General features: G+C 48.3%; 50 protein-coding genes and 2 riboswitches (1 of these 52 running past the window's edge). Of the genes, 14 read left to right on the top strand and 36 right to left on the bottom strand.

Annotated features, from left to right (window positions below):
- Positions 1-587: 587 nt before the first annotated feature.
- The 9 genes from AC58UW_RS23790 to AC58UW_RS23830 form a co-directional block, all read right to left on the bottom strand.
- Positions 588-4,160: an OmpL47-type beta-barrel domain-containing protein gene (locus tag AC58UW_RS23790; protein ID WP_497423073.1), complete on the bottom strand. Its 3,573-nt coding sequence runs from the start codon at positions 4,158-4,160 to the stop codon at positions 588-590.
- Positions 4,161-4,409: 249 nt separating this feature from the next.
- Positions 4,410-6,044, bottom strand: a complete 1,635-nt coding sequence (locus tag AC58UW_RS23795; RefSeq protein ID WP_497423074.1) for a response regulator transcription factor — start codon at positions 6,042-6,044, stop codon at positions 4,410-4,412.
- Between the two features lie 2 nt (positions 6,045-6,046).
- Positions 6,047-7,834 carry a cache domain-containing sensor histidine kinase gene (locus tag AC58UW_RS23800; RefSeq protein ID WP_497423075.1) on the bottom strand — a complete coding sequence of 596 codons (1,788 nt, stop codon included), beginning with the start codon at positions 7,832-7,834 and terminating at the stop codon, positions 6,047-6,049.
- A 103-nt stretch (positions 7,835-7,937) separates the two neighbouring features.
- The gene (locus AC58UW_RS23805; protein ID WP_497423076.1) at positions 7,938-9,278 is read right to left on the bottom strand and encodes an ABC transporter substrate-binding protein; all 1,341 of its coding nucleotides are present in this window, start codon (positions 9,276-9,278) and stop codon (positions 7,938-7,940) included.
- A gap of 123 nt (positions 9,279-9,401) precedes the next feature.
- Positions 9,402-10,229, bottom strand: coding sequence for a carbohydrate ABC transporter permease (locus AC58UW_RS23810; protein ID WP_497423077.1), 828 nt, complete (start codon positions 10,227-10,229; stop codon positions 9,402-9,404).
- Positions 10,230-10,248: 19 nt separating this feature from the next.
- Complete coding sequence (locus AC58UW_RS23815) at positions 10,249-11,199, bottom strand: carbohydrate ABC transporter permease (RefSeq protein WP_497423078.1); 951 nt, start codon at positions 11,197-11,199, stop codon at positions 10,249-10,251.
- Between the two features lie 174 nt (positions 11,200-11,373).
- Complete coding sequence (locus AC58UW_RS23820) at positions 11,374-12,819, bottom strand: DEAD/DEAH box helicase (protein WP_497423079.1); 1,446 nt, start codon at positions 12,817-12,819, stop codon at positions 11,374-11,376.
- Between the two features lie 37 nt (positions 12,820-12,856).
- Positions 12,857-13,186 (bottom strand): DUF3024 domain-containing protein, encoded by a 330-nt coding sequence (locus AC58UW_RS23825; RefSeq protein ID WP_497423080.1) that lies wholly within the window; start codon positions 13,184-13,186, stop codon positions 12,857-12,859.
- Between the two features lie 318 nt (positions 13,187-13,504).
- Positions 13,505-14,656, bottom strand: coding sequence for a serine hydrolase domain-containing protein (locus AC58UW_RS23830; RefSeq protein ID WP_497423081.1), 1,152 nt, complete (start codon positions 14,654-14,656; stop codon positions 13,505-13,507).
- Between the two features lie 199 nt (positions 14,657-14,855).
- Between AC58UW_RS23830 and AC58UW_RS23835 the strand changes: the two genes are divergently transcribed.
- The 3 genes from AC58UW_RS23835 to AC58UW_RS23845 all read left to right on the top strand — a co-directional run bounded on the left by AC58UW_RS23835 (position 14,856) and on the right by AC58UW_RS23845 (position 17,448).
- The gene (locus AC58UW_RS23835) at positions 14,856-15,446 is read left to right on the top strand and encodes a P-loop nucleotide/nucleoside kinase family protein (RefSeq protein ID WP_497423082.1); all 591 of its coding nucleotides are present in this window, start codon (positions 14,856-14,858) and stop codon (positions 15,444-15,446) included.
- A gap of 112 nt (positions 15,447-15,558) precedes the next feature.
- Positions 15,559-16,566: a LacI family DNA-binding transcriptional regulator gene (locus AC58UW_RS23840; RefSeq protein WP_497423083.1), complete on the top strand. Its 1,008-nt coding sequence runs from the start codon at positions 15,559-15,561 to the stop codon at positions 16,564-16,566.
- Between the two features lie 210 nt (positions 16,567-16,776).
- Positions 16,777-17,448, top strand: coding sequence for a putative endonuclease domain-containing protein (locus tag AC58UW_RS23845; protein WP_497423084.1), 672 nt, complete (start codon positions 16,777-16,779; stop codon positions 17,446-17,448).
- Here the strand turns inward: AC58UW_RS23845 and AC58UW_RS23850 are convergent.
- Positions 17,445-17,966, bottom strand: a complete 522-nt coding sequence (locus tag AC58UW_RS23850; RefSeq protein ID WP_497423085.1) for a hypothetical protein — start codon at positions 17,964-17,966, stop codon at positions 17,445-17,447. The genes AC58UW_RS23845 and AC58UW_RS23850 overlap by 4 nt on opposite strands.
- A 1,779-nt stretch (positions 17,967-19,745) precedes the next feature.
- Between AC58UW_RS23850 and AC58UW_RS23855 the strand changes: the two genes are divergently transcribed.
- The gene (locus AC58UW_RS23855; RefSeq protein ID WP_497423086.1) at positions 19,746-20,654 is read left to right on the top strand and encodes an ArsR/SmtB family transcription factor; all 909 of its coding nucleotides are present in this window, start codon (positions 19,746-19,748) and stop codon (positions 20,652-20,654) included.
- Between the two features lie 194 nt (positions 20,655-20,848).
- Here AC58UW_RS23855 and AC58UW_RS23860 read toward each other — a convergent pair whose 3' ends face one another.
- The 3 genes from AC58UW_RS23860 to AC58UW_RS23870 form a co-directional block, all read right to left on the bottom strand.
- Positions 20,849-22,030, bottom strand: coding sequence for an MGDG synthase family glycosyltransferase (locus tag AC58UW_RS23860; RefSeq protein ID WP_497423087.1), 1,182 nt, complete (start codon positions 22,028-22,030; stop codon positions 20,849-20,851).
- Entirely contained in the window at positions 22,027-22,704 is a 678-nt protein-coding gene (locus AC58UW_RS23865; RefSeq protein WP_497423088.1) for a phosphatase PAP2 family protein, read from the bottom strand. Before AC58UW_RS23865 ends, AC58UW_RS23860 begins: the two co-directional genes overlap by 4 nt.
- 287 nt (positions 22,705-22,991) lie before the next feature.
- Entirely contained in the window at positions 22,992-25,667 is a 2,676-nt protein-coding gene (locus tag AC58UW_RS23870; RefSeq protein WP_497423089.1) for a YhgE/Pip family protein, read from the bottom strand.
- Between the two features lie 311 nt (positions 25,668-25,978).
- Between AC58UW_RS23870 and AC58UW_RS23875 the strand changes: the two genes are divergently transcribed.
- A complete protein-coding gene (locus AC58UW_RS23875; RefSeq protein WP_497423090.1) occupies positions 25,979-26,125 on the top strand; it encodes a hypothetical protein in 147 nt (48 codons plus the stop codon).
- Between the two features lie 91 nt (positions 26,126-26,216).
- Here AC58UW_RS23875 and AC58UW_RS23880 read toward each other — a convergent pair whose 3' ends face one another.
- The 7 genes from AC58UW_RS23880 to AC58UW_RS23910 form a co-directional block, all read right to left on the bottom strand.
- A complete protein-coding gene (locus AC58UW_RS23880) occupies positions 26,217-26,669 on the bottom strand; it encodes an SRPBCC family protein (RefSeq protein ID WP_497423091.1) in 453 nt (150 codons plus the stop codon).
- Positions 26,647-26,976, bottom strand: coding sequence for an ArsR/SmtB family transcription factor (locus tag AC58UW_RS23885; protein ID WP_497423092.1), 330 nt, complete (start codon positions 26,974-26,976; stop codon positions 26,647-26,649). Before AC58UW_RS23885 ends, AC58UW_RS23880 begins: the two co-directional genes overlap by 23 nt.
- 179 nt (positions 26,977-27,155) lie before the next feature.
- Entirely contained in the window at positions 27,156-27,605 is a 450-nt protein-coding gene (locus AC58UW_RS23890; RefSeq protein WP_497423093.1) for a YdeI/OmpD-associated family protein, read from the bottom strand.
- A 183-nt stretch (positions 27,606-27,788) separates the two neighbouring features.
- On the bottom strand, positions 27,789-29,627 hold the full coding sequence (atzF, locus tag AC58UW_RS23895) for an allophanate hydrolase (RefSeq protein WP_497423094.1): 1,839 nt from the start codon (positions 29,625-29,627) through the stop codon (positions 27,789-27,791).
- Positions 29,628-29,643: 16 nt separating this feature from the next.
- Positions 29,644-33,264: an urea carboxylase gene (gene uca, locus AC58UW_RS23900; RefSeq protein ID WP_497423095.1), complete on the bottom strand. Its 3,621-nt coding sequence runs from the start codon at positions 33,262-33,264 to the stop codon at positions 29,644-29,646.
- A gap of 23 nt (positions 33,265-33,287) precedes the next feature.
- The gene (locus tag AC58UW_RS23905; protein WP_497423096.1) at positions 33,288-33,938 is read right to left on the bottom strand and encodes an urea amidolyase associated protein UAAP2; all 651 of its coding nucleotides are present in this window, start codon (positions 33,936-33,938) and stop codon (positions 33,288-33,290) included.
- A 24-nt stretch (positions 33,939-33,962) separates the two neighbouring features.
- Complete coding sequence (locus tag AC58UW_RS23910) at positions 33,963-34,679, bottom strand: urea amidolyase associated protein UAAP1 (RefSeq protein ID WP_497423097.1); 717 nt, start codon at positions 34,677-34,679, stop codon at positions 33,963-33,965.
- A gap of 72 nt (positions 34,680-34,751) precedes the next feature.
- Positions 34,752-34,853, bottom strand: a riboswitch (guanidine-I (ykkC/yxkD leader).
- 191 nt (positions 34,854-35,044) lie between these two features.
- Positions 35,045-35,147, top strand: a riboswitch (guanidine-I (ykkC/yxkD leader).
- 88 nt (positions 35,148-35,235) lie between these two features.
- On the opposite strand from AC58UW_RS23910, the gene AC58UW_RS23915 reads away from it, so the two are divergent.
- Entirely contained in the window at positions 35,236-36,594 is a 1,359-nt protein-coding gene (locus AC58UW_RS23915) for an APC family permease (protein ID WP_497423098.1), read from the top strand.
- Between the two features lie 483 nt (positions 36,595-37,077).
- Complete coding sequence (locus tag AC58UW_RS23920; RefSeq protein ID WP_497423099.1) at positions 37,078-37,758, top strand: hypothetical protein; 681 nt, start codon at positions 37,078-37,080, stop codon at positions 37,756-37,758.
- Positions 37,759-37,892: 134 nt separating this feature from the next.
- On the opposite strand, the gene AC58UW_RS23925 is transcribed toward AC58UW_RS23920, so the two are convergent.
- From AC58UW_RS23925 to nadX, 3 genes are all read right to left on the bottom strand, one after another.
- On the bottom strand, positions 37,893-38,879 hold the full coding sequence (locus AC58UW_RS23925; protein WP_497423100.1) for a Gfo/Idh/MocA family protein: 987 nt from the start codon (positions 38,877-38,879) through the stop codon (positions 37,893-37,895).
- Between the two features lie 380 nt (positions 38,880-39,259).
- A complete protein-coding gene (locus tag AC58UW_RS23930; protein ID WP_497423101.1) occupies positions 39,260-40,666 on the bottom strand; it encodes an NAD-dependent malic enzyme in 1,407 nt (468 codons plus the stop codon).
- Between the two features lie 25 nt (positions 40,667-40,691).
- Positions 40,692-41,498, bottom strand: a complete 807-nt coding sequence (gene nadX / locus AC58UW_RS23935) for an aspartate dehydrogenase (RefSeq protein WP_497423102.1) — start codon at positions 41,496-41,498, stop codon at positions 40,692-40,694.
- Between the two features lie 135 nt (positions 41,499-41,633).
- Between nadX and AC58UW_RS23940 the strand changes: the two genes are divergently transcribed.
- A complete protein-coding gene (locus AC58UW_RS23940) occupies positions 41,634-41,969 on the top strand; it encodes a 2Fe-2S iron-sulfur cluster-binding protein (protein WP_127456892.1) in 336 nt (111 codons plus the stop codon).
- Between the two features lie 221 nt (positions 41,970-42,190).
- Here AC58UW_RS23940 and AC58UW_RS23945 read toward each other — a convergent pair whose 3' ends face one another.
- The 11 genes from AC58UW_RS23945 to AC58UW_RS23995 form a co-directional block, all read right to left on the bottom strand.
- A complete protein-coding gene (locus AC58UW_RS23945) occupies positions 42,191-42,490 on the bottom strand; it encodes a hypothetical protein (protein ID WP_127456893.1) in 300 nt (99 codons plus the stop codon).
- Positions 42,491-42,511: 21 nt separating this feature from the next.
- A complete protein-coding gene (locus tag AC58UW_RS23950; RefSeq protein ID WP_497423103.1) occupies positions 42,512-42,982 on the bottom strand; it encodes a RidA family protein in 471 nt (156 codons plus the stop codon).
- A 38-nt stretch (positions 42,983-43,020) separates the two neighbouring features.
- Positions 43,021-43,329: a 2Fe-2S iron-sulfur cluster-binding protein gene (locus tag AC58UW_RS23955; RefSeq protein ID WP_497423104.1), complete on the bottom strand. Its 309-nt coding sequence runs from the start codon at positions 43,327-43,329 to the stop codon at positions 43,021-43,023.
- Positions 43,330-43,350: 21 nt separating this feature from the next.
- Positions 43,351-44,028, bottom strand: a complete 678-nt coding sequence (locus AC58UW_RS23960) for a GntR family transcriptional regulator (RefSeq protein WP_497423105.1) — start codon at positions 44,026-44,028, stop codon at positions 43,351-43,353.
- 89 nt (positions 44,029-44,117) lie between these two features.
- The gene (locus AC58UW_RS23965; RefSeq protein ID WP_497423106.1) at positions 44,118-44,648 is read right to left on the bottom strand and encodes a chromate transporter; all 531 of its coding nucleotides are present in this window, start codon (positions 44,646-44,648) and stop codon (positions 44,118-44,120) included.
- The gene (locus AC58UW_RS23970) at positions 44,645-45,265 is read right to left on the bottom strand and encodes a chromate transporter (protein ID WP_497423107.1); all 621 of its coding nucleotides are present in this window, start codon (positions 45,263-45,265) and stop codon (positions 44,645-44,647) included. The genes AC58UW_RS23965 and AC58UW_RS23970 overlap by 4 nt, the downstream gene beginning before the upstream one ends.
- Positions 45,266-45,281: 16 nt before the next feature.
- A complete protein-coding gene (locus tag AC58UW_RS23975) occupies positions 45,282-45,755 on the bottom strand; it encodes a GlcG/HbpS family heme-binding protein (protein ID WP_497423108.1) in 474 nt (157 codons plus the stop codon).
- A gap of 28 nt (positions 45,756-45,783) precedes the next feature.
- Complete coding sequence (locus tag AC58UW_RS23980) at positions 45,784-47,253, bottom strand: aldehyde dehydrogenase family protein (protein WP_497423109.1); 1,470 nt, start codon at positions 47,251-47,253, stop codon at positions 45,784-45,786.
- 139 nt (positions 47,254-47,392) lie between these two features.
- Complete coding sequence (locus AC58UW_RS23985; protein ID WP_497423110.1) at positions 47,393-48,103, bottom strand: iron-containing redox enzyme family protein; 711 nt, start codon at positions 48,101-48,103, stop codon at positions 47,393-47,395.
- Positions 48,104-48,228: 125 nt separating this feature from the next.
- Entirely contained in the window at positions 48,229-49,632 is a 1,404-nt protein-coding gene (locus AC58UW_RS23990) for a hypothetical protein (protein ID WP_497423111.1), read from the bottom strand.
- Positions 49,633-49,636: 4 nt separating this feature from the next.
- A complete protein-coding gene (locus AC58UW_RS23995) occupies positions 49,637-50,383 on the bottom strand; it encodes a creatininase family protein (protein WP_497423112.1) in 747 nt (248 codons plus the stop codon).
- Positions 50,384-50,538: 155 nt separating this feature from the next.
- Here AC58UW_RS23995 and yyaC point away from each other — a divergent pair, with 155 nt between their 5' ends.
- Complete coding sequence (gene yyaC / locus AC58UW_RS24000) at positions 50,539-51,144, top strand: spore protease YyaC (protein WP_497423113.1); 606 nt, start codon at positions 50,539-50,541, stop codon at positions 51,142-51,144.
- 24 nt (positions 51,145-51,168) lie between these two features.
- Here yyaC and AC58UW_RS24005 read toward each other — a convergent pair whose 3' ends face one another.
- A complete protein-coding gene (locus AC58UW_RS24005) occupies positions 51,169-52,632 on the bottom strand; it encodes a hypothetical protein (protein ID WP_497423114.1) in 1,464 nt (487 codons plus the stop codon).
- Between the two features lie 557 nt (positions 52,633-53,189).
- On the opposite strand from AC58UW_RS24005, the gene AC58UW_RS24010 reads away from it, so the two are divergent.
- The 5 genes from AC58UW_RS24010 (at position 53,190) to AC58UW_RS24030 (ending at position 57,487) form a co-directional block, all read left to right on the top strand.
- Positions 53,190-54,167, top strand: a complete 978-nt coding sequence (locus AC58UW_RS24010) for an aldo/keto reductase (protein WP_497423115.1) — start codon at positions 53,190-53,192, stop codon at positions 54,165-54,167.
- Positions 54,168-54,282: 115 nt separating this feature from the next.
- Positions 54,283-54,726 (top strand): hypothetical protein, encoded by a 444-nt coding sequence (locus AC58UW_RS24015; RefSeq protein ID WP_497423116.1) that lies wholly within the window; start codon positions 54,283-54,285, stop codon positions 54,724-54,726.
- A 189-nt stretch (positions 54,727-54,915) separates the two neighbouring features.
- On the top strand, positions 54,916-55,338 hold the full coding sequence (locus AC58UW_RS24020; protein WP_497423117.1) for an SRPBCC family protein: 423 nt from the start codon (positions 54,916-54,918) through the stop codon (positions 55,336-55,338).
- Between the two features lies 1 nt (position 55,339).
- Complete coding sequence (locus tag AC58UW_RS24025) at positions 55,340-55,720, top strand: ArsR/SmtB family transcription factor (protein ID WP_497423118.1); 381 nt, start codon at positions 55,340-55,342, stop codon at positions 55,718-55,720.
- 999 nt (positions 55,721-56,719) lie between these two features.
- Positions 56,720-57,487: a DODA-type extradiol aromatic ring-opening family dioxygenase gene (locus AC58UW_RS24030; protein WP_497423119.1), complete on the top strand. Its 768-nt coding sequence runs from the start codon at positions 56,720-56,722 to the stop codon at positions 57,485-57,487.
- 160 nt (positions 57,488-57,647) lie between these two features.
- On the opposite strand, the gene AC58UW_RS24035 is transcribed toward AC58UW_RS24030, so the two are convergent.
- On the bottom strand, positions 57,648-57,671 hold the 3' end of the coding sequence (locus AC58UW_RS24035) for a GyrI-like domain-containing protein (RefSeq protein ID WP_497423183.1). 888 nt of this gene lie beyond the right edge of the window; only the last 24 of its 912 coding nucleotides appear in the window; its start codon lies beyond the right edge, outside the window; it ends in the stop codon at positions 57,648-57,650.

Below are 57,671 nucleotides of genomic sequence, written 5' to 3' on the forward strand. Positions count from 1 at the left end.
CGCGTGGGCTTCGCCCACACGAAGGTAAAAGACTGAAAATTCAATTAATATAATTTTGATTATGTCTTGATGGATACTTCTACAAGCTTACACAAACTTCTTGACGCTACCCCTCTCTTGATCTAAAACGCGCAAATTTGATGTACATAATACATGATTTCCTCTCAAAATCAGAAAATACCACTATTTTGCTGCACTTTCTGCAGGAAAATGTCCAGCAGGCAGGAGCAAGAGAACAGTAGAGCAGCAGAGCAATAAAGAGTCCCCAACACCCTCGGGGCTTTAGAGGCTCTATCAAGCTGATGATGCTAAAATCATGCAAAAAGTACATGTAATTCGGCGGTTATTTGCGTTTCTGCGAGACAACATGTACAAAGTACAGTAAATTTCGCAGTTCTAGCCACTTTATACCTAAAACGCTCAAATTTGATGTACTTTTTACATGATTACTCTTCACAAACCTGCAAATCCAATAATTTGCTGCACTTTCTGCAGGTAAATGTCCAGCAGGCGGGAGTAGTACAGCAAGAGAACAAAACAGCCCCCAACACCCTTGGGGGTGTTAGAGGCTCGATCCTGCTTACTCCTTACTTCGTCACTTTCACAGTCAGCTTATCACTGGAAGTAACGCCACCCGCGTTGAGCAACTCACAGCGATATTCGTACACGCCGACAACGCGACCAGCGATCGTGCTCACCGCGCTTTGAGCGCTTGGAGAAGCTGCGTTTAACGCCTTCGTTTCGATCAATATGCCATTCTCGTACAAACGGTATTCCGTCGCATTCGTGCCCCACCACATGTTCATCGATACCTTGTAGTTGCCGTCTCCATCCCAATTGTCTTGGGAAAGCACCGGCTTGCCAGGCGCCGCATCCGTAATTTTCACGACCAACGGAGCACTTGTTGTTGTTCCAAAAGAATTAATAAGTTCACTTGTATACGTATAAGTGCCATTGGCTTTGCCTCTCACTTCCACTTTGGCCGTTTGAGCGGCCGGCGATGCATCAGTCAGCGATTGCGTCTGAATGAGCACACCATTTTCGTACAACTTGAACACGGAGCCGTTATTGCCCCACCACATGTTCATTGTCACCGTGTAGTTACCGTCCTTCAAGCCAGTCGCATGACCGCTATTGTCCGACAACACAGGTTTGCCTGGCGCCCCTAAGGACAAAGGCTTCACAACAGTGATCGTTACAGCGCCTGTATGCACTGTTGTTCCATTTAATGTAACAGCTGCTGTTAACTGTGCAGTACCTTCTGCCAACGCATTGACTTTTCCTTGTGCATCAATGGTCGCCACAGCTCCATTACTTGTGCTATAAGCAATGTCAGCACCGCTAAGATCAGCAGCTGCCCCGTTACTTAAAACACCCGCTACATGAGTCGTTGTTGTTTCACCCGGCTTGAGCGATGTCGCATTCGCCGAAAGCGTCGCTTGGCTGAGAACTACGTTTGCGCTCACAGTAAACGGTACAGTTGCTTGCGCAGCATTACCCGCAGCATCGACAACACGATAGCCTACTGTGTGTGCACCTAGCGTTAGACTGCCTGCTGCAATGGATTGGCCGCTATTGATTACGACATCATCCAGTGTCAACGTCTGCTCAGCTACACCCGAAAGTGCATCTGTACTAGCCAATACAAATGTTAATGTATCTCCATACGTAACATCCCCAACCGCGTGACCGGATTGCGTTAACACGGCCGTCGGAGCGGTTTTATCCAGCTTCACTTGCAAATATTTCACAGCTTCGGCATTCCCTGCTGCATCTGTGGAGGAATACGCAACCGTATTCGTGCCCTCCGTTTGAACCACAACTGGCCCCTCATAAGAAACCGCATTACCGCTGTTCAAGCTAATCATCGTTGTTACTGCGCCAGCACGATCATCCGCTGCCGTCAAAGATACCGTCACATCTTCCTTATACCAGCCCTCACCATTCGCTGAGCCAGACAAGCTCGCTGTCGTAACAGGCGCTGCTGTATCGGCTGCAACTGTGAAGTCGCTTAAGCCTCTTGGCTTCAATTGGAATACGCCTTTAAAAATAGCAGCGACACCCTTGATGTTCACCGTTTCTCCCGCTTGGTAAGGGAATGAACTCAGTGTCAAACCCGTTCTTACATCAACACGGATGTGATTGCTCACTGAACCTTTGACTGCATCAAACTCAAAAGAACCTGCAGGCACAGCGCTGATAATATTGCTCACGGTAACATCGCTAAGCTCAATCAATTGTCCTTGATTGTCATTCGTCACTGCTGTCGCAGCTATTGGCGCCCAAAGTGCTGCAACGCCTGTTTTTTCGATGGCAACTGGATCTGCTAACTCCAGCTCTGTATTGAATACAGCCGTAGATGCTGTAACTTTCACTTTATCTCCTTGATGAAAACCGCTCAGACTTTGGAACACGTAGATTCCGCCTGTTTCATCCTGCAGGTAGAAGGCCTGGCCGCCAAAAGCACCCGGTTCTGTCGTCACGACCCCTTCCACAGTCACCAACGTGCCTGCTGCTTTACTCCTAGCATCGGAGATATCGATCTTCGCTGGAATTGGGTTTTGCTCTTCTGGTAAAGACTCAGCAGGTACGTTGCCTAGGGTAACGCCCTCAGTTTTCAGGTTCGTAGAAACTTGACGCAGGCGCAAATTCGCCGCAGCCGTTGTTCCAGGCTTAACGCGAACCAACAGATCCTTCGTTGCATGACCATTGATATCTGAGGTCACGCTGAACTGTGTACTGTATCCGTATGCTGTAGGCCATGTGCCGTCAGCATTCTGAACCATCGCAATTTGCGTGCCGCCGCTAACCAAATAAATACCTACGTTGAAGCCCGTAACCGTCGTGGACGGAGGCAGGTTATCCACTACAACCCGCACTGGGAAATCCACCGCATTCGGCAGCGTTGCTTGATGCACGAAGCTGTAAGCTGCGCTCGCTGTTGCTGCAGGTCCGCCATAGGAGCCCGCTTTGAAAGTGCTGCGGTCATACCATTTGTAGCCGGCATTTGGTGCCGCCCAAGGCTCTGGTTGCGGCTCTGTAGAATTAGCCGGCGTCTCGAACGGCAGCAGCGCCGTAGGCTGATCCAATTGCAAGCCGCTTACTTGTGACAAGCTTGTGTAGCTTTCTTTTTTCGCAAGCCAATTCACCATATTAACAAGCAGGACGCCGTCGTCCACTTCTTTGAAACCGTCATAAGTCGTCTTTCTCGCGCCTGTATCCTCACGCAAATACTTCGGCGTCGCATCCTCCACCGGTGAGGAATCGCCGATGAATGCGGCTTTACCTGCGCCTGACTTGGCTATGGCGACAAACGGGCCTTCCGCCACGCCGCCTCCGTTATATACACCTTGATCGACTGCATTTGCCCAAGCCTCATTCGTTTGCGGTAAGTACGCAATTCCTTTGGCCTTGGCCGGATCGATGATCGCCAGTGTTGATCCCGCATGCATGGCTACACTTGAAACACCTGTGGTAATACCGAACGACTGCTGCGGCGACACGATTTGGTTGGCATTAATATCGCCTAAAGCGTTATAGCGGAAGCGCAAACCGAATTGCGTTGCTAACCAGTCCGAGCTGGCTACATCCTGCATAGCTGCCGAGGAGCTTTCTTCGGCGCTCATACCGCTGGCTGGATTCGTCCACGCGCCACGACGATAGCCGTTGAAGACTTCCGAACCGTCCCAACGGTTCTTATTGCGGTCCGCATTGTAGTGATCTCCAATGAAGAAGATACTTCCGCCGCCCTGCACATACTGCGCCAGAGCTGCTTGCTCGCTCGTCTTATATGGAACATTAGACTCAGCTACGACAAAAACGTCATAACCGCTCAAATCACTGAGTGTAATAGGTGTTGTTTTGCGCAGTTCTTTGACGTAGTAGCCATTATTCGCCAACGCGTTCCCAAAATCAGAAAAAGCACCGTCGATCACCCAATCCGCTGCACCAGCAGTTTGTTCATGCGTGTTGTCGAACAGCACCTTCTTCCCTGCATTTTCATTGACTACTTTCGCTTCAATGAATGGAGCCGGATCACTTGGCCCTTCCGCCATTACCGCCTGCCAGCTGCTTGAAGCCAGCACTTGTAGAGGTAGCGCTACCGTTAAGGCCAGCGCCGCTTTTATCGCTTTTGCTTTCCATCCCGCTTTCTTACCCATTAGAATTTCCTCCCTTATCATCCATGTGACAAGCCTTGTTTCCACCCTAATTTTACCATTGTTCAAAAAGGGATAGTGCATTTTTTTTGTAAAGATAAGGAAATTCATGTAAGTTGACAATTGGTTTTACGACTCTAATTAGCTCGAAAATGCGCAAAAAAACCTAGCGGGAGCCGCTAGGTTTACTGTACTGCGTCTTATATCTGTCGTGGTAGCGTTACACTCCGTGCCCCTTACTCGCACTACTCTTCACGACGTCGGCTGAGCTCCTTTGGTCTGCCCACGGAAAGCATTCGGTACGGTCCCCGTATGCGCCTTGAACAGCTTCCCGAAATAATTCTTATTCTCGTAGCCGAGCATGTCGGCGATTTGTTCCACGGTTTTATCCGTGATTTCCAAGAGCTCCTTCGCCTTCTCCATCTTCATCCGCGTCACATACTCCACGAAATTCTCACCGGTTTCCTTCTTGAACAGCCGGCTCAAATAACTCGGATGAAGGTGCAGATGCACCGCTGCGTCTTCGAGCGATATTTTCATATGCAAATGATTATAGACGAACCGCTGGCACTCCAGAATCTCGCGGTTGTGCGACTCGCGGTACACCTGTCCGGCCCACTGAATCGCCTGCTGCAGATAATCCTTCAGCCACAATTCCAGCTCTCTCACAGACGACAATTCATGCACATCATGGTGCAAAAGCTCTGAGGAAAATGTCGACTGATAATGCTGCAGCGATTTGAGCCGCATGCGCACATCGAGAATCATCTTCAGCAGCCATTCTTTCACTTCCATAGGCCGAAACCGATGATACTGGATGAAGTCAATCCACTTCGAGACGTACATATCGATCATATCGGACCGTTCATCGAACACTACGCTTCGAAACTCATCCAGCGTCTGGGCATACTCTGCAAGCAGCAGCCCGCCGTCTCCGAAGCCCTCCCGAACATGCTCCAGCTTCATGACTGAGCTTTCCGGCAAGTAGAACCGTAAGCTCCGCCCTTCTATCATCCGCTTCAACTGCTCCTTCAGGGAGCGCACATCCTTGGCTGTACTTCCCGTAACGAAAGAGAACGCGACCTTCGCATATTGCTGCAAACAGCTCTGCAGATGTCGCAGCGTCTGCTCAACCTTCTGGCTGTTGTTGACATGCATGCTGCCATATTGCGGGAACAGCAGAATAATTTCACCCGTATCATACGTGAACAACGTGATTTCCTTCTGATCGACGAGCAGCTCTTCAATGATATTTTGGATGGTGTAATCGAATAAATCCTTGGATTGGAAGCGCTGATTCGCCTCCCTCACCCGGTTGGCATACCCGAAAACCGGCAGCACGCCATGCTGACCAAGTCGAAGACCGAACCCTTCCGCTTGCTGGCTCCACTCTTCCGAATCAAACAATGGCTCATTGACCGTACTCCGGATAAAATGGCGCTTGGACGAACCGCGGCGCAGCGCAGCCTCCCTCTCAAGCTTGCGGCTTTTGGACAACACGTGATCTTCGGCATCAAGCTGCTCCTTCAGTCTGCCAAGCACCTCAGAAATGTTGCTTATATTCATCGTCTCTTTCAGAATATACTCGCTCACAGAAAGCTTCATCGCTTTTTGCGCAAAGTGGAAATCATCATGACAAGAGAGAATAACCGCCTTGATATGAGGGTCCACCTCACGGAGCGATCGGATCAAATCTAGCCCGTTCATTTCCGGCATGCCGATATCGCTGATCAGCACATCGGTTTTGGAACGCCGTCCAGCTTCCAGGGCATCGAGCGGATTCTCGAAGGCTCCTGCCAAACGAAACCCTAGTTCTTCCCATTTGATCGCTGAGCTCAAAAATTCAAGTACAGGTACATCATCATCGACAATCATGACTGTATACATGCTTAGCCCTCCTTTCCTGCCTGCTGCGGAAAGCGCAGTACAATCTGCGTTCCCTGATCCTGCCCGCTTCCGATTTCATAATCGAATCGATGGCCGTAGATGATGCGAAGGCGCTCTAATACATTTTGCAAGCCGATACCAGACAAGGATGGGCTTCGGAAAGCATGGTGATGCTTCGTAGGCAGCGTCACAAGATGTGAGCGAAGCTCTTCCAAACGCTCTGGTGTCATGCCGACACCAGAATCCCTTACCTCGAGCTGAAGCCGCCCATCCTCGCAGATCCTGGAGGCAATTGTAATTTCTCCAGGCTTGCTTTTTAGCCCGTGAATATAGGCATTTTCGATGAGCGGTTGCAGCAGAAACCGAGGTATCTCAATAAGAAGCGTATCTGAAGCAGCCGAAATACGAAGATTCACGCGATCTCCGTGCCTAGAGTTTAGAAGTCGAACGTAATGCTCGATGATCTCAATCTCCTCATGCAACGGGATATACTCGTTATTTCGATTAATGGTCATCCGCAAGAGCGATGATAGGGATGAGATCAATTCTGCGTTCTCCGAATCCCCCTTCATCATGATTTTCAAACGGATGGAATTTAGCACATTAAACAGAAAATGCGGATTAATTTGCGCCTGCAGCATCGCTAGCTCCGCCATCCGTTTGAGCTCTTGCTCGCGGCGGTTCTCCTCCAGCATCAGCTCAATACGATCAATCATGCGGTCAAACACGTACCCAAGCCGACCTACTTCATCCACACCGCTAATGTTGGAGCGTTCGCCGAGTTGACCGGATTCAATCCGGACAACCGTTTGGACAAGCCGCGCAATCGGTTTTGTGAGTGTGCGCACCATATACAGTAGAGTAACGGCAAATAAGACCAAGAAAAAGAGCTGGATGAGAAAATCCGTTTTCCGGAAAGACACAATTTTCTGCGCTGCTGCTTTATAAGGGCTCATATTAACAAGCTGCCATTCTGGCGTCACATGACTGCTGAGCAGAATATAATCTTCCCCCGCCACCTTCACGAAAGAGGACCCATCCTCCTTAGGAAGCTGATCAAAATAGGGAAAAACCGTACCGATAGTCGTGGAATCTTTATCGACCAGAATGCGCCCCTGTTCATCTATGATGGCCATAGATTCATTATTCTTATATTGATTGAAAAGATCTTGCAGCAAGCGAAGCTCCAGCCCAACGATCACATAGCCATAGGTGATATCGTTCTTGCGGAGAGGTTTGGCTGCCGACAGCAGATACGGCTGATTCGTCGATTCGCTGTAATTGGGCTCAGCCCCGATCCACAATACATTGTAGCCGGCTACTTGTTCAACCGCGCTAAACCAGCTTTTTTTCATAAAATCAGTCGGATTAAAAGCAAAGGTCGTATAGGAGGCTACATACTCCTTATTCGGCAGCAAAACCGTCACACTCAGATTACCGAAGGAATCGATAACCGTTGACATCCTTTTCGCTATCGTCTGTTTGTATTGCAACACATCTCCTTTATCAGTTCCCTCATTGGCGATGCCTAATTCCCGGATAGACGGCTGCAATTCCTCATCAAATTGGATGAAATTCATCACATAAATCATATTTTTGATCTGGGCATTAACAATTTGACTAACGATCCGCATCGATTCGCGTGAGGAGTCTGTCACCTGCGATCTTACCGCATCCCTTGTAAACAGGGAGGAGACGTTCATGGAAACAACCGATGGCAGAACGAGACAAACCAGAATCGTCAGCACCAATTTATTGCGTAATGATAACCTGCGAAGCCAACCCGGCACTGCGCTCTCCTGCCTTTCGATGCACCTTTGGAAAATGGGAAAAAGAGGAGCCTAAGGCCTCCTCTTTTCATTATAGCAATAATCTTGCGCGATTCGTTACTTCTTACTTCGCGTTGCTCTTACGGATATCTTCAATTTTCGTTTTAGCTGTTTGGATTGTTTTCTCCAGATCCTGTTTACCTGTCAAGAACAGCTCAACTTGCGTTAAGTATTCTTTCTCTTGTTGCAGCGCATAAGTTGGAGGAACAACCAGTTTCGTTGCTTTATTGACTTTCAAAGTAGCAAGCAAGGATTCTTTATCGATCATGGCAACTTGATCTGGTTTGCCGCTTTTCAAAATCGCATCAACGTTTTTCTCAACATCGGCTTTTTTCCATGCGGAGAAGAATAGACCTTGTGTTTGAATACCTTCCGTTGTGTACCATTTCACGAAATCATAGGCCGCTTGTTTATTTTTGGAGTTCGCAGCTACACCCATGAAGTCAGCGCCTACTTCTGTCAGACCGTTTGGATCCTTGGCGTCAAATTTTGGATATGGAGCAAAAACGGTTTTGAATTTCGCGTTCAGGGAAAGCTCGCCAACCATCCAGTTACCTGTTGCTAGCATAGCTGTTTTACCGCCGTAGAACACATCACGGTAAGCCATTTTTTGCGATACAACTTCAAAGTAAGGTACGGATGTTTTATCTACATTCTCCATTTTGTTTCTCAGGTCAAGCGAGTAACGAACTTTCGGATTGTCGATGTTTTGCGTGCCATCAGATTTCACCAAGTACGGGTTCTCCATGTCATTGTTCAGACCAAGCAGCGCGTAGTCTTTCCAGTTATGGAAGTAGGAACCGTAAGACTTCGAAGCCCCTTCACCTTTAGTCAACTTCTTAGCGTATTCGGCATATTGATCCCATGTCCACTCTGTTGGAACAGGAAGCTTAGCTTCATCCAATTTATCTTTGTTCAAAAGCACGAACCATTCAATCATTTTACCTGGCAGTGCATAATATTTCCCATTTACGATTGGATCAAGCTTATATTCGTCTTTAACGACAATGTTATCTTTTTTCAAGTACTCATCAAGGGGCTCCAAGATTCCTGCGCCTACACGTTGAGCGAAATCGGATGCGCTGGAATACATAACAACGTCCATTTGCTCGCCTGAAGCAGCTAGAAGGTCAAGTTTTTTCATCCCTTCTTGGGAATCGCCTTTCTCGGACATGCTTTCATAGACAACTTTTACGTTCGGGTGCGTCTTGTTGTAAGCATCAACGGTTGCATTCCAGTTCCCTTGTGCTTCTGTGTACCAACCTTGAACTTTAATGGTAACAGGAGCTTTCGTACCGCCCGCAGCACCGCTATCTGCAGCAGGTGTTTCGCTTTTATTGCCGCAGCCTGCAAGTGCAGCACTGATAGCTAGTACACCGCTTAATACTAGTAAACTCTTCTTCATAGGAACCCCTCCAAGTGAGCTTTGATTTGTGTGAAAACCTTTACATGACCGATCGTAACAAACTTGCGAGTAGCGCACGAGGCACTATTTTAACCTCATGCACTCTTATTTTGACATTTTGAATTAACCCTTCACGCCGCCCATCGAAATGCCTTCGATAACCTGCTTTTGCCCAATAATGAAAATGATCAGGAGCGGAACGATGGCCGATACAGACGCAGCCATGATCAGAGAGTAGAACTCACCGTTCAAGTCGGCGAAAGACCGGATGCCTAACGGAAGCGTGAATAAATCTTTGGTTCTAAGGAAAATCAACGGGTTCTGGTAATCGTTCCATGTCCAGATGAAACGAAGAATCGCATACGTAGCAATGGCCGGACGCACAAGCGGCGTACAAATGGACCAGAAAATTCTTATATGACCAGCACCGTCAATCCGAGCTGATTCCATGTACTCATCGTGAATACCTAGATAAAACTGACGAAGCATGAATGTTCCGAGAACACTGAAAGAACCTAGTAGAATTAATCCAAAGTGACTATCGAACAACCCGATCCAGCGGAAAAGCAGGAACTGCGGAACGAGAATGGCTTGGCTGGGAATCATATAGATAGCAAGAATTAGTACGAAGAGTGCGCCTCGACCGCGAAATTTGATCTTCGAGAAGGCGTATGCGGCCATAGAAGAAAGCAAGACGGATAACGCCGTCGTTAATACCGATACCTTAATGGAATTCCAATAATATAGCGAGAATTTTGTTTCCCAAACTGCTTTATAATTTTCAATCACATTCCAATGCTGCGGGATCCACTGAATCGGATAAGCGAACACGTCGGCTTCCGGCTTCATAGAAGCGGAGATCATCCATAGGAACGGTGACATAAATAGTATGCCAACGACAAGCATGACTAATGTAAGGACAGTTTTTTTCAACTTTTGATTCTTGTCCATTGTGGTATTCCTCCTTCTCTTAGTAGTTCACCCATCTACGTTGTCCAAGCCATTGTACAAGTGTTATCAGAAGCACAAGCAACAGAAGTACAATTGCCATAGCAGAGGCATAACCGGATTGCAGGTTAACAAAGGCTGTTTCGTATAGACGATAAACGACCACGGTCGTGGAGTTCGCTGGTCCACCGCCAGTAAGGACCATGATAACGTCAAACGCTTTAAAAGTTCCGATAATCCCCGTTACTAGCAGGAAGAAGGTTGTAGGCGATAAAAGAGGTACCGTGATGCTCATAAGCTGTCTGAACTTGGACGCCCCGTCAATATCCGCTGCCTCATAGAGATCTTTGGGAATAGACTGCAAGCCCGCCATGAAAATAATCATGTTATACCCGATACTGATCCAAACCATAAGTCCCATGACGCAATACAAGGCAACATCAGGGTCAGCTAGCCATTTCGGCGGATTCGCAAAGCCTAGATCCATCAAAACTTGGTTAATTGGACCGTACGTTGGGTGAAATAACACCTGGAACACGATCGCTACGGCAACAACGCTAGAAATGTAAGGAATAAAGTAAATAACTTTGAAGAAATCTTTTAAATAGATTTTTTTATCGATGACGACCGCTAGAAGAAGCGAAAATACGAGAGTTAATGGAACGACGATCATTAGAATCATGTTGTTCTTCAGGGATAATAAGAAGACGGAATCGTGCACAAGCTTGATAAAGTTATCTAAGCCGAGAAATTTCACTTTCGAAAAACCGGCAACAAAGTTCCAATCCGTGAAGCTGAGGAAGAAGGACGCAATAATTGGAAATAAAGTAAAGACAAATAGTCCGAGTACCATTGGAGCAACGAAGGCGTATCCGATCAGGTCCTCGCGTATTTGCGCCATCGAACTTCTGCGTTTCACTTTCACTTTCGCATTTGAAAGGGTGCTCGAATGTGTATGTGTATTGTTGGCCATATGATTATTCACCCCATGTGTTGTGTTTTCTATAGTCTACCCTGAGAGGGGCGGCACGGGTAAGTCAAATAATTTACTCGTTTGAGTAAAATTTTAACCTTCAATGACTTCTAGAATCCCTTTTATGGACGAAAAAAATCCGCTAAGCCATAAGGCCCATCGGATATTCTCGCCTTACTTATTTGCTTCATGCACTTTCAGGAGCTTCCCCTTGATCGTGGTGTTCTTCATAATTTTGAGCACCATCGGGCCTTTGCCATTCAGTATATCCACATACGAAACATTGTCCTGAATCGTAATAATGCCGATATCTTCAGCTGTTACACCTTCAATTTTGGCTAATGTCCCAACGAAGTCTACTGCTCTAATCTTTTTCTTTTTCCCGCCGTTAAAATAGAGCTTCATGATGCCCTTGTTCAACTGGTCGCTTCTGTCTCTCTTGATAACCGGCGTCGCTTGCATCTTTTGCTCAAAGGCTGGTAAGCCCTGAGCGACTTCTTCCTCTGTGGGAGCGGCTTTGCGCGGGATCTCGAATCCAAGATATTCTTCGATCTCGGCTACATGTCTCATCTCATTCGGAGTAACGAATGTGATGGCTTTGCCTGTCTTCCCTGCTCGGCCCGTTCTTCCGATCCGGTGGACATAACTTTCCTTCTCTAGCGGCAGGTCATAGTTAATGACGTGAGTAATATCCTCCACATCAATCCCTCGTGCCGCGACATCTGTGGCCACTAGGAAACGGAACTCGCCTCTTTTGAATGCGTTCATCACCAGGAATCGATCGTCCTGCACCATGCCCCCATGGATTTTGTCGCACGGATATTCAAGAAGCTCCAACTCCCGGAAGACATCATCTACATGTTCTTGCGTTCTGCAGAAAATGATGCAATTGTCAGGATTCTCTGTCACGAAGACATCCTTAAGCACATTAAACTTCTCGGTTTCTTTCACAGTAATCAGCGCGTGTTCAATCTGGACCTTCGCCGCTTCCGGTGTTTGAATTTCAATATCTATCGGGTTCTGCATATATTGATGACATAATTGTTCCACGTCCTGCGGGAGTGTTGCCGAGAACAGCATCGTCATACGGTCCTCGCGAACCTCATCAATGATTGCTCCCACCTGCTCAATGAAGCCCATCCTCAGCATCTCATCCGCTTCATCGATGACGAGCATCTTGACCTTCTCCAAATCCAGCGTGCCCTTCTGAATATGATCCAGTACACGTCCCGGTGTACCGACAACAACATGACACTTCTGGTGAAGCTCCAGCTTCTGCTTGGCAAAAGGCTGCTTACCATATAACGCCACCGCTTTAATCCGCTTGAACCGCCCAATGTTCGTGATATCCTGCTTCACTTGATCCGCGAGCTCTCGCGTTGGTGTCAGAATTAGCGCCTGCGGCCGATTCTCTTCCCATTCGACCAGCTCACAAATCGGGATTCCGAAAGCCGCCGTCTTCCCGCTTCCCGTGCGCGATTTCACCGTGAGATCCTTCTCCTGAAGCGCAATCGGAATCACTTCGTGCTGGACGTCAGTCGGCTGCTCATAACCTAAGCTCTGCAAGGCCCGGACGATATCCTCGCTCAATTGATAATCCGTAAAACTTCTTAATGCCACTAAATAACTCCCTTTCATTCTATATGTCCACCGGCAATTAACCCCAAAAAACACCTGTATGGTCTTGATCTACAATCTTTAACTGCTTCTCGAACTGAGGATCAGGCTCTACATGGTCTACATAGTGCCACCTACTCTTGCTGTCTTTCCAGTAGACTGACCATTCACCCGCATCTAATCGAAACTGTACTAGATCTCTCTGGGTCCATTCCGTCCCTCTGAATGGCGCCCTTTCTTCGAAGAGTGTAACACTATTTCCTCGAAATTTATAAGATAGCTTTAATTCATCTCTATATGGTTTGGGAACTTTAATATCTACATATTTTTCTAAAATGCTATCGATTCGCTTCTTCGTAAACTCGTCCATCCGCTCTTCACCTCATACATCCATTCGCTTTCCTCCAACTATCTCATAATCCTGCAAAAAAAACCATCAGAAGCGGCAAAGGATGCAGTAGCTCTGAAGATCAATCGTAAGCGTGCCTTCACCCTGCTTAAACAATAAGAGGAAGTAAGCTGCTGCTCCAATCTCTCCCCTTGCATGCCTTGCGCAGACCGTAATTTAAGCCAAAGTTGATCAAGAGAATCAAGTGCGTTCTCTACTATGCGCTGCTCAGCATATGTCTCCATGGGCAAGGTTCAAAGAAAAAGAAGCCGCCGCGGCAGCCTCTTTCTTGTTCAATGTCTATTCGGTTAGCTCTTTAAAAGCTTTCACGGCTTGCTCCAGCTTCGCTAAATTCTCCGGATTCTCCGTGAGCGGTTTATCTGAACGAATGGCTTGCAGCACATGAAGCAGCAGATATTCAGGCATATCCACATCAGGCGAATTTGCTGTCATAGCCACAATCAGTTCAAGCTCTGGAACAACAAAAATGCGTCTTCCAGCTGATCCCGAGGCATAGAAAACATCGAATTGCTTCTTGCTCCCCCTTACGACTCCCTTGGGCAGCGTCTTCGACCACCAATACAGACCGTAGCCCCCTTGTGTGCCGTTGCTGTAGTTAAGGGTAATCCGAGCTTGCACCGAATCGCGAATCCATGTTGTGGGGATAATCGTTTGATCTTCCCATTGGCCTTGCTTCATATATAGGTAGCCAATCTTGGCCATATCCCGCAATGTCATAGCCATTGCCCAAGCGCCGATCGTGCGGCCCTGCGTATCATCATCCCAGTTCACGTCCGTTATGCCGAGTGGCCCAAACAAACGGGACTTGGCGTAATCGAACATGGACTCACCAGTTGCTTTGTGCAATAAAGCCGACAACAGATGCGCATCACCATTACTGTAATTAAACAGGGTACCTGGCTCTGTGTGTCCTGGGCGGTCCAAAATGTACTGTACCCAATCTGATGAATACATCATCTCCGTAGAGGAGTTTTCATTCGTATTATCCCAAGCCATGCCTGATGTCATGCTCAGCAAATGTTTGATTGTCATTTTGGACTTTAATGGATCATTCGCAAGCTCAGGAAAAAAATCAGCCACCCTCTGATCTGCATTGATCAACCTCCGCTCTGATAAGGCAATGCCAACCAGCGCAGATGTGATGCTTTTGGTAACAGATTTGATATCTTGTGGCGCGTCTGCTTTCGTACTTTGATTGTAAGCTTCAGCAACCAAATGACCATTGCGCACTACCGCGATGCTATGTACCTGTTGGTTGCCGAACATGTCAAACGTTTTAGCTAACGTGCCTGAGAACATCCCTTGCGCCTCTGGCGTGCTCGTTCTCCAACCTGCGGTTGGCCAATACTCGGTTGATGCCTTAGCATTCATTTGGAATGGTGATATGGTATTGTTACCCGTTTGTAACGTGTTTTGTTGGGTTCCGGACATCTCTATCTATCCTTCCAGTATGGTTTTAACCCTCTCTCTTTCTATCAGCTTACTACGCAATTATGAAGCAAATATGACGTAAACCTTAATAAAAGATTAATAATACCTGAACTTTAGATGAAAAAGTAAAGAAATATCCCTCTTATGTTACAATATTCGTAACTATTTCCCAGTCACGGGTTTCTTACTGGAGGTTAACATGCGCAAACTCATTTTTTTCGTAGGTCCTGCTGGAGCAGGCAAAACAACGCTAGCCAAAACATATGCCAGTAAGCATGGCGGCGCCTTTCTTGACATGGACACTTTGCTGCGACCCGCAGCCGTAGCAATGATGACGCTAGCCGGGAAAGATCCCGAGGATCGGGATTCCCCTTTTTACAAGCAACATTGCCGTGATTTAGGATACCGCATCACGATGGATGCCGCGTTGGAGAATCTGACTTTAGACATGGACGCCATCGTTATCGGGCCTTTTACACGAGAAATCAACGATCCGTTGTGGCTGGACCAAGAACTAGCTGCTATCAACGCGAGCACGGAGAATGTAACGGTTAAGGCGGTTTACGTCTACCTTCCATCCGAGGAGGCCTACCACTCGCGCATTAGCACTAGAGGCTCCGCACTAGATGCATGGAAATTGGACAACTGGGAGGAATTCAGCCCTTCGCTACGCCGTGGTGACATTCGATGGTCGGTTGGGCCCGCCTCCATTCTCTATCTCGACAATTCTGGGCCCCTTACTTCTGAAAAGTTGGAAATGCTCGAAAAGTTCATTGACAATACGAATTGACAATTTTATTTTGTAAAGTTACAAATTAGAGGCGTAAAACTTTACAATGGCACCCCTAAGCCTTTACAATTTATAAATAATTCACTTTTCGTTTAAAGGAGCATTTAGCCAAATGAACTCCAAAACCTCCATGCAAGACATTGCCAATCTGCTCGGTATTTCCAAAAACGCTGTCTCGTTAGCCCTTAATCACAAAGCCGGCGTCAGCGAAGAACTGCGCTCCCGTGTGTTTGAAGCCGCACAGCAGCTAAAGTATCGGACGGAATCCAAGACAAGGAAGAAGCAGAATCACCTTCTCGTTTTATTCCCTGAGTATATCCAGAACGATAAAAATTTCTACTACGAAGTGTTCTGGTCCATTGAAAAGAGAGCCAAAGAGAACGGCTATACCGCCATCATTAGCGGGGTAACGAAAGATATGGAGCGGCTGCTGATCTTACCCGATCTCTATCATGAGATCACGTTTAGTGGCATCCTTATCATTGGCGTCTTCAACCCTGCGTACGTTCGCAAGCTCAAGGATCTGGAGACACTACTTGTCTCAGTGGATCATTGCTATGATGGCCTGCAGCTGGATTCCGTTGTGACAGCGAACGCGGAAGGAGCCTGCAACATCGTTAGCCATCTAATCCGTAAGGGTCACCGGCAAATTGGTTTCATAGGGGCGGGCAGTATGTCCAAAAGCTTCCGAGAGCGCTGGTTCGGATTCACCAATGCCATGTCCGATGCAGGGCTTGTGATCGATAAAAGCTTCTGTCTCATTGGTACCAACGAGGCCGAAGCGCCTGATGATGAATTAGCTTTATTCCTGGAAGCAATGAGCGGCCTCTCCACTAGGCCAACCGCTTGGTTTTGCGCCAACGACCGGCTTGCCATTTCGCTGATTCAGCATTTGACCGCCAAAGGATATCACGTGCCGGACGCTATGTCCGTCGTCGGCTTTGGCGACATTGAAGCCGCGCAGATGGTCAAGCCTCGTCTGACCACCGTTCATGTGCAGCGGGAACAGCTTGCTTTTGAGGCCGTTGATTTGCTACTTCGAAGGATCGAAAAAGGCGGCGCCCCGTCCAAAATTTCCATTTATGGCGAGTTGATTGAGCGTGATTCTTGTGGAGTATGAGCAGGGATATGGGGATACGGGAATATGGGAATATGGAATATGGGAATATGGGAATATAGGAATATAGGAATATGGGAATATGGGAATATGGAAATTTGGGTACCTCATCTTAGCTGAAGATGGTATATTGTGAAGTGACGAAGAACGTCCTTGAGCCGCTTGGCTCTGGGGCGTTTTTTTATTTATTAAGAGTTAAGGAGGCTGTTACTCATGTTGTTGGAATTTGAACAAGCGCATCAGAAATTCTTGGACGACCATCTCACACTTCGGATCGGTGAGCGAAAAGGACGATTACTTAGAGGACACAATTACGCGGAGAGGCTGCTGCTCCAAAACGTATGGTGGCCTCTATTCGGAAATTTTGACAACCTGCATCCGGAATTCGAAATTTACGATTGGAATCGCAAGTCGCAGTTCCTTGACTTCGCTTTTCTCCCACCGTATGGCCGCTTTGGGATTGAGTGCGACGGTTTTCAGAGTCACATTAAAGACATGGATCGTGAGAGATTTAGCTACGCGCTTAATCGGGATACTTCTCTGACCGGGATGGGGTGGAAAATGATACATTTTTCCTTCGATGATGTCCAGCACCGCCCGGAAGTTTGTCGAATGCTGCTCCAGTTGGTGGTAGGTCCCCCTCTGCTCCGCAATCCTTCGCCCCCTTCCCTTTCTCCGGATGAGAAAGAGGTGATTAAGCTAGCTATTCGACTAGGCAAACCTATCAGGCCTAAAGATCTCACTCACACAAAGCAGCTCAACTTCCGCACCGCGCGCAAACAGCTCCACAGCTTAGCCGCCAAGGGCATTCTCCGCCCAATTGGGCGAGGAAATGTCATTCGGCGCTATGAGCTGATGGCGGATGCTTGGCATCATTTGCTCTAGGCTACTGCGACTTCAGCGGCAATTGTGGCTGCAACTGCTGCCACTGCCACTGCTACTGCCACTGCCACTGCCACTGCCACTGCTGCTACTGCTATTGCCACTGTAACTGCTACTGCTACTGCCGCTGCCGCTGCTGCTACTGCTACTGCTACTGCTACTGCCGCTGCCGCTGCCGCTGCCGCTGCCGCTGCTGCTGCTGCTACTGCTACTGCTACTGCTACTGCTACTGCTACTGCTACTGCTACTGCAGCTGCTACTGCTACTGCTACTGCCGCTGCCGCTGCCGCTGCCGCTGCCACTGCCGCTGCCGCTGCTACTGCTACTGCTACTGCTACTGCTACTGCCACTGCTACTGCTACTGCCGCTGCCGCTGCCGCTGCTGCTGCTACTGCTACTGCTACTGCTACTGCTACTGCTACTGCTACTGCTACTGCTACTGCTACTGCTACTGCTACTGCTACTGCAACTAACACAGCTTGAAATGGTTGCCACGGCCAACTATGTTGCACTTTGTGCAACCATTTCGGGCTGCATTATCTGCCACGGCCGGCTATGTTGCACTTTGTGCAACCATTTACCCTCAAATGCTAGCTTTCGGCGCATTTCTGGCTATTTTCATTGTACTTTGTACAATGAAAGGAGCTCTTTCTGCGAATTTCACGCTCTATATTGCACAAAGTGCAATATAGAGCGGCTAAAGCGAAGCCCAGGAGTTAAGGGGAAGCTTCGATCTCAAGCGAGTGCTCTCTGCTCATAGTTTCCTCACTTTGCATCGACTAACACAGCCCGAAATGGGTGCCACAACTAGCTATATTTGTACTGCCTGCTCTGACAGGCTATGTTGCACTTTATGCAATCATTTCGGGCTGTATTGGCTGCCACGTAGGCTATGCTGCACTTTGTGCAACCTTTCGGACTGTATTGCCTACCCCGGTAGGCTATGTTGCACTTTGTGCAACCATTTCGGGCTGTATTATCTGCCACAGACGGCTATGTTGCACTTTGTGCAACCATTTACCCTCAAATGCTAGCTTTCGGCGCATTTCTGGCTATTTTCATTGTACTTTGTACAATGAAAGGAGCTCTTTCTGCGAATTGCACGCTCTATATTGCACAAAGTGCAATATAGAGCGGCTAAAGCGAAGCCCAGGAGTTAAGGGGAAACTTCGACCTCAAGCGAGTGCTCTCTGCTCATAGTTTCCTCACTTTGCATCGACTAACACAGCTGGAAATGGGTGCCACAGCTATCTATATTTGCACTGCCTGCCACGTAGGCTATGCTGCACTTTGTGCAACCTTTCGGGCTGTATTACCTGCCACGTAGGCTATGTTGCACTTTGTGCAACCATTTCGGGCTGTATTACCTGCCACGTAGGCTATGTTGCACTTTGTGCAACCATTTCGGGCTGTATTACCAGCCCCGGTAGGCTATGTTGCACTTTGTGCAACTATTTCGGGCTGTATTACCAGCCCCGGTAGGCTATATTGCACTTTGTGCAACCTTTCGGGCTGTATTACCTGCCACGTAGGCTATGTTGCACTTTATGCAATCATTTCGGACTGTATTACCTGCCACGTAGGCTATGTTGCACTTTGTGCAACCATTTCGGGCTGTATTACCTGCCACGTAGGCTATGTTGCACTTTGTGCAACCATTTCGGGCTGTATTACCAGCCCCGGTAGACTATGTTGCACTTTGCGCAACCTTTCGGGCTGTATTACCTGCCACAGCTAACTATATTGCACATTGTGCAATCATTTTGGGCTGTATTACCTGCCACGGCCGGCTATGTTGCACTTTGTGCAATCATTTTGGGCTGTATTACCAGCCCCGGTAGGCTATGTTGCACTTTGTGCAACCATATCGGGCTGTATTACCTGCCACGGCCGGCTATGCTGCACTTTGTGCAACCATTTACCCTCAAATGCTAGCTTTCGGCGCATTTCCGGCTATTTTCATTGTACTTTGTACAATCAAAGCTTGCTTTTCCAGTGAAATACCTGCTCATATTGCACAAAGTGCAATATAGACCGACTAAGCGAAGCTCGGGAGTCAAGAAGCTCAGAAGAGAGCAATCTGCCCAAAAAACTATCTACCTGTCGCATTACCAACCTATTTACCTCACCTGCTAATTTGTGCGTAACAGCCACTATTGTGAACCCGTCACAGTTGCGCGCTCTCTGTAACCGGAATCCGAGACCAGAATGGGACATTCCGAAATAGTTCTATCTCACATTGTTAAATTAACTTACAAGTTATACAATAAACTAAAATATTAAAGATTGAGGTTTCTTTTATGCAAATTGAAGTATCCACTAAACATATGGCCTTTCTCGAATGCTTCTCCTCCGAAACGCGCGTGAAAATGATCGAGCTGCTCGGACAGGAGCCTCTCAACATCAAACAACTCTCTCAGAAGCTTGATATTTCATCGGCCATTGTAACCAAACATATTCAGAAGCTCGAGCAAGCCGGCATCGTCACCTCCGAGAACACAACCGGTGTTCGCGGTACCCAGAAAATATGCCACTTGAAGATAGATCAAGCTGTCCTGCAATTCAAACCAAAAAAGCAGAACGACCTTCCAACAAATACGGTTGCCATCCCAATCGGCCAATACACGTCCTTTGAAGTTAAGCCAACCTGCGGACTTGCCTCCCCGACCCAGCTCATCGGCGTGCTGGATGATCCGCGATATTTCGCCGATCCAGGACATGTCCATGCGGGGATTCTGTGGTTTGCCAGCGGCTATGTGGAGTACCGCATACCCAATTTCCTTCACAGCAATCAAAAGCTGCGCACCTTGGAAATCTCCTTCGAAATTTGTTCCGAAGCGCCGGGATTCAACGAGAACTGGCCCTCGGATATCTCGTTCTACATCAACGACATCCCCCTCGGCAACTGGACGAGCCCAGGAGATTTCGGTTCCCAACGAGGCGTCCTGTCGCCCGATTGGTGGAGCAGCAACAACACGCAGCACGGTCTGCTTAAGGTCATCACCGTCAGTCCAACCGGCTCCTATCTGGACGGCACCAAAATCTCCGATACCGCGATTCAAGATCTATCCGTCGCCTTCGGCAAGGATATTCAGTTCCGCATCGCATCCTTGGAGAGCTCTCCCAATTGCGGTGGCATCACCTTATTCGGTAAAAGTTTCGGTAACTACGCACAGGATATCATCGTCACCATGCATGAGGACAAATAACAGCTGAAGTCAACTTTTCCACTTTACAGCCAATACAATGTCAAGCTGCAAAGCTAAATAAATCATCCATTCATGGTTGATCAAAGTATCTCTAGGCTTATTGACATCAAACTTGACAAGGTTAAAAAACGTGCATTTTTTAGCGAAAAATAGACGTTTTTGAAGGGTAAAAAGAGGGAAGATGCCCCCCCCATTTAACCGTTTGCATAGGCGAAGCGAATACCGTCAGCCATCGGGATGAAATGATGGTGGGTTTCAAATATGGCCCGCAGCATATGCTGGGCATCCTGATGCTGTTGACTCTGCTTCACATTCTCTTTCAGCTTCGATAAGAGCGATTGATTCGCGATCACTTCCAGCAGCTGGCTTTTCAACTCCAGCGCATTTTTCACTTCGATCGCAGCCCCTAGGCTGACCAAGTACGCAGCGTTTTCCTGCTCCTGGCCAGGAATCGGCTTATACAACATCATGGGAAGCTCCAGCGCCATCGCTTCTGAGATGGTGAGACCTCCCGGCTTCGTGATGATTAGGTCTGATAAAGCCATCAGCTCATGGACATGGTCCACGAACCCTGTTACCTTCACGCGATGCCGTGTTTTCTCGCCGCCCAGCTCCTCTTCGAGGAGCTGTTTGAGCTTCTCATTGCGCCCGCACACAAAAACAAACTGCACCGGCTCCGCCAGTTCATCTGACTGCAGCACGGATTTGAATTGCTTGCCGATCAAGCCATGCCCGCCGCCCATTACCAGCACAGTCGGCATCTCGCGATCCAAACCGTGCTGATCTCGAAGCTCCGCTCGATCATATACCTGTGTAAATGGTTTCCGAATCGGAATCCCCGTAACCACAACATGCTGCTCCGGAACACCGTATCGAAGCAGCGCTTGCTTCACATGCTCAGCGCCTACCAGATAACGATCCGTTCCTGGATGAATCCAATAGCTATGATCCGTATAATCGGTCATTACCGTAACGGTTGGCACCGCCGTGAATCCATTACATTTTAAATACGACATCGCCGCGGCAGCCCCAGGGAACGTGCATACGACCTCTGTCGGGTCCTCCTCATACAGCAGCGCCAGCATGCGATCCGTGCTGAATGACTTCATCTTTTTAAACATATGGGAAAAGGTATTGTCATCACGCGTCTTGCGGTACAAATAGCCATATACGGAAGGCAGGCTTTTCACCCACTGCATATAGCAAAATTTACCTACACCATGCAAATATGGATGCGCCCACTCCAAAAAGTCGACCACCTTCACGTCCACGTCAGGCTTATGCAATCTCGTAGCTTCAAGAATCGCCTGAGCCGCTTTATTATGTCCGTCCCCTAAACTGCCTGTCAGAATCAATAATTTATCTCTGCGCTTCATTGTCTTAATCCTCCTTCGAGATTGCTTTGCTGTGTCCGTACTTTGATACGCGAATCCGTCAACCAGCCTCTCCGTACACGATCCAAGGCATAAACAACAACCTCCGCCACTAGAACAGCTCCAACGATATCGAGCAGAACATGCTGTTTCACGAACTGTGTGGATACGATGATGAGCAACGACATAGCACTTGCGATAATTTTGTAGCGTGTCGCGACTCGAGTACTACGCAGATAAGCTCTCATTAAGAGATACGAGGTCAAGACATGCGTGCTTGGAAAGCAATTAAACGGTTGATCTGATTGGTACACCCACTCCACCATCCGCAGCAGAGGGTCGCTACCGGTCAGCTCCGGCCGAGGTACAGTAGTTTGATAAATGGCATACACACCATAACAAATCAGCAAACCTATCACGAATTCCACTAGCGTCATATAGTAATTCCGGCGATCCTTGTACGCCAAGTACAGGAACCCGACAAGGAGAAATCCATACCACGATAGATATGGTACGACAAAACCTTTCAAGAAGGGGATCTGCCGATCCAGATCGGTCACCAGGTTGTAAGCCATTCCGCCAGCCTGATTCAGATGAACATAGATAAGACCCACCAACGGGATCAGCAGCAATGCGCTGCAGGCCAAGCAATAGGACCACCACGATGTTAATCTCACACGAATTCCTCGCTCTCCTTAACGTTATCTTAATGATAAAGGAGAAGCTTTTTCTTCTAAACGCTCTAAGGTACTGTCTTTCGTTAGCCAAAGGTCTTGATAAAAGCCTAGACTAAAGGCTAAGTTCTACGTGACAACATTTGCCCCCCAGCCCATCCAAGTATTAAAAGCACAATATTTTGGCATAGCAAAAACCCAAGGCACCGCCTCAGGTCATCGCGTCTCTTGCTATCCATTCTTTCCTTTTCTCCACTTCGTAAACCGTACACCGCCATATATCACTGCACTTAAGAAATCAGCTTCGTCATCTTCGCCTTTTCAGCTACTCGCCTCGTGTAACCGCTGAGCGGCTTTTTCAGAGCTAACGCTACCACATAGCACACCACGATGAACATACATAGAAAGATAACATCCTCTACCACTACCCCAAAAAGCATTCCGCCTACAGCCTCGCGCAGCACCCCAACGGCATAAGTAAATGGCACGAACGGATTCAGCTTTTGAAAAAATGAGGAAGCCGTGCTTACCGGGAACGTCCCTCCTGAGCTCGAGAACTGCAGCACTAGAAAAATAATCGCGATCCCTTTACCGATATTGCCAAACACAGAGACCAATGTGTACGTGATTGTTATAAACACTGCGCTAATTAACAGCGCAAAAATAACAAACCAAATCTTATCCACAACATATGTTCCCAAGAGAAAGATATCCCCAATGGTGACAATCAGCGCTTGAAACAATCCAACGGTCAAGAAGATCATCATCCGTCCAAAGTAAATGTGATGCGTCTTGTACGTACCGTCCAAGTTATCCACATCTACTCTCATTAGAGAAACGAGCAGCATGGCACCTACCCACAACGAAAGCGTTGTGTAAAAAGGCGACATCGCCGAACCGTAGTTCGGAATGGGAAATCTTTTGTCCTCTTTGATCAGCACCGGACTAGCGAGAAAATCACTTTGCTTTTGAATGTCATTCTGCAGCAGGCGAAGAACCTCCTCGATGCTGCCGCTTCCTTGGACTTGACGGATCTGGTCAGCTGCCTTGTGGACAGCCTCTTCAAATGCCGGCAGATCGCTGCGCACAAGACTAGCTGCCAGATGAACGGCTTCCTCAACTTCGGGCAGCTTCGTCTGGTAGAGATCCGCTACTTTGCGGATTTCTTCCTCAGCCGCAGGCAAGTCGTTGCGTATAAAATCCGCTGCCGTATGCAGCTTCTGCTCAACTCGCGGCAAGTCATTGCGGATGAACGGAACCGCTTCATTGATGCCGTTCGTGAACGCATCCAGCTTGCTTTGAAGCGTCGACGACGCTTCGTGCACCCTCGCCCGGATGTCCGGAAGCTCCTTTTGCAGGGTATCCAGCTGCGTCTGAGCAAAATGAATGCCATTCTGCGCATCCGTCAGAATCCCTTGGATATTGGGCATCTGCGCCTTCAATGTCTGGAGTGCGCCTCCTGCATTCTGGGCGATGGACAGCATTTGCGCCAACGCTTTGGTCATATTCGGCACAATCTCCGAGTCGTATCTGGCAAGAATGCTGCCTAGCGTAGCAGCGGCCTCTTTGGACAACGTGTTCAAGTTATTCACGATGTCCTTCGCCGGCTTCTCGCCGCGCCCGATGGCGCTTTGGAGCTTATTCAAGGCTTGAATTTGGTTAGCCAAATTCGATCGAAGACCCGTTAATCGAGAGATCGTATTCGTGAACGGGCTGTTAGGCAAATTCGTGTTCAAACGCGTGAACACATCAATCGTGTTATCCAGCACAGCCGCGCCGGACGTGAGGCGTTCAGACAAAAGGCCTATAGCCGCCATTGCTTTCTGCGGATCGAGATTTACATCCTGCAGCACCCCTGTGAGCTGTGTAACAGCGTCCGCCGTTTGCTGCAGCAGGATCAAATTTTGCTTCACCACAGGGATTATAGTCTGGAATGCCGCCTCATTTTTTTGCAAAAAACTCGTGAGCGCATCAGCGAAAGCGGCTCCCTGTGTCGCAATAGTGTCGATTTTGGGCAGCGTGCTCAGCGCGGCGCTTACGATCTCATCGGCCTTGCGAGATTTATCAATGGCGGTATTCAGCACCTCCTCCACTTTGCCGAAATTCTGATCCAGCTCCGCTACACGGCTAGAAGCCTTCTGAATCTCGGGCAGCTTCTGCTGAATAAGCAGCACTTCCTGCGCAACCGCCTGAATCTGCGGCCAGCGCTCTTCAATCTTCAAAACGGTATCCGCCGCGCGGTTAATATCCGGAATTTTCTCTTCGAGTTGGACGATCTTCTGCCCTTTTTCTTTGAGCTCGGGCAGCTTCTGCTCAAGCTCCAGCGCCTTTTCGCCCATCGTCGCAATTTCAGGGAGCCGCTTCTCCAGCTCCAAAATCTTCGTCTCCATATTGCGAATCGTCGGCAACTCCTTCTCAAAATCGATGCCGATCTCCTTCATCCGCGTCAGAATCGAGCTGCTTACCGTTTTGATAAAATTCTCACTGATTTGCTGAGTGACAGTGGACGCGCCTTTGCTTGTAATTTTGGGAGCAACAGCATTGATTTTCTCATTCACGGTATAAATGATTTCGGGCTTCTCCATCATGCCATCCACAATACTTGTTATTTTGCGCGAGAAATCCTCGGGAATAATTAAGCTCGCATAATAATCCCCGCGTTCTACGCCGTTCAGCGCCGTTTGTTCGTCCACAAAAGTCCAGCCCAGCGTATGATTATTTTTTAAATTATCCACAACCTCGTTACCGATGTTAATGGTTTTATCCTCAATCTTCGCCCCTTGATCGTTACTTGTCACCGCGATTTTGATCCCCGACGTATTGGCATAAGGGTCCCACATCGCCTCCAAGTTAATCCAGGCATACACAGACGGAAGAATAGCCAGCGCAACCATGAGCAATAGACCTGTGGGCACCCTCCACAAGTTGATTAGATCCGTCCGATAGATGCTGAAAATCTTCTTCATCGACACCCCACCTATCCCTTCGCATTTGGTTATTAATGTAACCTGGCAGCACTCTGCGCATTCAAAATAGTACCAAATACATTGGATTCGAGCAACTACTCCCATGTGGATAACTTGACCTGTGGATATGTGCACAGAATGCGTGGAGCCTTATACACAGTATGATTTGTGGACATGTTGATACTGTGGGTAATTTTGTGGATAAGTGTAATTAGGAAGTGAATAGGGCCTGAAAAAGAGGGAGGGTTTGGGGTGAATCCAGTGGCACCATAGCGATGAGCATGCGATGAATATTGAGGGAGGATAGGTCGTTGAGCAGGTTGCAGGTGCGGGATAGAGTGAGGGACAGAGCGAGTGACAAAGTGAGGGGCGAAGTGAGGGACGAAGTGCGCAATATGGTGCGGCGCGGAGTGCGGAAAGACAGAATTAATGAAGGATTTGAGCTGAAAAAGAGGTAGGAGCGATGAAGTTAGAATGCCTTGCCTCATTAAAGAAACATAAAAAGCGCGCATATACATGCGCGCCGCTTAAAGATTTATGAACTTAATACTAAGCTTCTTCAGACGACGGATCGCTCCCCGGTTGTTCTCCCTCCGCCACCATTTGAATGCGTGGCAGAAAATGCGACCAACCTTTTACGTGATCAGCAATTTCTGCTGCAGGCAGGTCATAGTGCGTGAACTCCAAAAGAGTGCCGTTATCCTTCGGTGTCAGCTTAAATTCAACAGTACTGGAACCTGGAGGGACAGCCTTGGAGCGCTCCCATCCCCATGTCATAACAACTTTCTCGTTGGGAGTAATTTCTTTGTACTCACCCATTGCAACGTCGCTGCCGTTCACATCGATACGAAACTTGCCTCCAATGCTCGGATCAAGCAGAACGTTGCGGCCCATCCAACGAACTAATTGATCCGGATCCGTAAAAAATGAGAACAAGGTCTCTGGACGGCACGCGATAAAAATTTCCTTCTTAATTGTCTCACTTCTGCTCGTTATTTCCATTTCTTCTTCTCTCCTCCTCTTCCGCAGCTTCTTTCAGGCGCATCAAGCTATCATCCCAGAAGCTCTCAATATATTGCATCAACTCGGCGAAACCTTCCCTCCTAATGCCATAGAATCGTTTGGTGCCTGCCCGCCGAACAACGACGAGTCCAGCTTCCTCAAGAACTTTGAGATGCTGTGAAATTGCCGGTGCTGAAATATCGAAATGCGAAGCAATGGCGCTTGAGGTCAGCTCCTCATCACGGACGAGATGTAAAATATCTCGGCGCCTTGGTTCCGTTATCGCTTGAATGGCTTTATCAATCATATTTATAATTTAGCACGCACTTAATTAAGTGTCAACTTAATTAAGTGTGACAAAAAAAATAACTCCTCAGACTCTCAAATAAGTAATCTCGATAAAGATAGGCAAGACCGACTGTAACGACGAAAAGCCCCTTCTCATGGAGGGGCTTTTCCAAAAAACAGCTAAGGCTTACAAAGCGCTTAAGAACCGGTCAACTTGGAGACGATTCCGGAGATCCTCCGCTCCCTTGTTTCTTGCGTTTTGGCATCCTCAACCTGGCGCACAAATTCTTTTCGTTTCGAGAACGCTAACGCTTCGAAAGCCTCATAAACGCCTTCCTGAATGGATAAAGCTTGCTTCAGATCAACCGGAACCTCGACGGTACGAGGCTGCGTCTCCAGTTCGAGTGTAATTTCCACGGTGTCACCGGCTTGTAAACCCGAGGCTTCCCTGTGGGCTGAACTCAGAGGCAGCATGTACTCGCCCCCCATCACCGCAATCGTGCTTGGATACGTGTAGCCTTGTATGCTCACTGTTACACTTGGCTTTTTGCCTCCCCCGAGCGCAGTGATGACCTCGGCCGGCACCACAATGCCAGTGGCTTTCTTGTTTTCTGCTTGCATAATTGTAGCGGTGAATGTTACCCCCATTGTTGAAGGACCTCCTTTTGGCTTAATCCTACAATAGATAGCAAAAAACCACCACCGCCACGATCATGGTGGCAGTGGTGGAGATAATATGGGATGCGCTATCCGTGGCGATATGATGTTTTTCATCGCTAACACACGTTGAACTGCACATAAGACCAGCTGTAAAGATGTAAAACACGCTTATCAGCCTTGCAGCGGCACCACTTGGCGCCAGCCGCCAAGCGCCGTCACATCTTCCGCGCCTGCGGCCGCGTAAGCCTCACAAACAAAGCCCGGGATCTCCGTGCCGTCCCGGAGCTCAACCTTGCCGATCCCCAGCGGAGCCGGGATCGCTGCCGCAAAGCCGCCGAATGCCTCCAGCGGCATTTCCCAAACCTCCAGGGCGATCGCTGCGCCGCCCTGTTCCTGCTTCACGAGTCCCGGCTTCGCCGGCGTGGTCGGCAGCTTCACGAGGCTGTACTTCGCTGCGGTCTCATCCTCACGGATGAACCGCGCTCCACAGCCTAGCATCTGCTTCTCCAGCGGATAGCCACGCATGTGTAAGCCGCAGACCGCGACGAGCGTCGTCGCCTGCGCTGCCGCTGCACCTGCACCGCTATCTGCGGACACCGATGCGCCTTCGCTCGCGCTAGCTGCCTCGCTTGCCGCGCTCGCCCCCGCCAGGATCAGCTCGGCTGCGCCGCAGATCAAGCTCTCCTCTTCGGCAATTCCGAAGAGGGTGATGCCAAAAGGCGTCAGCGGAGCCGCATCGCCCGCCGGCACGGCAACCGCACACCAATCCAGCAAATTGCAATGATTGGTGTAGCGGCCCATCTCTCGATTCGTCTGAATCGGGTCAGCGAGCACCTGCTCACGGGTCCATGTGCCCCCGCAGGTTGGCATAACAAGCACCGCGCCTTGCAGCAGCTTGCGCGCTTCCAATTTGAAGCGCTGCAGCTTGTGCATCGCTTGGAACACCGATGCGGCGTCGTACTCCGCCGCAGAGCCGGAGCGGAGGATCTTTTCTGTCACAGGGTAAGCAATCCCCGGATTTGCCTCAATAAAACCGCCTAAAGCCGCCCAGCGTTCAGCCACCCACGGCCCTTCGTATAGAATTGCCGCGGCATGGGAGAACATCGTAACATCTACGTAGGCGATAGGGAGATTCAGTTCTTTTAATTGTTCCACGGCTCTTTCCCATGCCGCTTCATACTCCGCGGCATAAGGCCCGTAGAACCCGAGCGGGCCGTCCGGCAGCAACAAGGTCTGCGGAAGCTGAGACGCGCCTCGATTCACACTGCGCGACCATGGGTCTTCGGCGTGAAGACCACGCGCCGCGCCATCTACGGCGAGCGCGTCATCCAAGCTGTGCGCAAAGACGGTTACACAGTCTAAACTCGCACAGGCAGGTACGACTCCTTTGGTTGGCCAGGCGCCGAGACTCGGCTTATAGCCAACCAGCCTGTTCAGCGCAGCCGGCACGCGGCCTGAGCCCGCTGTGTCCGTGCCAAGCGAGAAAGCCGCTTGGCCGCGGGCCACGGCGACGGCGGAGCCTGAGCTCGAGCCGCCGCTGATCAGTTCGGGACGCAGCGCATTGTGCGCGTCGCCGTAAGGGCTTCGCGCGCCGACGAGCCCTGTCGCGAACTGGTCCAAGTTCGTTTTGCCGATTGGAATCGCTCCTGCGGCAATCAATCTTTCCACGACGCCTGCGTGCTCCGAGGGCGTATAGGCATACTCCTCGCAGCCCGCCGTCGTCGGCACCCCAGCTAGATCAATGTTATCCTTGATCGCAAAGGGAACCCCCCACAGCGGCGCATCCGCCGGATTGAGCTCAGCCAATCCGTCCAAATAGGGCTGAATGAGCGCCAGAGAAGGCGGCGTAATCCAAAGATTCATTTCCACGTCGTCCGCTGCGCGCTGTACAATAGCCGCGATGACCTCTTGCGGCGTCAATTCCTCTTTAGCATATTTATCCTGCAACCAAGAAATCGTAAGTTCTAGAGGAAGCTCCTTATCAACGCCATTCTCCCTAATCTTTGTCATCTACAAACACCTCTCCTTAAGCAGATTGAGCAATTCCAAGAATGAGCTGCCCTGCATGAACTTGATCCCCAGGCTTCACTTGAATCATCGAGACATAACCGTCGCAAGGAGCGTGCTGCGGGAATTCCATTTTCATACTCTCGAGAATGGCTAATTGATCGCCCTTCTTCACTTGCTCGCCTGGTGAAACAAGCACTTTCCACACGCTTCCCGGCATAATTCCGCGCACAGCAATCGTACCTGCCGGCAGTTCATCTTCGGGTTGTTCACTTGCTGTTTCTTGTTCAGATACGTACTCCGCTAAGCCTTTCGCCTTCCAGCTCTCCCGCTCTTCGTTGAACGCGATTTGCTGCTGCTTGCGGAACGTTGCTGCACTTTCTTCTATAGAACCTAGGAATTGCAGGTATTCGCCTAAATCGAAGGTCGTCTCCTGAATATCCGCCTCATAACGGCCACGCGGGAAGTCTTCACGGAGCTGAAGCAGTTCCTCAGCACTCACTTCATAAAACTGAATTTGGTCAAAAAATCTCAGCAACCACGGCTTACCCGCCTTAAAGCTCTCCGTTGAGCGCAGTCGGTTCCACATCTGAATCGTACGCCCGACGAATTGATAGCCGCCTGGACCTTCCATCCCATACACACACATGTAGGCTCCGCCAATACCTACGGCATTTTCCGGTGTCCACGTGCGTGCTGGATTATATTTCGTCGTTACTAGGCGATGACGCGGGTCAACCGGTGTAGCGACAGGGGCACCCAAATATACATCACCTAAGCCAAGCACCAAGTAATTGGCATTAAAAACAATTTTCTTCACATCGTCAATCGAATCTAATCCATTAATACGCTGGATGAATTCAAGATTGCTCGGACACCATGGCGCATCGGGCCGTACCCCTTGCTGGTAGCGCTGAATGGCCAGTTGAGTCGCTGGATCATCCCATGAAAGCGGCAAGCGCACAATGCGCGATGGCACACGGAATTCTTCAAGCGGGGGCAGCGCTGCGTCGATTTCTACAACTTTGGCGCACGCCTCACTCACGGTGATTCGGGTCGGGTCAATATGGATTTGTAAGGAACGAATGCCCGGCGTTAGATCCAGCACTGGAATCGAGCCGCTCTCCACAATCGCTTGCATCAAAGCCTGCACTTGGAAGCGCAGCAGCAAATCCAATTCAAGCTCACCGTATTCTACGAGCAAATTTTGATCGCCGCAGCAGCGGATCGTAATCGGGAATCTGCGATTAGCGGTTTCATGGAACAGACGCGGATACTCCGGCGTAATCTCTTTATTAACAGCAGGAAGCATCGCACGAGTAAGCCGTTCGAAATTTCCCTCGCCAATTGCTTGTAAATTACTTTCTTGCAGCTCGCGCAAACCCTCCGCTTCCAGCAGCGTCAGCAGGTGGAACCGGATAGAATCGCCCGGATGCAGCTGACCCAGCTTCCAGAACTCTGCCGAAGCCGTCGTTACTGGGCAAACGAACCCGCCAAGACTCGGCCCATCTGGACCAAGCAAGATGGGCATATCTCCTGTTAAATCCAACGTACCGATCGCATAGGCATTATCGTGAATGTTGGAAGGATGCAGTCCCGCTTCGCCCCCATCTTCACGCGTCCACAGCGGAGCAGGCCCCTTCAAACGAACACCAGTTCTTGACGAGTTAAAATGCACTTCCCAGCTTGTTTCTGTCAACTGTTCCAAGTACTCTGCTCGCAGGAATTCTCCTGTACAATGCGGTCCAGGAATGACGCCAATCGTCCATTCCCGTGTCATTTGCGGACGGTGCTGTACAACAAGCTCAGCCGCTTCTTGCACAGGGCTGCCGCCTGCGTTCACGCCAAGCACATCGCCTGTACGCAGCGAGCGACCGCCGTGACCGCCGAAGCCGCCCAGCGTGAAGGTCGAGGAGCTGCCGAGAATTTTCGGCATATCAAAACCACCGCTGACCAACAGATAGGCCCGCATCCCTTCTTTGGCCTCACCGAAGCTCAGCACTTGCCCGCGAGCCGCAAATACCGGCTTATAGAGCACGACGGCTTCCCCATCCAGTTCTGCCTGCATATCTGCGCCGGTGACGCAGAACCACAAATCGCTGCGGAACTTGTAAGAACCTCCGCGCAGCGTCATTTCAAGTCCAGGGGCGTCATCCGCGTTGCCAAGCAGCTTGTTGCCGATCCGGAACGAGAACGGATCCATCGGCCCGCACGGCGGCACACCCACATCCCAGTGGCTGATACGCCCAGGGAAGTCCTGCACCGTAGTTTGGATGCCGCCATCGATGACTTCCAGCGCCCGTTCAACGGGCTCGAAAGTATTTAATAGCTGCGTGAAGACGTTCCCGTCTACGCAATCTTGTTCTTGTAATAATGCCTGCAAATATTGCAGGTTCGTAGTAATACCATACATACGTGTCTCAGACAGCGCCTCGATCAGCTTCTTGATGGCGTCCGTACGGTCGGTACCGTGGACAATGATTTTAGCCAGCATCGGATCGTATAAGGTGGTAACCGTTAAGCCGTCTCTCACCCATGTTTCATTCCGCGCCCAAGCCGAAAATACGGCCCGATCCAACTGCCCCGCGCTCGGACGGAACTGCTGCAAGCAATCCTCTGCGTAAATCCGCGCTTGCATACTGTGACCGATCGGCTTACGAATAAGCGATTGGATGTTCATTAGTTCATTTGCCGCTTCGCGCACCATCCACTCGACAAGATCAATCCCCAGCACTTCTTCCGTAACGCCGTGCTCTACCTGAAGTCTTGTGTTCACTTCCAGGAAGTAAAACTCGCACGTTTCCGGGTCATACAGGTATTCCACCGTGCCTGCGCTCCGGTAGCCGACTTCCGCTGCCAAACGCTTAGCCGAAGCAAACATCGCCTCACGTACATCGTCTGATAGGTTCGGAGCCGGGCTTTCCTCAATGACCTTCTGATTGCGGCGTTGAATGGAACAATCGCGCTCGCCGAGCGTAACGACTTCCCCGAAGTTGTTGCCGAAAATTTGCACCTCGACATGACGCGCTCTGGCGATATATTTTTCAAGGAACATGCCGCCATTCTTGAAATTCGTCTCCGCCAAATGACGCACGCCGTCATAAGCGGCCAATAATGCCGCCTCATCCGCACAAACGCGCATGCCAATACCGCCGCCTCCGGCTGTGCTTTTGAGAATAACCGGATAACCAATCCGTGCAGCTTCTGTAAGCGCAGTTTCGAGCTCTGTGATAAGCGGCGTACCCGGCAGCATAGGCACACCAGCTCTTTCCGCTATTTCGCGAGCAGAGTGTTTGAGGCCGAACATTTCCATTTGTTCCGGAGTAGGTCCGATGAACACTATGCCATGATCGCGACAAGCACGGGCAAAATCAGCATTTTCACTCAGAAAACCATAGCCGGGATGTATCGCCTCAGCACCGGTTTCCAGCGCTGTTTTCAGAATCAACTCCGTATTCAAATAGCTTTCCTTCGCCGGCCCCTCGCCGATCAGAACAGCTTCATCCGCTCCATCCACATGCAGGCTATCTTGATCTGCTCCTGTATATACAGCAACTGATGCCACCCCGAGCTTGCGCAATGTGCGCTCAATGCGTACAGCGATGGCACCGCGATTAGCGATAAGTACTTTTGTAAACATCGTATCCACACCCCTTTGAATTTCTATTTATCCCAAATTAGCACCTGAATCGGCGTTGGATTGTAGGCATTACAAGGATTATTAAGCTGCGGGCAGTTGCTAATCAGCACCATGGAGCTGCCCGTCGATTGAACTTCCACATAGCAGCCTGGTCCGGAGACACCATCATCGAACTTCAAGCCACCATCTTCTGAAACCGGCACATTCATAAAAAAGTTGATATTCGGAGCCAAATCCCGCTTCGTATACGCCCCATCGTGCTGCGCGAGCTGCAGCATGAAGGTGTCCCGGCAGTTGTGCATCGACAGCTTGTCGTGCGAGTAACGCACCGTATTGCTTTGAGCGGAACAGGAGCCGCCTACGGTGTCATGCCGCCCGCATGTATCCGCTACGATTCGGAGCAGCTCCTTGCCGGACTCGGCACGCAGTACCGAACCTGTGCTCAAATAAATGTTGCCTTGGCCTGCAATCGTCGCCACAGCGCTGTAGTGATCCTCTGGATTTTCAGCATCGTAAAACAAAGTATCTGCCGCCTGATTCCCCTCCAGATCGACAATGCGCAGCACTTGACCCGGCTTCAGCGCACGCATCCAGCCATCCCCCGCTTGAATGACTTCGCTATAAATGGCCTCCTCGGCTTGGCGAGGGCTTTCCACACGATTAAATACCGCCATATCTGTTCCTCCTCCGAGTTTTTATTAACTAAGCAGTGCGTGGTATTCCCATGTATTTTCAAAAGCCCGGCGATTCTCCGAACGATAATTCACGCAAAAGTCATCCATGCCTACAGGCTCAGCCTGCAGCACTTCGATGTTAACAGGTACCGAAGGATAAGTGGTTCTAGGATCAAGTGGATTAGGTGTATTAGAAAGAACGAGCAGTGTATCTAACTCTGTCCGAAGTGTCACTGTTGCACCTGCGGGGCAATGCGTTAGACTGAAATGCATATCGCCCTGCTCATCGCAAAACACCTTCGAGAATAAGTTGAGGACAGGCATCATATCCCGCATGCTAAGCCCGTTACGCACAAGTTCCACAGCGAAGTTCTCCTGCCCGCTCCGCAGCCATTCATTTCGCAGCTCCTGATAATTGGTGGCGCCATATTTGGCGTCCGTCGCTGCACGGCTCGTGTATCCGCTAAGCGGATCATGCCAACCTAAGCTGTCTTCCACGATGCTTACGAGCACTCTCCCATTATCACTCATCAGCACATGTCCTCGCGTCAGATGGGCGGTGTACTGCGCCTTCAGCGTATCCGGCATATTGTAGCGCTCCGTCAAATCCCGCGCGTGGAACAATTGGATGGACACATTCGCTCCCGCCTCCAGAGCTGTAAACCGAATCAATTTCCCTTTACCAATCGCACCCGACCACTTGCCTCCCGGGCCTATTGTCTTGTTCCACACGTTTGCCATCGTATCCATCTCCTCCTGAATGCTTGTTAAACAAAAAGGGAGACATCACAAGACGTAAATCGTCTTGGTGATATCTCCCAGGTTTTTATCCTTCCGTGTCGCTCCTCATGTTAGAAGCGGTTTACTCTCGGACCAGCCCGGTGATGTGCCGGCGGAACCCTAGTAAACAATCGTATTCATTTGTGTTATTAAACATAACACCAGATGAAGAGTGTGTCAATAACTTCTAGTGATTTTAGCTTTTTCATGCAAAATACTTCTCATACGCTTTACGATGTGTTATATTAACTTACATAAAAAGCATATAGTTAACATTGGCGCTGCGATACGGTCACTTTTCCACTTATAAGTAATGATACATGACATACAAAGTTTTCTAGGGTTCCGCGATGGCTTCATCTTCGGTCTGGTCCAAGAGAAAACGCACAGCTCACCCTGTGTTCACGGAGGGACAAAAGCCCGGGAGGATATCTGTTTATTAGATATCTCCTTGGCTTTTTTGCATATCAGCCCCTGACGGTCGACCACAGCACCAACGATAAGGGAGTGTATCATCATGACAAAAGAAATCCAACTACAGAAATCCTTAAGCTTGTATCAAGTCGTCTACATGGGGCTTGCCTGGATGACGCCTATGATTTATTTCTCCATCTACGGGATTGCTTACGAGAATGCTCATGGCATGCTGACACAGGCGTACCTGCTCGCTTTTATCGCGATTTTCTTCACAGCTTACAGCTATGGCGTCATGTCCAAATCGTTCCCCACATCAGGTTCCGCCTACACGTATACGAAAAAAAGCATCCATCCCTACCTCGGTTTCCTCGTTGGTTGGGCACTGCTGCTGGACTATTTCTTCTCTCCCATCATCGCTTGTCTCACCTTCGGCATCTATCTGCATGCACAATTTCCGTCTATCCCGGCTTATGTCTGGATCATCGGACTGAATATCATCCTTGGGATCGTCAATGTGATCGGCATTAAATTTTCCGCAAATATCAGCAAACTGTTCGTTTGGATTCAAATCTTGTTTATTGGTGTGTTCTGTTTCTTCCTCTTCCGCAATTTGACGGGGGACGTTCATCCGATGGGATTATTCCTTCAAACGGACGTGCCGTTCTCCACAATCCTAGCTGGCGCTTCAATTATCTGTTTCTCCTTCCTGGGCTTTGACACGGTCACAACCATGTCCGAAGAAACGGTGAATGCCGAGAAAACGATCCCCCGGGCTATCATGATTATCATCCTTACAGCGAGTGTTCTTTACTTAGTGCCCTCTGTTTTGACTCAGCTGATTTATCCACACTTAACCTTCGTAAATGTAGATTCGGCAGGCTTCGAGATCGTCAAACTTGTTGGTGGCGCCGCACTCAGCTCTGTGTTTATCACCGTGCTCATTCTCGCTATTTTTACGCAAGGTTTGTCGTCCGTAACCAGTGTTTCCCGCCTTCTCTTTGTCATGGGGCGCGATGCCATCCTGCCTAAACGGGTGTTTGCCTTCCTTCATCCGAAGTTCAATACACCGGTCATCAACATCGCGATCGTGAGCTGTGTCTCCCTGCTGGCCCTCGTGATCTCCTTAGATAATGCGGTCAAATTCGTAAATTTCGGGGCTTTAACGGCCTTCTTCTTCGTAAATATCTCTGTCATCGCGCAAAAATACATCAAAGAAAACCAACGCTCCGTGAAGCACACCTTCTTGTATCTAGTGCTTCCCTTGATCGGAGCAGGATTCATTGGTTATCTGCTGTCGTTGCTTGACCGGGACGCCTTATGGATGGGCGGTGTCTGGCTCATTATCGGAATTGTGTATCATCTGATTCGGAAAAAAGTTAGCTCGGAAGCTGCTGGCCCCGTACTCGCTCCTATGGCTATACCAAATAAATCCATGCGTACTTCCGGCTCTATCAAGTAACAAAAAAACCGAGCGAACTCAGGACCGTTTCCTGATACTCGCTCGGTTTATTTATTTGCGGTCTGCTGGGAATACAAGTCCCATTTGTTTTCTAGCTTCGTCCATAATGGCCATCGCAAGCAAAGAGTCTAAACGGACTGATTGAGTCAGAAACAATTCCGGGAATTGAGGACGCAAACCATGCTTTAGGAAAGAAGCATTTCATTTAACCATTTTCTTTATTAGATAGACTGCTAGGTATCCTAATGCTAATAACCCTGTACTAATAAGGCAAACTATTACACCATTTACCTCTATTTTTCCGACAAGTAAATAGATAGAGAAGATTCCAGTTAAAAATGTAAGTATTAAATTAATGATAAATTTTCTCAATAATAACAACTCCTTATTTCCATTTATTAGAAATATATTTACAAAAAATAGCAATAATGGTGCTCTTCTAAATGTAGTTATTATACCATTATACGGGAGGAAAGTTAAAAAATGAAAAAAATTGTATCAGCTTTTACGGCATCAATCATGTTAATGCTTCTTATCTTCAGTTCAACAGCCTTAGCAGCACAACCAAACGATAAAAAGGGAGAGATAACCTTTGGAGTCAGCCAAGACTTAATTGACAAAGCAAATCCTTATGTAAAATTAGAATTGAACAAATTTACTCTTAGTAAAGATGCATCAACAAATTTAACTAAAAATGAAGTTAAGCTTGTTAACAAGGCTTTAGATTTAGCAAATGATCAAGTGAAGAATATCCCAACAGATGCACAAACTATTGTCACGGATAATAACAGTTTAAAAGTAGTACCTTACGTTGGATCGGAAGTTAGCATGCTTATTAATACTTCTGCTTATTGGGATTATGAACTGTTCTGGTGGGGATACCGTATTTTTTTATCTCACCAATTAATATCTGATATTATCAATCATTCTATTTACATAGGAGGAGTGGGAGCATTAACAACTGGTACTTTAAATGCTATTCTTACAGCTTGTGGTTTACCAGGTTGGATAGCAAATATTATCGTAGGAACATTTGTGGTTAAAGGTGCCTCAATTATTTATTCAGATAATGGTAAAGGAGTTTATATTGATGCATTTTGGGGTTTAAACCCTACTGGCGCTGTAATAAACTTCTATTTGTCTAAAGTATATGCAGCTTGGTAATATCATAAGATAGCTAACATTTTCTTGATGCCCTGAGAGATGTCTGGCGAGTCTATGCGCACCTCCAGCTCCTCTATCAAATAACAAAAAACCGAGCGAACTCAGGACCGTTTCCTGATCATCGCTCGGTTTATTTATTTGCGGTCTGCTGGGAATACCAGTCCCATTTGTTTTCTAGCTTCGTCCATAATGGCCATCGCGATGCTGGAATTAGCATGTGAATTCGTCTCGGACTCCGATGCTCCGTTTTGGATCAGGCGGATGAACTCTTCTGCTTCATATCGCATCGTTCTAGCGCTCTGATCGCGCGTCAGATTCTCTACAGAGCCGTCCCGGTAACGGATTTCGACTTTCTCCGGCTGGTTGATTTTATCAATGACCATCGTTGCGTGCTCGCCCTGAATTTCTGTCGGCAAATAGGAGCTTGCGATTTTGGAATGCATAATTACCGCATCCATCTCTTTGTAGCTCAGCAGTAGACTGCCTTCACCATCGACACCGGACTCCAGCAGCATGCCGCTTGCCTGCACACGATCTGGGGCTCCGAACAGCACAGCCAGCGGATAAATGCAGTACACACCAAGATCCATTAAGGACCCATTGGAGAAAATGGGATTGAATGCATTCAGCACGGTACCCTGCTTATAGGCATCATACCGCGAGGAATATTGGCAGTAGCCTGCAAAATAACGGCGGATAGGTCCAAGCTTGTGCAGATTCTCTTGAATTGCTTTGAAATTCGGCATGAGCGTAGACTTGAGCGCCTCCATGAATACAACCTTGTTGCTGCGCGCAGCCGCAATCATCGCGGACAATTCCGCCGAATTGGATGCTGCTGGCTTCTCGCAAAGAACATGCTTCCCGTGATTCATGCAGTGAACTGCGTACTCCGCGTGAAGCGAGTTCGGGCTCGCGATATAGACGGCGTCGAATGCATCGCTTTGCGCAAAAGCGTCCATGTCCGTAAAACGGTGAGCGACCTCGAATTTATCGGCGAATTCCGCCGCCTTCTCCTCCGTGCGTGAGTACACGGCTGTTAATGCGAATTCTCCCGTCTCGCGGGCAGCGTGAATGAACTCTTCCGTGATCCAATTTGTTCCTATTACTGCAAAGCGTATCATAGTGTCTCCTTTGTTAGTTGGTTTTGGAATTAGGTTGGTTAGTCAGAGGGAACTGGAGTCCTCTATTTACTCGAAATATTGCTGTTCGCGAGTCATGGGGAACTGTGGTCCTCTATTTCGACGTTTTTGGCGAAATTGGGAGTCCGTGCGGGCAAATAAGACCCTGTAGTTCCGTCTGGCGGGCTATTTTGGCAAATATCTCTGAAATAGCGGACTGTAGTTCCACATCCCGACACGAATGTTGGTGATGTGGCAGGTTCCCCAATTTATTCTTTTTACTATACCTGATTTGGGATAGTTGATAAAGGGACGAGCAGAATTGAATGCAAAAAAGCACCCTTCATTGGGTGCTTTTTTGCTCGGAGTCCTTTGGGCCCCACTCATCTAAAATCAGGCGGAATACGACGTGACACACCGGTCAAAATGGCCGCTTCAACCACCGCATTCCTGACTTTGGTGACAACCTGCTCATTAAAAATACTCGGAATAATGTATTGGTCATTCAACTCATTCTCGGAAACGACGGAAGCAATAGCGCGTGCTGCCGCCAGTTTCATCGGTTCGTTGATCTGGCGTGCACGGCAGTCGAGCGCTCCTCGGAATATACCCGGGAACACAAGCACGTTATTAATTTGATTCGGATAATCACTCCGACCAGTGGCAAATACTCGCACATGAGGGAGCGCTTCTTTCGGATCAATCTCCGGCACCGGGTTCGCCATGGCAAAAACGATGCTGTTCGGAGCCATCTTCTGCACATCGTTTCCGCTCAGCAGCCCGCCTCTCGACACCCCGATGAATACATCCGCGCCGCTAATGATGTCGCGCAAGCTGCCAGGATTAGCTTCGACTTGCGGCTGCTCGGCAAGCCATGCCCACATCGGGTGGTGCGCATATTCGCCTCCGCGAATGATAGCGCCGTCCCGGTCAACGGGGACGAGCCGCTTCACTCCGGCGGCGAGCAGCATTTTACAGATGGAGACGCCTGCAGCTCCAATGCCATTTACGACGATACGAACCTGGTCCATCCGCTTGCCAACAACTTTGAGGGCATTCAGCAGTCCGGCGATAACAACAATAGCTGTCCCATGCTGGTCGTCGTGGAAGATAGGAATATCCAACTCTTCATTAAGTCTTGTCTCAATTTCGAAACAGCGCGGGGAGCTAATATCCTCCAAGTTGATACCGCCAAATATAGGGCTAATCGCTTTAATCGTGCGAATGATCTCTTCCGTATCCTGCGTATCCAAGCAGATCGGAAAAGCGTCTACCCCTGCTAATTGTTTAAAAAGCATCGCTTTACCTTCCATAACAGGTGCCGCTGCATGAGGGCCAATGTCGCCTAGGCCTAAAACGGCGGTACCATCGGTTACGACAGCAACGGTATTTCTTTTGATCGTTAGCGAGTATGCTTTTTGAGGATCCTCATGGATGGCTGTGCACACGCGGGCCACTCCAGGTGTATATACGATGGACAAATCATCCCGGTTTTTGATCGGAAGTGTCGGCTGTACGGAAATTTTGCCCCCTAGATGCGCAAGGAACGTTCGGTCCGATACGTTGACAAGACGGATGCCAGCAAGCGATTTAATCGCTTCAACGACGGTGGTCTCGGTTGTATCAGCCACTTGAACCGTGACATCGCGAACGGTCACTTCTTGCCCAGGGCGAATGATATCTATCGAAGTAATATCTCCTCCTGCTTTACTAATGGCTGAAGCAACATCACCAAAACTCACTTGGTTGAGACTTAATTCCAGACGCAGAATGATACTGTTATAGGCCATATTCGGATCCCCATTTCTATATTTTTTATATGCCAATGACAAAAGGTGATGTTAAATCTCGCAGCGTTTTTATAACACTCATCGCCACAATATATCCGGTTTTGGGATTGCCGGCGGACGGGGTATTTCTAATTTGCAAATTGATTTGTCCGAACTTCCCTTTCGCTTCAATTTCATGTGTATTGTGGCTGATGTGAGGATCTACGAACACTTTCACTTTCGTCCGGTCAAATCCTATACCGGCTAAGCTTAGCGCAGCGGAAACATTGACACTCTCCGGAAACAAGCGAGCGGAATCGCGAGCTACCCCATCAAATGCGCAATAGGGCTCAGTTAATTCAGCCAAATTTACCTGCTGCTCGATTAAGGTACCTATCCAGGCTTTAGGCGGCTTCCTTGTCACCAAGGTTACTTCATCCATAGGACCCACACTGCCTGCGGCAATCCGGTCGAGACCGCCAATTGCGGCTGATGGAACCATAACTTTACGGCCCGTTTGCCGTGCTTTCTCCATAATTGTAAGGAGCAGCGGCTCGTCTGCTAACGCACCAACGCTGACCAAGATGAGGTCCGCTCTGTTGTCTAAGGTTTTTTCACCATAATGCTTTACCGCCTCGTGTCCAGCACTCTCCACCACAACATCCAGCCCCTGACGAAAAAACACCTCTTCATTTGATGTCATGACATATCCTTGGGAGCTCGTATCCGGATACTTCGTCTCGTCACGAACTAGTAACGCTTTTAATTGAACCTGCCCGGCATTTCCTTGCAAAATAGCTTGAGCTACATCCTGGCCGATGGTTCCATATCCGATAATGCCAACGTTCAACATAAGTAGGGGTCCTCCTATTATAGTTTCAAATGATCTCATCTTGTCACTCTATCATATCAAAAATATTGTATTTGGTATACCATAAACCAATTAATTATGATATACTAACTCTACTAAGACATGGAGGGATGCCCAGTGCCATCAGTGACTTATCAAACATCTGGAAAAACGATAGAAGTCGAACAAGACGCTAATCTCTTAAGAACATCGATCCGATATGAAGGGTCTGTACCTTACAAATGCGGCGGTGGCCTTTGCGGAACTTGCCGTGTACAAATCGTGGACGGACATGAACATTTAAGCAAAATTATGAAAAAGGAAGTCGACAGACTCGGCCAGGAGAAGCTCGATCAAGGCTTCCGTCTTGCCTGTCAGACCTTCGTCACGGGTGATGTGACCATCTCCTGGGGTGAAGAAGATCTCAACCGCCTCGGCAAAATCGCCCAACGAAGAATTAACGCAGCTCAATAAAACGAATGAAGTCAGCAGTCCTTGGGGGCTGCTTTTTTGTATGCTTGTTACTCGCTTGTTACTTGCAAGTTACTCTGGCTTGTTTGGCTAACAGACTGAAATAACCCTATTGCTACTTTCGGGGTGACAAAAAAAGCGCAAGCTCCAAGAGCCTGCGCTTTTTTCATGCACTTTTTGTCTATGCACTTTTCCATATGCACTTATTGTCCATGCACTTATCTCTACGCTGTTTTAACAATTTTACTATCCTTGTCGATGTCCAATTCATAGATCTCTTTTTCAATCTGAGCAGTGGAATCGAATTTCGGAAATACTTTGAGCGGAATGCTGTTATCTGCGAATTTCTCAGAAACCCCTTGAATGATGATTCTCGCATCGTCACCAACAATTTTGCATACTTCAAATAGTGTTTTTTTCTTGCCGAAGAAGTAATACTCGTATGCGGCCACTAACTCTAAATTCGGGTTATTTGTTACCGTACGGTAACGGTCTGTTGTGGATACTAGAATATATTCGCTCATATGAAGCCCTCCGCTCAATTTTTATTTATAAGCCACAATCAATTCTACTTCTACCGCTGCCCCTCCGGGCAACGCAGCAACACCTATAGCGGAGCGGGCATGTAAGCCCTTATCCCCAAAAGCTTCAACTAACAAATCTGAAGCGCCATTCAAAACAAAAGGCAAATCGTGAAACCCAGCTTCCGCATTAATGAAGCCTTCCATTTTAATAATGCCGGTAACCCGATTCAGATCTCCCAATATAGCCTTTAATGTACTTAATTGATTAATTACGCATTGCCTGGCCGCTTGATATCCTTCTTCTTTCGAAAGCTCTTGTCCGACCTTGCCTTTGTATTGAAGCACTCCACCCACCTTCGGAGTTACCCCACTCAAATAAATCAAAGGTGGCACCATCGTGTAGGGCAGATAATTGCCACTTGGTTTAGGCGGAGCGTCCAGCAGAATGTTCAGTTCTTCGAGTTTGGCTTCAACTTGTCCATAGATTTGCACAATAAGTCATCCCCCATATGTACTGCTGCCTCGCTGGCCTATTCCTGACAAAGCTCAATATCTTCCGAAATATATAACTGGCATGCTAAGCGGAAGCCTTCGTTAATTCTATCGCCAAGCATCTTATTTTCTTTCCAATTGGGTTCTTGAAGCTTATCGCCACCGGTAACAACTTTCACCATACACTTCGTGCATTTCCCCATACCACAGCCATACTTCAGATGAGGGAATTTCTTAACCCCCGCTAAAACCACCAAGTTACTATTCTCATTCACTTCTTGCTGATAAACTTGGCCATTCTGGTGCAATGTCACATTCGGCATTTCACAACCTCCATACAGCAGCATGAGCGTAGGCAAATACGGCAATTATTCTCTTTCTAAAGCTTCCATGTAAGCTTTCTTAGAGTTTTCAACGTGAATTTTCGTTAAATTTTCAGCAAACTCCGCTTCACCGTTTAGTACGGCTTTGACGATTTCCCGATGTTCCTCCATCGCTTTGCGTTGGCGCCCGGGAAGCTCATAGCCTACATGGACGAAGGCGCGAATATAGTCGGATAAACCATCCAACATTTGCGTTAGCCTAGGACTCTTAGCAGCCCGAAATATAATTTCATTCGCTTCAAAATGATATTTCCAGTCCGATTGCTCAAACGTCGGTTTCGCTAAAGCAGTATCAATCTCTACAACGATTTGATTCAGTTCATCCCGCTGCGGCTGTTCCAATTTCTTCACAGCGAGCTTAACAGCTAAGCTCTCTAGTGAAGAGAGAATCGTGAATATTTCGATAATTTCTTCCGGTGAAAGTCTAGATACAACTACTCCCTTACGGGGAAGCGTCTTGACGAAACCCTGCGATTCAAGCCGGAATAAGGCTTCCCGGATGGGGGTGCGGCTAACATTTAATTGATCGGCCAGCTCTCTCTCGATAATCCGGTCACCAGATTTATATACACCTTGAACAATAGCTTGTTTAATATATTGAAATACTTTATCCCGAATAGGGCTTAATTCTTCGTCTTTCCAAACAACAGGATTGTCCGGCATATGGTATACCTCCGCGAATGCGTTTTCTTACAGTTTAATCGATACACCATAACCAATCAACTTTTTAAAAACGGAGGTCTACTGCCGGATCATCCCAGTACAAAAGCCCCATAAACTAAGCCTAATCCTACAACAGCTGCAGGATGTACTTTCCATTTTTCCAAAGCAATAAAACTCACCCCTGCCAGGAATGCCGTCTGCCAAATTCCGGCCGACTGATACGCACTGTTGAAAAACTGCAGCGCCAACGTACCGAGAAGAACAGCGACGATCGGTCGCACAATCAGCGTCATCGCCATGACTTGCGGAGCTCCTTTGAAAAAGTTGATAAACTTGAACAAAAGAACCATCGCAAGCGCTGTGGGAAGGATGGTAGCAATTAGCGCAACGATCGCGCCAAGGATGCCTCCAACCTGATAACCGATATATCCGGCAAGCTTGGTGGCGATAGGACTTGGAAGCGCATTGCCGAGGGCCAGCACATTGCCGAACTCTTCCACGCTCATCCATCCGTAGTGGTCAACCACCTCGGCCTGAAGTAACGGGATAATCGGCGGCCCGCCTCCGTAGCCTAATATGTTAGGAACAAAAAAGGCCCAAAATATTTCTAAGAGCTTCATGCTGAAAAACCCCTGTCTGAATCGCGTTGCTGCTGACTGCGCTTCTTTTTGTTAGCCAAATAAGTAGACTCCGTGAACGCATAAGCAAGCGCGATGCCAATCAGTAAGCCTGGATTTAAGTTAAGAAGAACCAGCGCAATAATCGAGATGAGTGTCCACGCCAGCGTTTTGCTCTTCACCCAGCTTTGCCAAGCTTTTTTGAAAAAATCATAAGCCATAACTGCCATCATCACACCGATAACGGGCTGGATTCCGTGCGTCATACCGCCTACAATACCGGAATCCTTCAATTTATAGATAAGACCAAGAAGCAAAATCATACCTACAAGCACGGGAATGACCATAGCTGCTATCGCAATGAATGCGCCTAAGTAGCCTTTCACCTTGTAACCGATGTAACCCGCCATCTTCGTGGCGATCGGCCCAGGCAATGCATTTCCCATCGCAAGCACATCTGTAAACTCATCGTCCGTCATCCACTGGTACTTCTGAACAGCTTCTGCATGAACCAAAGGAATCATGGTTGGCCCTCCGCCGTACCCTAGGAGACCAATTCGAAAAAAACCGAGGAACAGATTCCAATACACCATCTTCCTCTTCCCTCTCCATGTGTTCATAAGGAACGAACCGCGTTTATTTTTTAATATCCGCTTGGGTCATTACTTCATATTCGCTGCCCAAATGCTGCTGCAATGCCTTTAACGCCGCGGTGCCAACCGCTGTATCCTGCTCCCCATTCCCACCGCTAATGCCGACGCCTCCAATGACTTCGCCATTCACGACAATCGGGAAGCCGCCAACGAAGATTGCAAACTTACCTGGCATCATCACGTGAATGCCGAACGCTTCTCCTGTTGTTGTCGCAGGTCCTCCCGGTTGGTTGAACAGATGCGTGGAACGCTTATGCCCGCTTGCCGTAAAGGCTTTGGACGTTGCGATCTCAGGCCCTGTAATTCGCCCGCCGTTCATACGCTCCAGTGCAATGATATACCCGCCGTCATCAACGATACAGATGGATTCCAATGCTTTAACTTCTTCTGCCGCAATCTTAGCAGCCTCAATCATCACTTTTGCTTCATCCAGCTCAAGCTTTAAGACCGATTTCATGTCAGATCCTCCGTTATGAATCTATCGTTTAGATGCCGTGGTATACCGTTTTGATTTGCGTGTAAAATTCAAGCGCCGCACGACCAGATTCGCGATATGTGGCTGTACTCGACATTTTCACGCCGCCGAATGGCGCGTTGTAAGCATTTCCAGTCGTCGGCCGGTTAACTTTCACCATGCCCGTCTCGATGTTCTGGATAAAATGTTGAATCCGGCTGGACTCAGACGTACAAATCGCTGCGGATAGTCCGAACTCCACATCATTGGCGATGTCCATCGCTTCTTGGAAGCTTGTCACACGGATCACCGAGATGACCGGTCCAAAAATCTCTTCCTGCGCGATGCGCATGTCAGGTGCGACGCTTACGAATACGGCTGGCGTTACGTAGTAACCATTCGCATAATCGCCATCTGTTAGCTGCTCACCGCCTACAACCAGCTCGGCGCCCTCCGCTTTTCCGATTGCGACGTAATCGAGCACGTTGCGAAGTTGGCTTTCATTCGCCAGCGGACCGACTTCAACGCCCTTGCTTAGCCCGTTGCCGACCTTGAGCTGCTTGGTTTTCTCCACCAGCTTCTGAACAAATTCGTCATGAACGGCGTCCATGATGATTACCCGGCTCGTGCCGGTACAAGCTTGGCCCGTCAACTCAAATCCGCCTTTCACTGCGAGCTCGACCGCTTGATCGATATTCGCGTCATCCATAACGATCAGTGGATTCTTACCGCCTAGTTCCAGCTGTACGCGAGTGGACAATCGCACTTGGCGATTGATCTTCTCTCCTGCACCCGTCGAACCCGTGAAGGTAACTGCTTTGATAGCTGAATGTGTGACTAGCGGCACGCCTGTTTTCGAAGCGGAGCCTGTCACGAAGTTGATCACACCTGCTGGAAGTCCAGCTTGATGAAGCGCCTCCACTAACCGATAAGCAATTAACGGCGTGTTCGAAGCCGGCTTGAATACCACGGTGTTGCCAGTAACTAACGCGGGAGCGATCTTGCGTACCGGAATTGAGATTGGGAAATTCCAAGGAGTAATAACGGAAATAACGCCTAACGGTTCTTTGCGTGTGTATACAAAGGTCGTAGCATCATCCGAGGGCAGCGTTTCGCCAGAAACGTTTAATCCTTCGGAGGCGTAGTATCTTAGCGTTTGGGCGGAACGTTTCACTTCCATCCGGCTGCTCGCAATTGTTTTTCCTTCCTCGCGAGTCAGTTCTTCCGCATATTGCTCCAAGCCTGCTTCCAGCAAGTCCGCTGCTTTATACAAGATTTCCGCTCTCTTGGTAGGGGGTACATGACGCCAAGTTTTGAAAGCTTGCTCAGCTGCCTCCATGGCCTGGATGACATCCTCTTCCGTCGAAGCTTGAAATCTTCCTACAATATCTTTCACATTAGCGGGGTTCATGGTGGTGAAGGTTTCACCGCTTACGGCCTCTACCCATTCCCCGTTAATTAAGTTTTTGAATGTCTGTACCGCCGTTTCTGTAGCTGCCATGTCAATCCCCTTTCTCTTTAAATACCAATTTCGGCTCAAAAGCAGGGTCTAATATGCGAGTTAGACCAATTCCCGAGAATTCAACTTCCCGGGAACGGTTTAACTTCTATTTTCTATGAACATTTATATGAGATAAGGACTATTCTAGGCAAAATTCGCGCGAGATCGCTGCGATGTACATTCTACGCATTTTCGTAGCTTCCTCTACAATTTTGATACAGCGTTGTTGATCTTCAGGTGTTCTAGCATACTCTAGTACGATTTGGTAACCGCGCTCACCGTGGATCTCATCGGATACGATATGTAGATCGAAGAATTCCACTTCTTCATCTGTGAAGCCGTAATGATTGCGAAGTGTTGGCGTTTGTCTGCGGTAAATGGCAGGCACTTGAGATTCAAGTCCAACAACTAGCGCTGCTGTTGCGAATAAGAAGTTTTCTTTGAAAGCCATCCGGTAACACCAGGATTGCAGGCCGATAGTTTCAGGGAGCAGATGCTGCATGGATTCCACGCGTTCGCGAGTAGTCCCGCAAGCTTCACCGAAACGGATTAACAAATCTGTGTGACGATCGCCGCCGAGCTCCTCTTCCCACATGTTTTGCAGGATGAAGTCCCTTGCATCCTCATGCGGGCAGTTGGCATAGATGTAAGCCAAGTACTCTGCGAATGGACCTACATACGCGTAATGCTGTTCTACCCATCTGGAGAAATGCTCTTTCTTCAATTCACCATTTGCCCACATTGTTGTAAAAGGAGCTTTTGAAACGGCATTGCCTTCAATGGCCTGCTCTAGTGCATAGCGGAATTCCTCTTTGTTCATTAAACGGGATTCAGTTGCTGCTGTTGTCATATAAAACTCTCCTCTCAAAATGTAAAGTGTCGTAGTAGATAAGGTCGTCGATTGTTCTGGTATTTGGTATATGGTATACCATAATGATTTCATGGACTTATTATTACTTAGATTGGGCTAACCTGTCAACCCACTTTTTTTAAGATTAACAGCAGGATCATCGACATCATTAAATAGGCAATTGTAAACGGGGCATTCCAGTTTGAAACCTTATAAGAGCTCTTCCCTATCAAGTTAGACATCATCCCTGCGGTAGCGTTGTAAGGCCCCATTAAGAACGCCGTGGCCGCTCCCGTAAGCATGGCTATTGCCATCAGCTGCACGGAAATACCAAGCGCTTGCGGATTTAACGACTCTGCTGCCAGAGCTAATCCAACTGCAGGATGCAGCCCGATAAACGCAAGTGCTAATGGAATTAGCGGGATCATGAGCAAAAAGAGATCAGACCCGATAACATGCTGAATAGCCATAATCCCCTCGTTGATCGCATGGTTGCTGCCTGTAGATTTAATGGCTGATATCATAAAACCGGCGCTTAAGAAGACGAAAAATTGATCCTTCATTTTCAGCACATGAGACGATAGCAAGGTTTGGCTGCTCATAATAAACGCCATCCCCTTCCCCAGCATCAAGGACCACACGTAAGCAAAGGGAATAACGATGATCGATACTAACAGCAAAAAGCCCATATGCGTAAACCGTTCCAATACAAAAACTAAACCATTAAGTACAACTATCGCGATAAGGATTTGCCAAGGATGGCTCCCTTTGACCTCGTTAGCATCATTCGGCTGATGAACGACAGCACTTTCCCTAGCAGCAGAAATTTCCTCGAGCGCAGTCAAACTAATCTGTTTGAGCCGGCGGTTAGCGACCCACGTCCCCATCAACCAATCCAAAGCTAGACCTAATAAACTGAAAGGTATGACGATGGGTAGAATAGTACTCCAGCTTACACCTGTCATTTCCACAATAATCCCGACAATCGGTGCTACCGGTGTCCACAGAATCGGCATGCTGTAGCCATGTGTAATTGCCCGGCTAATAAATCTATCTTTTTGCTGAATAGGATAATATTGCAGGGAAGGCTGAATGCTGTGGTACATCATCGGCAATGTGGCCAGGTTCATAAAAGAGCTCAAAATATAGGATAATAATGAAGTAATACAATACAGCATGCCGGAGTGCCGCACTTTACTATATAGAATCGCCTGCACTCTCACCGCGTAGTGTCCAAGCTCGATCGGCAAGGCTATCATCGGAATCAACACAAACAAGCTTAATACGTTCAACATGCTGCCAAAACCAAGAACGTAATCCGTCCAAGAGGCACCATTCACCGCTAGAAGAATGGCACCCGTGCTTAAGAAGACTGTGCCTAGCAGCCGCACGAATGGCTTGATCGAGCGGAATGCAACGACAATAATGACAAGACTCAGCCCGGACTGGAGCCAAGTAAGCCACTCGCTTGGATAGATTTCAGAGACAAGATAGGCGGTGATCGCTGCAATAAACAGTGCTTGCTTCATAAGTTTATATCATGTCTCTGACAGCCTGAGTCAACCGCTCTAGGGCCGTCTCAACAATCTCCTCTCCGATGTCCCGGCTGGCTTTGGTGGCATCGCCGATACAACCGTTGCGTGTCATTTCTTCATAGTAGTAGAAGCCTTGAATAGGACTGCCTGGGCGAAGCTTTTTCCACCGTCCCTCTTGTATATCGCCTTTCTCCAGTTTGTCCTCACGAACCAGATGAGGTGCCAAATACATCGCTTCGGACACTTCGCGATCGCAGCTGTGACCGTACAGCTTGGATTCAATGCGCCTGTCCATCACATCTTTGGCAGAAGCCGTCGTTTTGGCATAAAACAGGGACACTCCCAGTTCTGCCGTCAGCGTATCCGCTGCAACGCCTAATGTCGCTTGATTCCCGCCATGTGAGTTGATGACCAAGAACTTCTCGATTCCTTGGCTTTTCAATGATTTCATCATATCGCGCAAAATGGCTATAACGGTCGAGGGCTCTAAGGAAATCGTACCTGGAAAATGAAGATGATGCGGCGAAACCCCCATATTAATGGTAGGCGTTAACAGTGCCTCCGGGTATAACCTTGCCGTTAGCCTTTTTCCCATTTCTTCAGCAAGCACAGCATCGCAGCTTTCTACCATATGCGGGCCATGCTGCTCATGCGCGCCTAATGGAATAATGGCAATTTTGACCGTTTTGAGTGCTGCTTCTACCTCTCGCCATGTCATTTGTGTTAAAATATAGGCATTCGACATCGGGTTCACGCTCCTTTTTTAACTTGTGTATATTGTATACCAAAATTATATTAGGATATAGGTTAATTTATGATTTTCTTTCCTTTCAGGATGTCTACACATACAGAGCAGCTGCTCGGCGTATATTACTTACGGAAGAGAGGTGATTTTACCCCATGATGCGCCATATTCATTACCTAGATAAGAAATCTGTTGCCTACTTGTCTGAAGCTTTAACGAATCATTATTTATCAAAACCGGCTTACACGGAGATTGTCATTATTTGCGTCGGTACCAACCGTTACACGTGGGATTCCCTTGGCCCGATGGTCGGGAGTCGGTTATCCGAGCGATTCGAAGGCCACCGTCATGTTCATCTTTATGGAACGCTGGAAAAACCCGTGCATGCCCTCAATTTGCAGAAGACGATTGCCCACATTACCAAAACACATAATCAAGCTTACACGATTGCTGTTGATGCCGCTCTTGGCCAGTTCTATAAAATCGGAACGCTTCAACTAGTGGAAGAACCACTTCAGCCCGGTGTCAGCTTAAATAAAGAACTTCCCCCTATCGGACATATTCATCTCAAAGGGATCATTAACAACCACAGTCTGCTCAACCATAAAGTAATGGAGCACACAAGTCTTACGTTTATTGATGAAATGTCAGCGGTGATCTCCCGTCTTTTGGTGAAATCATGTCAAGACATCATGCCACAGCTGCTGGCTGCCCCTCAATTAGGGAATGAAGCGCCTAACCATTTATCGTCTGCGACGTAAATGGCTTGGCGCTTTTTTTTTAGACTACCATATTAAAACAGCTAAAATCGTGGAAACACTTAAGCCGACAATGACTGGCAGGAAGTTTTTCCGCGCCAAATCAATAGCCGAGACACCGGCGAATCCGGCAACCGCCATGAGAGATGACCACGCAATGAGCGTTCCTCCGCCTGACCATACCGACCCCATTTGGCCAATAGCTGCCAACGTGGAAGGATCCATTCCTACTGCTGGAGCCAAAGCACCGGACAACGAGCCTGTGAGAGGAAGGCCAGAGAAGCCCGAGCCTTCTAATCCAGCAATAATCCCCATGACCAACAATCCAAACGAAGTCAGGATGCCGCTTGATGGGATCAAATGCTGCACAGACATAACCAAATCGTAGAGAATCGCTGGAGCTTTATCTCCTTCACCTAAGGAAAGAATACTTTTGGAGAAATCTTCATTCCCTAGGAAGAAGAATCCTGCGATCGGAATAACCGGCCCCATGGCCTTGAAAGCGAAAACGAAGCCTTCTGTCAGATGATCGCTGATCTTATCCAAGGCTTGTACTTTAGAGAACAAGGTACAAGATAGAATGAGTAGGATAACTGCCACACCGCCGATAAACGCGGCGCCGTCTCCCCCTTCGAATCCGCTCATACCTTGATGCCCTAACTTGCTCGCTATCATAACCGCCATAACAGCAAGCATCGAAAGCGGAACAAGCACAGCAAACACCTTGGACCATCGAATAACGGACGGACTAAGCGTCTCAACGGCTGCGGCTGCTTCAGGAAACTCAGATGCTGTCTGTACAGCACGGATAGCTTGTACCTGATTTGAGGTTTCGGCAGGTGTGCTTTCCGGCTTGCGAATCGCCTTTCGGTTCATCAGATAAGCGCCGGTAAGCGCTACGCCCCCTGTGATCAGGGACAAGATCATCGCTTTATCGGCTACTGCAGCCGTATCAATGCCTGCACCCTTTGCGCTAAGCATCGGCGCTACTTGCATGACATAGTCAGAGGACAATGCCATGCCTTGTCCAGCAATCGCAATGGCCATACCGGCTCCCATCGCCGGTAAACCTGCCCGAATTGCGGCCGGAATCAGAAGCGCTCCGATTAACGGAACGGCTGGCGTCGGCCAGAAAAAAAGTGATATGACATATGTAACAATAGCTAAAACAATGTAAGCGATGTGACCGTTGACCATTAGCTTCTGAATAGGCTTGATCATGCGCTTGTCTGCGCCGATATCCCTCAGGGAAGCCAGCAAAGCGACCATAAACGTGATAATCAAGAAAATCGTAAATAATTCCTTGGCCGCAGTCAGATTAGCATTGTAGACTGCTTTGAACCCGCTGATCACATCCCCCTTATAAATCCATCCGATTAAGAAGGTACCAATTAAGGTGGGAATGACGACTCCTCGTTTTAACAACATGACGACGATAACACTTAATGTCACTAAAGCATACACAACATGTGATGAAGTAATCATCCGCATCCCCCGTTTTCATTATTTTTGACCTTCGAAGAAAATTATACCTCATTTTCTTCCATGTGAATAGCTTTTTGGTGCATTGTATACAATAAAATACTAAAACAGGTCTGATAATAATGAATTCTGCGGATAATATGTTATAAAACATGACGCATGTTGTTTTCCGGTACGGCAGTGCAACCTAAGAATCGCAATTTTCAGACTTTAAAAATTAGTTAACCACGTGAAGAATCTCGCCTTATGTTGTTATCACCTCAATTATTTAGGTTTTGCAGGCAATTTAAAATTGTGTAAGCGATTTCAATGTAATTTTAACAGATTTCCACGGAGAGGGAAAGAATAAAAATGTATTTGGTATACAATTCCAATTCATGAAAAGGATTCACCTGGTTAGTTAGTTACTTTATCTATAGAAGGTTACGTGAAACTCATCAACTGTAAAGAATTTCACTACTTTCACTGATGTAGAAACTTCTATAAAATAGAAACTATCATCACGACGTACAAATCTTCAATAATTAGTACTTACTAATATCAAGAGGAATGTGGGAGGATGAATCATGAAGTATTCATATTTAGGGAAATCCGGCTTAAAGGTCAGTCAATTATGTCTAGGAACAATGAACTTTGGACCAGAAACTGAGGAAAAAGAAGCTTTTAAAATTATGGATGCCGCATTAGATGCGGGAATCAATTTTTTTGATACAGCGAATGTGTATGGAGGCGTAGAAAGAAGAGGCTGGACGGAGGAAATTATAGGCCGCTGGTTCAAGCAAGGCGGAGGCCGCAGAGAGAAAGTCATTCTTGCGACCAAAGCCTATGGCGATATGAATGATCCCCACGATGGACCTAACTCGGAGCGCGGATTATCTGCTTACAAAATCAGACGTCATCTGGATGCTTCCCTCAAAAGACTGCAGACCGACCACATCGAGCTTTATCAAATGCATCATATTGACCGCAACGTATCTTGGGATGAGCTGTGGGGCGTATTCGAATCCGCCGTTAACCAAGGCACTGTCGACTATATAGGCTCTAGCAACTTTGCAGGCTGGCACATTGCTTGTGCCCAAGCTGAAGCCAAAGCCCGCCACTTCCTAGGCTTAGTCTCTGAGCAGCATCTATACAATTTACTTGCCAGATTGCCTGAACTGGAAGTCCTCCCCGCTGCTGAGAAGCTCGGTCTTGGCGTCATTCCGTGGAGTCCGCTTGCCGGCGGCTTGCTCGGTCGCAATGCGTTGGCAGGCACAGGTGCCCGCAGTACGCGTTCTGCCGAACGGGTTGAGAAGCATCGGAGCCAATTGGAGCAATTCTCAGCACTCTGCAAGGAAATCGATGAAAAAGAAGACGTTGTTGCCTTGGCTTGGGTACTCTCGCATTCAGCTGTTACTTCACCGATCATCGGGCCAAGAACAATCGAACAGCTTCAAGATTCGTTACGCGTACCTGAGGTCTCACTTAGCGAAGAGACTTTGAAAAAGTTGGATGAAATCTTCCCTGGCCCTGGTAAAGCGGCTCCGGAAGCTTACGCTTGGTAAGACAGATGTTGTAGCGGCTCCCCCTTAGAGGGGTAGCCACTTTTTTTATTCCTCTTGACATGAAACCAAAAGGTTTTGTATAATCCAACATGTAACCATTTGGTTTCGTTTTTTCATGAGCGCATCTATTTTTGGACAACCTACAAGAAAGCAAAGCATGGAAAGGAAGGCGCAGGCGATGCAAGAAGAATTACTGAAAAAGCTGCGCTATAAGCAAGGACGGGCTCTCGTACTCCATGCGCCCGAAGGCTATAAGCTCGGTATAGAGGAGCCTGAGGAGCCGAACGGGACTTACGATTTCGTTCAGCTTTTTGTGAATGATGCAGCTCAGGTTGAAGAATGGACGCCTAAAGCGATCCAGCATCTCAAAGACGACGCTCTGTTCTGGATCACCTATCCGAAGCAAAGCTCGAAGGTCAAGACGAACATTAACCGTGATAGCCTATTCACCTTGGTTTCTGGCATCTCAGAGTACCGTGTGGTTAGCAATGTGGCTGTGGACGATAAATGGTCCGCACTCCGTCTCCGTCATCTGGATAAAGTGAAGAGCAAATCATAACAACATACCATTCAAGCGAAGTGCAGACCCAACAACACATCATCCAAGCGAAGTGCAGACCGAACAACACATCATCCAAGCGAAGTGCAGACCCAACAACACATCATTCAAGCGAAGTGCAGCCCAACAACACATCATTCAAGCGAAGTGCAGACCCAACAACACATCATCCATTGGAGGAATTTCAAAATGAACAATCAAGCAAACACACTGCCAGACATCGTACAAAAAGTGGTTTTTAACGCGCCAATCCAAAAAGTATGGGATGCCGTTGCGACTTCCGAAGGCATCGCAGCTTGGTTCATGCCGAATAACTTCAAGCCGGAAGCCGGTTATGAGTTTCACTTGGAAGCCGGACCTTTCGGCAATTCCCCTTGCAAAGTAACGGACGTCACACCGCCTAACCGTCTATCCTTTGCATGGGGCAAGGATTGGTCGCTTACATTTGAATTGAAAGATGTAGAAGGTAAAACAGAATTCACCCTCATTCACTCTGGTTGGGATGTGGACAAGGTTACGGAGTTCGGCCAACCTCATTCCGTTGTACGCGAGATGATGGCGAATGGCTGGTCAGGTATCGCGCAGAGACTTACAGCCTACATCGAGGCTTAAGATGTCAGCTCCCTCGCAGAAACATGATGTGTTTCAAGCGATAGCCGATCCGACGCGCCGTCAGGTGCTGAAGCTGCTTCGTGAGCAGGAGCTCCCTGTGACCGTGATTTCCGGTCATTTTCCGATGAGCCGCACCGCGGTGTCCAAGCATTTGCGCATCCTAGCCGATGCGGGCCTGGTGAAAGAGCGAAAGGTCGGCCGCGAAACCCGTTACAGGCTGGAAGCTGAACCCCTGATGGAGCTCAAGCGCTGGCTTTCCTATTATGAGCGTTATTGGGAGAACAAATTAAACGCACTGAAAAGGTTCGTGGAGTCTGACGATGAAGATGACGGGGACCCGTTTGCCGCACTGGAAGTGGTGGATCCGACCAAGCACGAATAAGAGGAAGAAAACCTGGCTGCTGTTAGCCAGGTTTTCTTGTTTTGTTTAGGCGGCGAGTTGCGCCTGAATAGTTGTCTATGTTGCACTTTGTGCAACGTAGAGGGCGGAATTTGACCCGATCGCTCTTCTATGTTGTACTTTGTGCAATGTAGAGGGCGGAAATCCGCCATTTCAGTCCGATTTGGGATGAAATGGTTGCACTTTATACAACGAGGGAATGCGTTGTAGGGGCAAAGCGGTTCTATGTTGTACTATGTGCAACATAGAGGGCGGAAATCCGCCATTTCAGTCCGATTTGGGATGAAATGGTTGCACTTTATACAACGAGGGAATGCGTTGTAGGGGCAAAGCGGTTCTATGTTGTACTTTGTGCAACATAGAGGGCTGAAATCCGCCGTTTCAGGCCATTTGGGATGAAATGGTTGCACTTTGTACAACGAGGGAATGCGTTGTAGGGGCAAAGCGGTTCTATGTTGTACTTTGTGCAACATTTTGGCCGCCAATAGGCCTGGTCGCTCCTCTATGTTGTACTTTGTGCAACATAGATGGCCAAGCTCAGCCATTTCAGTCCGATTTGGGATGAAATGGTTGCACTTTGTACAACGAGCGTATGCGTTGTAGGGACAAATCGGTTCTATGTTGTACAAAGTACAACATTTTGGCCGCCAGTAGGCCTGGTCGCTCCTCTATGTTGTACAAAGTACAACATAGAGGGCCAAATTCCGCCGTTTCAGGCCATTTGGGATGAAATGATTGCACTTTGTACAACGAGGGTATCCGTTGTAGGGTGCAAAACGTTTCTATGTTGTACAAAATACAACATAGACGAGCATAGCTGAAAGGTTCTCAGCTAAAAAGGTCATACTATCCCCTGAAAGTTGATCCCCCTACTTTACTCGTAAAAAGTAAGCAGCATACTTGATCCATGTATTTTAATAGCGTAATATTGGTTACATAAAGTAACTAGGTTATTTAATGTAACCACGAGGAGCGATGACGATGATTTCACCTATATTTGTTGGGCATGGATCCCCCATGATGGCTATTCAAGATACAGCGTGTACCGAATTTCTGTTGGACTATGGCACAAAAGTTTCGCCCAAAGCCATCGTTATTTTCACGGCTCATTGGGAAACGGAAGTCCTTACCCTCTCCTCCACCGACGATGTTTATGAAACCATCTACGATTTTGGCGGCTTTCCGAAGGAGCTTTTCCAAATTAAGTACCCGGCAAAAGGCAGCAGAGCGATTGCTGGCCAATTGGCCGAACGCTTCCAAGCCAAAGGCATCCAAGTAAACTTGGATGCCCAGCGCGGACTTGATCACGGCTCTTGGGTGCCTCTGCTGCGCATGTTTCCTACACCCGTCTGCCCCGTGATACAAGTGTCCGTGAACCCCTATCTGCCGCCAGCTGAGCAGTATCGCATTGGGGAAGCGCTGCGCGGCCTCGATCAGGAGGATATCCTGATTATCGGAAGCGGCGCCACCGTTCACAATCTGCGCGCGCTCAACTGGGAAGCCATCGAGCCGGATGCTTGGGCAGTCGCTTTTGACGATTGGCTCGTGCAGAACATGCAAGTTCAGAACCTGAACGCGTTGTTCAACTACGCTGCCGAAGCCCCTAATGCGCGCATGGCTGTGCCGCGGCCTGAGCACTTCATCCCGCTCTATATCGCGATGGGCAGCGGTGACCCGGCTCGCACGCCCCAAATCATTCACCGCAGCTATGAAGTCGGCTCGCTGAGCTATCTATCCGTATCCTTTTAACAAGAGTAGAAAAAAAGAGACCCACAGCAACGGGCTGCGGGTCTTAAGTATATATATATTAAAAGGGGGTCGAATTTCATTATAGGCCTCGAACCTTAATCCCAGATGAAAACAAGATTGCATTTCGATTACAAATGATGGTTATTTTGTTTACAAGCTGTTATTTTTCTTTTACCGGAATGTA

Source organism: Paenibacillus sp. J22R160, assembly GCF_059692135.1.

Bases quoted from the DNA above. Each gene is read 5' to 3' on its own strand.
- AC58UW_RS23790 (WP_497423073.1), bottom strand. From the start codon at position 4,160: ATGGGTAAGAAAGCGGGATGGAAAGCAAAAGCGATAAAAGCGGCGCTG.
- AC58UW_RS23795 (WP_497423074.1), bottom strand. From the start codon at position 6,044: ATGTATACAGTCATGATTGTCGATGATGATGTACCTGTACTTGAATTT.
- AC58UW_RS23805 (WP_497423076.1), bottom strand. From the start codon at position 9,278: ATGAAGAAGAGTTTACTAGTATTAAGCGGTGTACTAGCTATCAGTGCT.
- AC58UW_RS23810 (WP_497423077.1), bottom strand. From the start codon at position 10,229: ATGGACAAGAATCAAAAGTTGAAAAAAACTGTCCTTACATTAGTCATG.
- AC58UW_RS23815 (WP_497423078.1), bottom strand. From the start codon at position 11,199: ATGGCCAACAATACACATACACATTCGAGCACCCTTTCAAATGCGAAA.
- AC58UW_RS23825 (WP_497423080.1), bottom strand. From the start codon at position 13,186: ATGGACGAGTTTACGAAGAAGCGAATCGATAGCATTTTAGAAAAATAT.
- AC58UW_RS23830 (WP_497423081.1), bottom strand. From the start codon at position 14,656: ATGTCCGGAACCCAACAAAACACGTTACAAACGGGTAACAATACCATA.
- AC58UW_RS23835 (WP_497423082.1), top strand. From the start codon at position 14,856: ATGCGCAAACTCATTTTTTTCGTAGGTCCTGCTGGAGCAGGCAAAACA.
- AC58UW_RS23840 (WP_497423083.1), top strand. From the start codon at position 15,559: ATGAACTCCAAAACCTCCATGCAAGACATTGCCAATCTGCTCGGTATT.
- AC58UW_RS23845 (WP_497423084.1), top strand. From the start codon at position 16,777: ATGTTGTTGGAATTTGAACAAGCGCATCAGAAATTCTTGGACGACCAT.
- AC58UW_RS23855 (WP_497423086.1), top strand. From the start codon at position 19,746: ATGCAAATTGAAGTATCCACTAAACATATGGCCTTTCTCGAATGCTTC.
- AC58UW_RS23860 (WP_497423087.1), bottom strand. From the start codon at position 22,030: ATGAAGCGCAGAGATAAATTATTGATTCTGACAGGCAGTTTAGGGGAC.
- AC58UW_RS23870 (WP_497423089.1), bottom strand. From the start codon at position 25,667: ATGAAGAAGATTTTCAGCATCTATCGGACGGATCTAATCAACTTGTGG.
- AC58UW_RS23880 (WP_497423091.1), bottom strand. From the start codon at position 26,669: ATGGAAATAACGAGCAGAAGTGAGACAATTAAGAAGGAAATTTTTATC.
- AC58UW_RS23885 (WP_497423092.1), bottom strand. From the start codon at position 26,976: ATGATTGATAAAGCCATTCAAGCGATAACGGAACCAAGGCGCCGAGAT.
- AC58UW_RS23890 (WP_497423093.1), bottom strand. From the start codon at position 27,605: ATGGGGGTAACATTCACCGCTACAATTATGCAAGCAGAAAACAAGAAA.
- atzF (WP_497423094.1), bottom strand. From the start codon at position 29,627: ATGACAAAGATTAGGGAGAATGGCGTTGATAAGGAGCTTCCTCTAGAA.
- uca (WP_497423095.1), bottom strand. From the start codon at position 33,264: ATGTTTACAAAAGTACTTATCGCTAATCGCGGTGCCATCGCTGTACGC.
- AC58UW_RS23905 (WP_497423096.1), bottom strand. From the start codon at position 33,938: ATGGCGGTATTTAATCGTGTGGAAAGCCCTCGCCAAGCCGAGGAGGCC.
- AC58UW_RS23910 (WP_497423097.1), bottom strand. From the start codon at position 34,679: ATGGCAAACGTGTGGAACAAGACAATAGGCCCGGGAGGCAAGTGGTCG.
- AC58UW_RS23915 (WP_497423098.1), top strand. From the start codon at position 35,236: ATGACAAAAGAAATCCAACTACAGAAATCCTTAAGCTTGTATCAAGTC.
- AC58UW_RS23920 (WP_497423099.1), top strand. From the start codon at position 37,078: ATGAAAAAAATTGTATCAGCTTTTACGGCATCAATCATGTTAATGCTT.
- AC58UW_RS23925 (WP_497423100.1), bottom strand. From the start codon at position 38,879: ATGATACGCTTTGCAGTAATAGGAACAAATTGGATCACGGAAGAGTTC.
- AC58UW_RS23930 (WP_497423101.1), bottom strand. From the start codon at position 40,666: ATGGCCTATAACAGTATCATTCTGCGTCTGGAATTAAGTCTCAACCAA.
- nadX (WP_497423102.1), bottom strand. From the start codon at position 41,498: ATGTTGAACGTTGGCATTATCGGATATGGAACCATCGGCCAGGATGTA.
- AC58UW_RS23945 (WP_127456893.1), bottom strand. From the start codon at position 42,490: ATGAGCGAATATATTCTAGTATCCACAACAGACCGTTACCGTACGGTA.
- AC58UW_RS23955 (WP_497423104.1), bottom strand. From the start codon at position 43,329: ATGCTGCTGTATGGAGGTTGTGAAATGCCGAATGTGACATTGCACCAG.
- AC58UW_RS23960 (WP_497423105.1), bottom strand. From the start codon at position 44,028: ATGCCGGACAATCCTGTTGTTTGGAAAGACGAAGAATTAAGCCCTATT.
- AC58UW_RS23965 (WP_497423106.1), bottom strand. From the start codon at position 44,648: ATGAAGCTCTTAGAAATATTTTGGGCCTTTTTTGTTCCTAACATATTA.
- AC58UW_RS23970 (WP_497423107.1), bottom strand. From the start codon at position 45,265: ATGAACACATGGAGAGGGAAGAGGAAGATGGTGTATTGGAATCTGTTC.
- AC58UW_RS23975 (WP_497423108.1), bottom strand. From the start codon at position 45,755: ATGAAATCGGTCTTAAAGCTTGAGCTGGATGAAGCAAAAGTGATGATT.
- AC58UW_RS23980 (WP_497423109.1), bottom strand. From the start codon at position 47,253: ATGGCAGCTACAGAAACGGCGGTACAGACATTCAAAAACTTAATTAAC.
- AC58UW_RS23985 (WP_497423110.1), bottom strand. From the start codon at position 48,103: ATGACAACAGCAGCAACTGAATCCCGTTTAATGAACAAAGAGGAATTC.
- AC58UW_RS23990 (WP_497423111.1), bottom strand. From the start codon at position 49,632: ATGAAGCAAGCACTGTTTATTGCAGCGATCACCGCCTATCTTGTCTCT.
- AC58UW_RS23995 (WP_497423112.1), bottom strand. From the start codon at position 50,383: ATGTCGAATGCCTATATTTTAACACAAATGACATGGCGAGAGGTAGAA.
- yyaC (WP_497423113.1), top strand. From the start codon at position 50,539: ATGATGCGCCATATTCATTACCTAGATAAGAAATCTGTTGCCTACTTG.
- AC58UW_RS24005 (WP_497423114.1), bottom strand. From the start codon at position 52,632: ATGCGGATGATTACTTCATCACATGTTGTGTATGCTTTAGTGACATTA.
- AC58UW_RS24010 (WP_497423115.1), top strand. From the start codon at position 53,190: ATGAAGTATTCATATTTAGGGAAATCCGGCTTAAAGGTCAGTCAATTA.
- AC58UW_RS24015 (WP_497423116.1), top strand. From the start codon at position 54,283: ATGAGCGCATCTATTTTTGGACAACCTACAAGAAAGCAAAGCATGGAA.
- AC58UW_RS24020 (WP_497423117.1), top strand. From the start codon at position 54,916: ATGAACAATCAAGCAAACACACTGCCAGACATCGTACAAAAAGTGGTT.
- AC58UW_RS24025 (WP_497423118.1), top strand. From the start codon at position 55,340: ATGTCAGCTCCCTCGCAGAAACATGATGTGTTTCAAGCGATAGCCGAT.
- AC58UW_RS24030 (WP_497423119.1), top strand. From the start codon at position 56,720: ATGATTTCACCTATATTTGTTGGGCATGGATCCCCCATGATGGCTATT.